This is a genomic window from Bradyrhizobium sp. WYCCWR15520 (genome assembly GCF_056174665.1).
Genome location: NZ_JBWBWM010000002.1, coordinates 1 through 56,208, shown reverse-complemented (window position 1 = coordinate 56,208; position 56,208 = coordinate 1). Strand labels below are relative to the sequence as shown.

Annotated in this window: 52 protein-coding genes and 3 pseudogenes (1 of these 55 only partly in view); 41 read left to right on the top strand and 14 right to left on the bottom strand. The window is 61.0% G+C overall.

What is annotated here, in order from left to right:
- Window positions 1-306, top strand: partial view of a DUF932 domain-containing protein gene (locus AC0QUY_RS02200; RefSeq protein WP_475385798.1) — the final stretch only. It extends 891 nt beyond the left edge of the window; 306 of the gene's 1,197 nt are visible here — the last part of the coding sequence; the start codon falls outside the window, past its left edge; it ends in the stop codon at window positions 304-306.
- A gap of 199 nt (window positions 307-505) precedes the next feature.
- Here AC0QUY_RS02200 and AC0QUY_RS02195 read toward each other — a convergent pair whose 3' ends face one another.
- The gene (locus tag AC0QUY_RS02195) at window positions 506-757 is read right to left on the bottom strand and encodes a helix-turn-helix domain-containing protein (RefSeq protein WP_475385566.1); all 252 of its coding nucleotides are present in this window, start codon (window positions 755-757) and stop codon (window positions 506-508) included.
- 185 nt (window positions 758-942) lie between these two features.
- Between AC0QUY_RS02195 and AC0QUY_RS02190 the strand changes: the two genes are divergently transcribed.
- From AC0QUY_RS02190 to AC0QUY_RS02065, 26 genes and pseudogenes are all read left to right on the top strand, one after another.
- On the top strand, window positions 943-1,239 hold the full coding sequence (locus AC0QUY_RS02190; protein ID WP_475385565.1) for a DNA -binding domain-containing protein: 297 nt from the start codon (window positions 943-945) through the stop codon (window positions 1,237-1,239).
- A gap of 131 nt (window positions 1,240-1,370) precedes the next feature.
- A complete protein-coding gene (locus tag AC0QUY_RS02185; RefSeq protein WP_475385564.1) occupies window positions 1,371-1,559 on the top strand; it encodes a transcriptional regulator domain-containing protein in 189 nt (62 codons plus the stop codon).
- A 139-nt stretch (window positions 1,560-1,698) separates the two neighbouring features.
- A complete protein-coding gene (locus AC0QUY_RS02180) occupies window positions 1,699-2,139 on the top strand; it encodes a DUF2285 domain-containing protein (RefSeq protein WP_475385563.1) in 441 nt (146 codons plus the stop codon).
- Window positions 2,140-2,268: 129 nt separating this feature from the next.
- Window positions 2,269-2,550, top strand: coding sequence for a helix-turn-helix transcriptional regulator (locus tag AC0QUY_RS02175; protein WP_057854240.1), 282 nt, complete (start codon window positions 2,269-2,271; stop codon window positions 2,548-2,550).
- A gap of 21 nt (window positions 2,551-2,571) precedes the next feature.
- Window positions 2,572-3,451, top strand: a pseudogene (locus AC0QUY_RS02170) (replication initiator protein A).
- A 244-nt stretch (window positions 3,452-3,695) separates the two neighbouring features.
- Window positions 3,696-4,160, top strand: coding sequence for a DUF2840 domain-containing protein (locus AC0QUY_RS02165; RefSeq protein WP_475385562.1), 465 nt, complete (start codon window positions 3,696-3,698; stop codon window positions 4,158-4,160).
- The gene (locus AC0QUY_RS02160) at window positions 4,157-4,669 is read left to right on the top strand and encodes a S26 family signal peptidase (protein WP_475385561.1); all 513 of its coding nucleotides are present in this window, start codon (window positions 4,157-4,159) and stop codon (window positions 4,667-4,669) included. Before AC0QUY_RS02165 ends, AC0QUY_RS02160 begins: the two co-directional genes overlap by 4 nt.
- A 218-nt stretch (window positions 4,670-4,887) precedes the next feature.
- A complete protein-coding gene (locus AC0QUY_RS02155; RefSeq protein ID WP_475385560.1) occupies window positions 4,888-5,166 on the top strand; it encodes a hypothetical protein in 279 nt (92 codons plus the stop codon).
- Window positions 5,163-6,917 (top strand): relaxase/mobilization nuclease domain-containing protein, encoded by a 1,755-nt coding sequence (locus AC0QUY_RS02150; RefSeq protein ID WP_475385559.1) that lies wholly within the window; start codon window positions 5,163-5,165, stop codon window positions 6,915-6,917. Before AC0QUY_RS02155 ends, AC0QUY_RS02150 begins: the two co-directional genes overlap by 4 nt.
- Before the next feature lie 230 nt (window positions 6,918-7,147).
- Entirely contained in the window at window positions 7,148-7,729 is a 582-nt protein-coding gene (locus AC0QUY_RS02145) for a ribbon-helix-helix protein, CopG family (RefSeq protein WP_475385558.1), read from the top strand.
- Between the two features lie 127 nt (window positions 7,730-7,856).
- Window positions 7,857-9,086 (top strand): MFS transporter, encoded by a 1,230-nt coding sequence (locus AC0QUY_RS02140; RefSeq protein WP_475385557.1) that lies wholly within the window; start codon window positions 7,857-7,859, stop codon window positions 9,084-9,086.
- Between the two features lie 462 nt (window positions 9,087-9,548).
- A pseudogene (locus AC0QUY_RS02135) lies at window positions 9,549-9,674 on the top strand (double zinc ribbon domain-containing protein); the annotation flags it as partial.
- Window positions 9,675-9,695: 21 nt separating this feature from the next.
- Window positions 9,696-12,908 (top strand): AAA family ATPase, encoded by a 3,213-nt coding sequence (locus AC0QUY_RS02130; RefSeq protein ID WP_475385797.1) that lies wholly within the window; start codon window positions 9,696-9,698, stop codon window positions 12,906-12,908.
- A gap of 367 nt (window positions 12,909-13,275) precedes the next feature.
- The gene (locus tag AC0QUY_RS02125) at window positions 13,276-15,279 is read left to right on the top strand and encodes a conjugal transfer protein TraG (RefSeq protein WP_475385556.1); all 2,004 of its coding nucleotides are present in this window, start codon (window positions 13,276-13,278) and stop codon (window positions 15,277-15,279) included.
- Between the two features lie 11 nt (window positions 15,280-15,290).
- Window positions 15,291-15,725, top strand: a complete 435-nt coding sequence (locus AC0QUY_RS02120; protein WP_475385555.1) for a CopG family transcriptional regulator — start codon at window positions 15,291-15,293, stop codon at window positions 15,723-15,725.
- Between the two features lie 180 nt (window positions 15,726-15,905).
- Window positions 15,906-16,826, top strand: a complete 921-nt coding sequence (gene trbB, locus AC0QUY_RS02115; RefSeq protein WP_475385554.1) for a P-type conjugative transfer ATPase TrbB — start codon at window positions 15,906-15,908, stop codon at window positions 16,824-16,826.
- Between the two features lie 47 nt (window positions 16,827-16,873).
- A complete protein-coding gene (locus AC0QUY_RS02110; protein ID WP_475385796.1) occupies window positions 16,874-17,146 on the top strand; it encodes a TrbC/VirB2 family type IV secretion system protein in 273 nt (90 codons plus the stop codon).
- Entirely contained in the window at window positions 17,146-17,409 is a 264-nt protein-coding gene (locus tag AC0QUY_RS02105) for a VirB3 family type IV secretion system protein (RefSeq protein WP_475385553.1), read from the top strand. Before AC0QUY_RS02110 ends, AC0QUY_RS02105 begins: the two co-directional genes overlap by 1 nt.
- Window positions 17,410-17,416: 7 nt before the next feature.
- A complete protein-coding gene (gene trbE, locus AC0QUY_RS02100) occupies window positions 17,417-19,858 on the top strand; it encodes a conjugal transfer protein TrbE (RefSeq protein WP_475385552.1) in 2,442 nt (813 codons plus the stop codon).
- Window positions 19,855-20,586, top strand: coding sequence for a P-type conjugative transfer protein TrbJ (gene trbJ / locus AC0QUY_RS02095; protein ID WP_475385551.1), 732 nt, complete (start codon window positions 19,855-19,857; stop codon window positions 20,584-20,586). The genes trbE and trbJ overlap by 4 nt, the downstream gene beginning before the upstream one ends.
- Window positions 20,583-20,969: a putative entry exclusion protein TrbK-alt gene (gene trbK-alt, locus AC0QUY_RS02090; protein ID WP_475385550.1), complete on the top strand. Its 387-nt coding sequence runs from the start codon at window positions 20,583-20,585 to the stop codon at window positions 20,967-20,969. The genes trbJ and trbK-alt overlap by 4 nt, the downstream gene beginning before the upstream one ends.
- Window positions 20,970-20,974: 5 nt before the next feature.
- Window positions 20,975-22,228 carry a P-type conjugative transfer protein TrbL gene (gene trbL / locus AC0QUY_RS02085; RefSeq protein ID WP_475385549.1) on the top strand — a complete coding sequence of 418 codons (1,254 nt, stop codon included), beginning with the start codon at window positions 20,975-20,977 and terminating at the stop codon, window positions 22,226-22,228.
- On the top strand, window positions 22,228-22,911 hold the full coding sequence (trbF, locus tag AC0QUY_RS02080; RefSeq protein WP_475385548.1) for a conjugal transfer protein TrbF: 684 nt from the start codon (window positions 22,228-22,230) through the stop codon (window positions 22,909-22,911). The genes trbL and trbF overlap by 1 nt, the downstream gene beginning before the upstream one ends.
- 53 nt (window positions 22,912-22,964) lie before the next feature.
- Complete coding sequence (gene trbG / locus AC0QUY_RS02075; RefSeq protein ID WP_475385795.1) at window positions 22,965-23,891, top strand: P-type conjugative transfer protein TrbG; 927 nt, start codon at window positions 22,965-22,967, stop codon at window positions 23,889-23,891.
- Window positions 23,891-25,090: a TraB/TrbI/VirB10 family type IV secretion system protein gene (locus AC0QUY_RS02070; RefSeq protein WP_475385547.1), complete on the top strand. Its 1,200-nt coding sequence runs from the start codon at window positions 23,891-23,893 to the stop codon at window positions 25,088-25,090. The genes trbG and AC0QUY_RS02070 overlap by 1 nt, the downstream gene beginning before the upstream one ends.
- 5 nt (window positions 25,091-25,095) lie before the next feature.
- On the top strand, window positions 25,096-25,347 hold the full coding sequence (locus AC0QUY_RS02065) for a DUF2274 domain-containing protein (protein WP_475385546.1): 252 nt from the start codon (window positions 25,096-25,098) through the stop codon (window positions 25,345-25,347).
- 126 nt (window positions 25,348-25,473) lie between these two features.
- On the opposite strand, the gene AC0QUY_RS02060 is transcribed toward AC0QUY_RS02065, so the two are convergent.
- The 4 genes from AC0QUY_RS02060 to AC0QUY_RS02045 all read right to left on the bottom strand — a co-directional run bounded on the left by AC0QUY_RS02060 (window position 25,474) and on the right by AC0QUY_RS02045 (window position 31,990).
- Window positions 25,474-26,259 (bottom strand): LysR family transcriptional regulator, encoded by a 786-nt coding sequence (locus AC0QUY_RS02060; RefSeq protein ID WP_475385545.1) that lies wholly within the window; start codon window positions 26,257-26,259, stop codon window positions 25,474-25,476.
- 1,480 nt (window positions 26,260-27,739) lie between these two features.
- The gene (locus AC0QUY_RS02055) at window positions 27,740-28,168 is read right to left on the bottom strand and encodes a GlcG/HbpS family heme-binding protein (protein WP_475385544.1); all 429 of its coding nucleotides are present in this window, start codon (window positions 28,166-28,168) and stop codon (window positions 27,740-27,742) included.
- A 29-nt stretch (window positions 28,169-28,197) separates the two neighbouring features.
- A complete protein-coding gene (locus tag AC0QUY_RS02050) occupies window positions 28,198-31,140 on the bottom strand; it encodes an FAD-binding and (Fe-S)-binding domain-containing protein (protein WP_475385543.1) in 2,943 nt (980 codons plus the stop codon).
- 100 nt (window positions 31,141-31,240) lie between these two features.
- Window positions 31,241-31,990, bottom strand: a complete 750-nt coding sequence (locus AC0QUY_RS02045) for a GntR family transcriptional regulator (RefSeq protein ID WP_475385542.1) — start codon at window positions 31,988-31,990, stop codon at window positions 31,241-31,243.
- A gap of 132 nt (window positions 31,991-32,122) precedes the next feature.
- On the opposite strand from AC0QUY_RS02045, the gene AC0QUY_RS02040 reads away from it, so the two are divergent.
- From AC0QUY_RS02040 to AC0QUY_RS02030, 3 genes are all read left to right on the top strand, one after another.
- The gene (locus AC0QUY_RS02040; RefSeq protein ID WP_475385541.1) at window positions 32,123-33,325 is read left to right on the top strand and encodes a pyridoxal-phosphate-dependent aminotransferase family protein; all 1,203 of its coding nucleotides are present in this window, start codon (window positions 32,123-32,125) and stop codon (window positions 33,323-33,325) included.
- 143 nt (window positions 33,326-33,468) lie between these two features.
- Window positions 33,469-34,668: a pyridoxal-phosphate-dependent aminotransferase family protein gene (locus AC0QUY_RS02035; protein ID WP_475385540.1), complete on the top strand. Its 1,200-nt coding sequence runs from the start codon at window positions 33,469-33,471 to the stop codon at window positions 34,666-34,668.
- Window positions 34,669-34,704: 36 nt separating this feature from the next.
- Window positions 34,705-35,502: an enoyl-CoA hydratase/isomerase family protein gene (locus AC0QUY_RS02030; protein WP_475385539.1), complete on the top strand. Its 798-nt coding sequence runs from the start codon at window positions 34,705-34,707 to the stop codon at window positions 35,500-35,502.
- Between the two features lie 25 nt (window positions 35,503-35,527).
- On the opposite strand, the gene AC0QUY_RS02025 is transcribed toward AC0QUY_RS02030, so the two are convergent.
- The gene (locus AC0QUY_RS02025) at window positions 35,528-35,869 is read right to left on the bottom strand and encodes a hypothetical protein (protein ID WP_475385538.1); all 342 of its coding nucleotides are present in this window, start codon (window positions 35,867-35,869) and stop codon (window positions 35,528-35,530) included.
- Window positions 35,870-35,910: 41 nt separating this feature from the next.
- On the opposite strand from AC0QUY_RS02025, the gene AC0QUY_RS02020 reads away from it, so the two are divergent.
- The 3 genes from AC0QUY_RS02020 to AC0QUY_RS02010 all read left to right on the top strand — a co-directional run bounded on the left by AC0QUY_RS02020 (window position 35,911) and on the right by AC0QUY_RS02010 (window position 39,213).
- Entirely contained in the window at window positions 35,911-36,225 is a 315-nt protein-coding gene (locus tag AC0QUY_RS02020) for a hypothetical protein (protein WP_475385537.1), read from the top strand.
- A 154-nt stretch (window positions 36,226-36,379) separates the two neighbouring features.
- On the top strand, window positions 36,380-36,592 hold the full coding sequence (locus AC0QUY_RS02015; RefSeq protein ID WP_475385536.1) for a hypothetical protein: 213 nt from the start codon (window positions 36,380-36,382) through the stop codon (window positions 36,590-36,592).
- Window positions 36,593-37,287: 695 nt separating this feature from the next.
- A complete protein-coding gene (locus tag AC0QUY_RS02010) occupies window positions 37,288-39,213 on the top strand; it encodes a calcium-binding protein (RefSeq protein WP_475385535.1) in 1,926 nt (641 codons plus the stop codon).
- A gap of 334 nt (window positions 39,214-39,547) precedes the next feature.
- Here AC0QUY_RS02010 and AC0QUY_RS02005 read toward each other — a convergent pair whose 3' ends face one another.
- From AC0QUY_RS02005 to AC0QUY_RS01995, 3 genes are all read right to left on the bottom strand, one after another.
- Window positions 39,548-39,757, bottom strand: a complete 210-nt coding sequence (locus AC0QUY_RS02005; protein ID WP_475385534.1) for a hypothetical protein — start codon at window positions 39,755-39,757, stop codon at window positions 39,548-39,550.
- A gap of 943 nt (window positions 39,758-40,700) precedes the next feature.
- Window positions 40,701-40,898 (bottom strand): hypothetical protein, encoded by a 198-nt coding sequence (locus AC0QUY_RS02000; protein ID WP_475385533.1) that lies wholly within the window; start codon window positions 40,896-40,898, stop codon window positions 40,701-40,703.
- A gap of 422 nt (window positions 40,899-41,320) precedes the next feature.
- Window positions 41,321-41,497, bottom strand: a complete 177-nt coding sequence (locus AC0QUY_RS01995) for a hypothetical protein (RefSeq protein ID WP_475385532.1) — start codon at window positions 41,495-41,497, stop codon at window positions 41,321-41,323.
- Window positions 41,498-42,193: 696 nt separating this feature from the next.
- Between AC0QUY_RS01995 and AC0QUY_RS01990 the strand changes: the two genes are divergently transcribed.
- Window positions 42,194-42,394 carry a hypothetical protein gene (locus AC0QUY_RS01990; RefSeq protein WP_475385531.1) on the top strand — a complete coding sequence of 67 codons (201 nt, stop codon included), beginning with the start codon at window positions 42,194-42,196 and terminating at the stop codon, window positions 42,392-42,394.
- Window positions 42,395-43,381: 987 nt separating this feature from the next.
- Window positions 43,382-44,338, top strand: coding sequence for a Bug family tripartite tricarboxylate transporter substrate binding protein (locus tag AC0QUY_RS01985; protein ID WP_475385794.1), 957 nt, complete (start codon window positions 43,382-43,384; stop codon window positions 44,336-44,338).
- A gap of 29 nt (window positions 44,339-44,367) precedes the next feature.
- Here the strand turns inward: AC0QUY_RS01985 and AC0QUY_RS01980 are convergent, their stop codons facing one another.
- Complete coding sequence (locus tag AC0QUY_RS01980) at window positions 44,368-45,018, bottom strand: class II aldolase/adducin family protein (protein ID WP_475385530.1); 651 nt, start codon at window positions 45,016-45,018, stop codon at window positions 44,368-44,370.
- Window positions 45,019-45,108: 90 nt separating this feature from the next.
- Here AC0QUY_RS01980 and AC0QUY_RS01975 point away from each other — a divergent pair, with 90 nt between their 5' ends.
- The 4 genes from AC0QUY_RS01975 to AC0QUY_RS01960 all read left to right on the top strand — a co-directional run bounded on the left by AC0QUY_RS01975 (window position 45,109) and on the right by AC0QUY_RS01960 (window position 49,403).
- The gene (locus AC0QUY_RS01975; RefSeq protein ID WP_475385529.1) at window positions 45,109-45,984 is read left to right on the top strand and encodes an S-methyl-5'-thioadenosine phosphorylase; all 876 of its coding nucleotides are present in this window, start codon (window positions 45,109-45,111) and stop codon (window positions 45,982-45,984) included.
- A 41-nt stretch (window positions 45,985-46,025) separates the two neighbouring features.
- Window positions 46,026-47,129 carry an S-methyl-5-thioribose-1-phosphate isomerase gene (mtnA, locus tag AC0QUY_RS01970; protein ID WP_475385528.1) on the top strand — a complete coding sequence of 368 codons (1,104 nt, stop codon included), beginning with the start codon at window positions 46,026-46,028 and terminating at the stop codon, window positions 47,127-47,129.
- A 60-nt stretch (window positions 47,130-47,189) separates the two neighbouring features.
- Complete coding sequence (locus tag AC0QUY_RS01965) at window positions 47,190-47,732, top strand: tripartite tricarboxylate transporter TctB family protein (RefSeq protein WP_475385527.1); 543 nt, start codon at window positions 47,190-47,192, stop codon at window positions 47,730-47,732.
- A 159-nt stretch (window positions 47,733-47,891) separates the two neighbouring features.
- On the top strand, window positions 47,892-49,403 hold the full coding sequence (locus AC0QUY_RS01960; protein ID WP_475385526.1) for a tripartite tricarboxylate transporter permease: 1,512 nt from the start codon (window positions 47,892-47,894) through the stop codon (window positions 49,401-49,403).
- Window positions 49,404-49,575: 172 nt separating this feature from the next.
- Here the strand turns inward: AC0QUY_RS01960 and AC0QUY_RS01955 are convergent, their stop codons facing one another.
- From AC0QUY_RS01955 to AC0QUY_RS01940, 4 genes are all read right to left on the bottom strand, one after another.
- Complete coding sequence (locus tag AC0QUY_RS01955; protein WP_475385793.1) at window positions 49,576-51,501, bottom strand: acyltransferase family protein; 1,926 nt, start codon at window positions 51,499-51,501, stop codon at window positions 49,576-49,578.
- Between the two features lie 217 nt (window positions 51,502-51,718).
- Window positions 51,719-52,891: a radical SAM protein gene (locus AC0QUY_RS01950; RefSeq protein ID WP_475385525.1), complete on the bottom strand. Its 1,173-nt coding sequence runs from the start codon at window positions 52,889-52,891 to the stop codon at window positions 51,719-51,721.
- A 50-nt stretch (window positions 52,892-52,941) separates the two neighbouring features.
- Window positions 52,942-53,199 (bottom strand): hypothetical protein, encoded by a 258-nt coding sequence (locus AC0QUY_RS01945; RefSeq protein WP_475385524.1) that lies wholly within the window; start codon window positions 53,197-53,199, stop codon window positions 52,942-52,944.
- Between the two features lie 142 nt (window positions 53,200-53,341).
- Window positions 53,342-53,692 (bottom strand): hypothetical protein, encoded by a 351-nt coding sequence (locus AC0QUY_RS01940; RefSeq protein ID WP_475385523.1) that lies wholly within the window; start codon window positions 53,690-53,692, stop codon window positions 53,342-53,344.
- Window positions 53,693-53,930: 238 nt separating this feature from the next.
- On the opposite strand from AC0QUY_RS01940, the pseudogene rfaE2 reads away from it, so the two are divergent.
- Together rfaE2 and AC0QUY_RS01930 are read left to right on the top strand one after the other, a co-directional pair.
- Window positions 53,931-54,749, top strand: a pseudogene (gene rfaE2 / locus AC0QUY_RS01935) (D-glycero-beta-D-manno-heptose 1-phosphate adenylyltransferase); the annotation flags it as partial.
- Between the two features lie 59 nt (window positions 54,750-54,808).
- A complete protein-coding gene (locus tag AC0QUY_RS01930) occupies window positions 54,809-56,029 on the top strand; it encodes an O-antigen ligase family protein (protein WP_475385522.1) in 1,221 nt (406 codons plus the stop codon).
- The last annotated feature ends 179 nt before the right edge of the window (window positions 56,030-56,208 follow it).

The window sequence follows — 56,208 nt, the reverse complement described above, 5'->3', positions numbered from 1 at the left end:
GCACCAGCCTTGACCAGCTTTGCCAACTCTTCGCCGGCGCCATTCGTTGCCGGTGTCAAGGCCGCGCGCGGTCGGATTGTTGCCCGGACCGATGAGGATCGGGAGAGCTTCTTGCGCAAAGGCGGGTTTTCCAAAGCGGAAACCGCGAAGATTATCGAAACCGTGCTTGGCGAAGAAAATCGGAAACCCGAAAGCGTCTTCGACTTCGTGCAAGGGATCACCGCGCTGGCCCGGACCAAGTCCCATCAGGATGCGCGGCTGGAGCTGGAAGGGAAGGCCAAGCGCTTGATGGAACGTGCTATCTAGGAACATGAGCCGCGCAATTTGAGAAAATTGCGCGGTCCACCTTCCGTTTTCGTACAGGCGCCAGGTGCGCCGCCGCCGTCCGGCAAGCGGATCGGCGGCGGCGACGCGTGTCCGCGCCAGCGCTCGCCGGGCCTTTGGCCCGGCTCGCGAAGGAACTGAGAGGCACATTCGTCAGCGACAGACTTTCGAATGGAATTGCTCACCTTTTCTTCGAGAGCTTGGACCGTTCGCTGCGTGATTCATCATCTGGTAGGACAAGGTCGATATGGCTCACGCCCAAGGTCGTTGCCAGCTCAAACAATGTAACGATGGTCGGATTGCGACGTCCGCGTTCAAGGCCGCTGATATACTGTTGGGTGAAGCCGGATGCTTCCGCAAACTTCTCCTGCGTGAAGCCCTTCTGCTTCCGCAGTCGCCCGAAGTTCCGGCCAACCAACTTGCGCATATCCATTCGCGCAAGTTGCGTCTTTACATACTATGAGGTTTATCTCCTATAGTGTGTATTCCCAGCTGCGTAGCATTCGAATGCCTTCCGGGTAGCAACTTTCGCAAAGCTCGGCTGCGAACTGCCTTGAATAGGACTAAGCTGGGGCTATCAGCTGGCAGGCGCAGCCCCGTAGCTCTCGAAGGAGTCTTATGCCGTCACCCCCGCTGGACCCTGATGTTGCGGACCTGGCACCGGATAGCCGTGTGTTGACGGCCTATGACGAGCAACATGTCGTCACCTATCTCCGGCTGCTGGATGCCGACGCTGAGAATGCCGATTGGCGGGAGGTCGCGCGCATCGTCCTCCACATCGATCCGGACCAACATCCGGAGCGCGCGCGGACAGCCTTCGAGAGCCATCTGGCTCGCGCCAAATGGATGACAAGTCGTGGCTACGGCCATTTGCTTCGCGGTGGTCCCGCCAACGCGTCGGACAAGGATCAGTAGAAGAGACGTAGAATATTTCTTGGTTGCGGAATATTTCGCGTAACCAAACGGTTCATTACGCATTGCAACCACAAATGGTTCACAATTATCATGCTGCAATGCCGCACCGTATTGCGTGAGGATCAAGTACAATGCCGGAATTCGATTGGCGTTCGCCCGAAGCCTATTCAACACTGAAGAACGCCGACCTGACCGGTCTCGCCTGGGAATGCCTTCGTCGGAATCCCGAATACCGAAAACACTATAGCGCCCTTCAAGATCCGCTCGCCGGCGCTTCGGCCGAATTCCGGAATAAATGGGGCCTGTCTTTTCGCGGCTGATCCGCAAAAGGCCTGTCACGAGCAGATCGTTTTTTGGGCGCCTGAAGTTCTGCCGACGGTTTTATCGGTAGGAGCTTCGTCGTCGCAAACGTCAGCTCATCCGATCGCTCTGGATCTGACCAGACTGTCGCCCGCCGAGTTGCGGCAGAACACCGACGGCTGGCATGCCGTGCTCCGCTTTGGTGACGCCACGCATCGCGTGTGGATAAAAGAATTGCCACCAGCCGGCGCGCCGCAAGCGATAGAGCTGCCATTGGACTTGTCGTTTGAGCTCCGCGCCCAAGCGGCCCAAGCGCTCTGGCGTACGCTGAGCGGCCGCTCTCCGTGTCCACCGCTGTCCGACCTTCCGTTGCAGCGGCGCCAGCGGTTTGCCCTGGTCCTGCGTGCGCTGGACGGACGCAATGAGGGCAAAACCTATCGCGCGATCGCCGAAGGCCTTTTTGGCAAGAAGAGCGTCCCAGAGCGCGCCTGGAAGACGCATGATCTGCGCAATCGCACCATCCGCCTCGTTCAGCGCGGCCTCGCCTTAATGCGCGGCGGCTATCGCGAGCTCCTGCGTCCAAGGCGCAAGGACAACTAGCGCTAGCCGGGGTATCGAAAATCCACCCCTCGATCTTCGGCATCCCCCTGCGAAGGGCTGCTCCTCCATGATCACCGCACACACGCCGGCACCGCCAGCGATAGCGCGATTCCATAATGGAGCTCTCAAATGCCCGATCCGATGGCCGGTCTGCCGCCACGTTTCCTGCGGACGCCCGAGGCCGCGCGATATCTGGGACTCTCCGGTCGTACCTTGGAGAAGCACCGCACCTACGGCACCGGTCCGACTTACCGGAAAATTGGCGGCCGGGTCGTCTATGCGCTCGATGATCTGAAAGCCTGGGCCGATCTCGGCGCCAAGACATCGACGTCCGATCCCGGGAAGGGGACGGTCCTGCCTGCCAAGAAGCATCCAGCACTGCGCCCGTACGCGGGCCAGGAACGTCGCTGATTGTGGCAGGAGCGTTGGAAGATGCGGCGCAAATCTCGATCCGAGCGCAATCAGCTTGAACTGTTCCGTGCTTTGCCCGGCGATCTCGCGCCGCGCGACGCGCAGGACTTGATGGCATATCCGTTCTTTTCGCTCGCCAAGTCAAAGCGAATTGTGCCGATTGATTTCCGGGCGGGCGCCATTGCCATTCACATTGAGGCGGTGCCGGACCACGGCATGGCGACGATCTGGGATGCTGATGTCCTGATCTGGGCCGCTTCCCAGATTGTCGAGGCGCGCGACGCCGGACTGAAGACCTCGCGCCTGATGGCGGCCACGCCTTATGAAATTCTGACCTTCATTGGCCGCGGAACTAGCGCGCGAGACTACGACCGCCTCAAGGCGGGCCTCGACAGGCTGCAATCAACCTTAGTGCTGACATCGATCCGACAGCCGGCTGAACGGCGGCGGCATCGTTTCTCCTGGATCAACGAATGGAAGGAGACGGCCGACACCAACGGGCGCCCAATGGGCCTCGAATTGATAGTACCAGACTGGTTCTATGCCGGCGTTCGCGATGACGCGCTCGTGCTGACTATCGACCGCGCCTATTTCGGTTTGACCGGCGGACTCGAGCGCTGGCTTACCGGCTTGTGCGCAAACACGGCGGTCGCCAGCAGGGCGGCTGGAGTTTTGATTTTCTGCATCTTCACGCCAAGTCCGGCAGCCTCTCGCCGCTCAAACACTTTGCCTTTGACCGCGCGAAATCGTCCGCCGGCAGACCTTGCCTGGCTACCAGCTCGTGATCACGCGCGACCGAAACGGCCTCGAACGTTTGAACTTCGCGCCCGATTGCACCGATCCATTCACGGAGCGGCTTCGCAAGCGCGGGCTCTTACCTCAGGCTGGAGACAAGCTGTGAATCAACTCGTGCTATCGGGGACCACAACCCTCGTGCCATCGGGGACCACATCCTCGTGCTCTCGGGGATCGGAATCGCCCTTAAGCGATTGTTATCAGGCGCAATCGAGCCGCCGTAACTCTCCTAACCAGAAATCCGTAGGATTTCTTCTAACGGACCCAGCCGTTTTCCAGACTGTGCATAACCTGCTGCGCCATCTGCTTGCACCGGCGATGACGACTGACCTCCGAGTAGGGGCAGCCGAATGAGCGATCTCACGCACGTCGAGCTGCTCTGGCTTGAAAAACGTATCGAGAATCGAATTCGCTTCGGTCGTGCCGCCGAGGAAAAATTTCTCGACCGCAACAGGCGTGTCCTGTCATTTGCGCCCGGCAGCATCTTTGCCTTCGTGCGCTGGATGTCGAACGATTTTGGGACGGTCGTTTCGCGCATCGACATCTTGCGGGCGGTCGCAACCGGCCAGCGCTGCTCAACTGTCCCTTATGTCAAACCCGGCGGCGAGAGCCTTTTGCGCCTGTCAGGCTGGCCAACGGTCGAACGCGTGCTGCAGTTGATTGATGCCGTCGAGGCGCTCGGAATTGATCCTGCCGACGCCGCTCCCGACTATTGGCATCACGTCCACAATCGCCTGTCCGTCAACGAAACCCCGCGTGCCTACACAAAGTCACGCCATCAGGCCTGGCTCCATCGGCGGAAGATCGCACCGTGACGACCCGAAACCGAACACTCGTCGTGACGATCGGCGCGGTGGCCGTTCTCGTTGGGACGATCGTCGTACAGCCGTCCCCAATCTACATCTGGAACAGTTCCGCGAGCGTCCCTGTCGGCCTCTATCGCGTGCGGCCTGCTGGCAGCCACCACGTCACCGAGCTGGTCGCGGTTAGGCCGCCGGCGCCGCTAGCGAGCTATCTGGACCTGAACGGCTATCTACCAACCGGCGTTCCGATGTTGAAGCGTGTGCTGGCGCTTCCCGGACAAACGGTGTGCAGGAACGGGCACACTATTTCGGTCGATGGCATCGAGATGGGCGAGGCGAGGGAGCGCGACGGACGTGGCCGACCGTTGCCGTTCTGGGAAGGGTGCGACGTCGTTGAAGACGGAAGGCTCTTCCTCATGAACTGGCAAGCCGCGGACTCTTTCGATGGGCGTTACTTCGGAATGACACCAGCGACGGCTGTCATCGGTCGCGTCCTTCCCGTGTGGACATGGGAAGATTGATCGTGCGTCCCGTGTGCGTCGTGTCTGCCATTCCTCTGTTCGATCGAAGGCGGCACCATTCCTCCGTCCCGACCAACGCTGTCGCAGCCGCCGCGCGCAGCGGCCGTCCAGGGCGGCCGAACGGCCGGCGCGAAGCAGCTTCACCCTGGACGGTCGCGAGCACGGTGGCATGCTCGCCGACTGTTGGGTTTGCCGCTTGTGGCGCTGTAGCGGATGTCTTGTTTGCAGTTCTGACGGTCGCGTCCGTCCGAAAGGGGCTCAATCGCATTCTGTCGAAGCTCTTCGCATTCTTGGTGGTGAGTGATTGGGAGCAGAGGCAGATCGACCGCGGATGGCAAGGGAAAAGCGCCGCCTTCGGCCGGGCGCATGTGGTTGGTGACGTTGAGGTTTTAAGAAGCACCAGGAATGATCAAGCCATCGCTCCATTACAAATCGTCAAGGAAATCAAAGCAGCCGCAGCCGTCGGCTTGCGCAAGTTTGCGGTGAAGCCATTGTGAGCCAGCGCGACAATGACCTTCGTGTTCGCCCCGGCCGTATTCGCGACAACGGACGTACCTCCTCGCGTTCGAAAAGCTTTGTCGGCCAGGTCATGCGGGCGGCCAAGAGGGCCGGCGTTGTCGGCGACAGTTTCGGCCGCGGTAAAGGTGGAGCTGGCCGGTCGCACTTTGGACGAGGCCGGCGTGCCGCGCTCTCACTGTCACTCCGCTCGGCTTCGCGGCGCGTGGTGATGAAGGCGCGCGTGGTCCGTCACCACGGCGCCCGCTTTCGGTCGGCACCGCTGACCAAGCACATCACCTATTTGAAGCGCGAGGGCGTGACGCGTGACGGCGCGGACGCCCGGATGTTCGATGCGACGTTGGATGCGGCGGATGAACGCGCCTTTGCCGAACGCTGCGAGAATGACCGGCACCATTTTCGATTTATTATTTCTCCGGAGGATGCCGCCGAACTCGGCGATCTCCGCACTTTCACCCGCGAGCTGATGACCGACGTCGCGCGAGATCTTGATACCAAATTGGACTGGATCGCGGTCGACCACTGGAATACCGACAATCCGCACATTCACCTCCTGATCCGCGGCCGCGCGGAAGATGGCCAGGATCTGGTTATCAGCCGGGATTACATCAGCCGCGGATTCCGGGATCGCGCGGCCGAGCGCGTCACGCTCGAGCTCGGGCCGCGCAGCGAGAGGGACATCCAGTCCGCCCTGGAAAGGGAGGTTGAGGCCGAACGCTGGACCAGCCTCGATCGGGCACTTCGTGTCGCCGCCGACGAGGGCGCCGGCGTTGCAGACCTCCGGCCAAATGCGTCTGGCGAAGACTTGAGCCTCCGCCACCTGATGGTCGGCCGGGCAGTCAGGCTGGAACGTCTCGGTCTTGCCGATCAAGTTGCACCCGGCTGCTGGACGCTTAAGCCTGGTATCGAGGACAAACTGCGTGATCTCTCGGTCCGCGGCGACATCATCAAAACCATGCATCGGGCCATGAGCGGTTTCGGTCGCGAGGCGGATGTATCCGGCTTTGCCTTGCACGGCGAGGTATCGACAGATCCCGTGCTCGGCCGGCTGGTCGAGCGCGGACTGCATGACGAACTGAAAGGCTCGGCCTATGCGATCGTTGAGGGGATCGATGGGCGAACGCATCACATCAGGTTCACCGATATCGAAATGACCGGCGATGCCACGCCCGGCGCGATCGTTGAGGCGCAGTCTTACGACAATGCGCAGGGCCGCAAGCGGCTCTCGCTCGCCACGCGGTCCGATCTTGACGTCGAAGCCCAGGTCACGGCGCCGGGAGCGACCTGGATTGACCGGCAGTTACTCGCGCGGGATTCGATCGTCGCGAGCGGTGGTTTTGGATCCGAAGTGCGCGAAGCCATGGACCGTCGGGTTGACTATCTCGCAGGCGAGGGCCTTGCGCGGCGGCAGGGAGCCAGGGTCATCTTTGCCCGCGATCTCCTCAACGCGCTAAGGCGGCGGGAGCTCGATGCTACGGTTGCAAGACTCTCGGCCGAGACGGGGTTACCGCATACTCCTTCGTCTGAGGGTGAACGCGTCGTGGGCGTCTATCGTCAGCGCGTAACGCTGGCGTCAGGCCGGTTTGCCATGATTGACGACGGACTTGGATTCCAGCTCGTGCCCTGGCGGCCAGCATTGGAGCAGCATCTCGATCGACAGGTATCCGGGGTCGCGGCACGCGGAGGCGGGGTGACCTGGAGCTTTGGAAGGAAAATTGGCCTGGGAATTTGATTGGTGGGCTGCCCGGCACTTCCGCGCCAGCGGACGAGGCGCTTGATGTGAAATCGGTTGAACGCAATCGCACTTCGCGCTCGGCTTTTGTACGACAATCTATCCGAACACACGATGGTTGCGATTGAGCGGTTGCTCAGGGTCGCGAGGAACCCTTTGATGGCCAACGTTCAGCGCGTCGGGTCTGCTTCAGGGCCGCACTGCTGGAAGCAACGTTAGAAGGTCCAACGATGAAGCCCAGAATTGGCGTCTACCTCTCCGAGCAGATGGCCGCGCGGCTAGCGGCAGCTGCCAAGCGTCCCGGCGCCACCAAATCAGCGCTCGTTGAGGCCGCCCTCGCTCAGTTCCTCGGTTCGGATGATGAAACCGACAACATCTCGGTAGACCGTCGCCTTTCCCTTATGAGCCGCCAACTTGAAGAGCTCGATCGCGGTCTTAGAATCGTTAATGAGACTGTGGCCCTGCAGGCGCGCTTCCATCTCGCCGTAACGCCAGTGCTTCCCGCAGCGGACCAAGGTGCTGCCTGCGTACTTGGGTCCGAGCGTTTCGACGAATTTGCCGCGCAGGTCGGGCGACGCGTTCGGTTGGGAACATCGCTCATGCAGGAGACGATGGATCGGCTCAGCACATCGAAACGCGAGGCTCATTCGCGTGGCCCGTGCGAGGGAACGTCGGAAAAGTGCTCCTCAACGCATGAGCCAGATTTCCGCGCATCAAACACGGTTGGCATCGAATTAGAGCACTCCACTGCCGTCCGGGAGGGCGGCAGCCTGTTCAACTTTCCAGGGAAGGCAGGACTGCCTCTGCACTAGGTCTACTGATCGGGACGCTGCTCACGGACGATCGATTGAACTACCACTTCTATCTCGACCGTCTAGTCATACGACTCGGTGTCGACGTGTCGACGACCTGACAAGAAGCGGGCATCTGATTCTGCGCGTGTTCCTGCCGTTCGTTGCCGTCTACTATCTGGCGTTTCTCTTCCGCAACATCAATGCGACCATCGCTGGACCATTGACCTCCGAATTTGGCCTCGCTGCTGGCGAGCTTGGCCTGCTGACGGCGGTCTACTACCTTTCGTTCGCGGCCGCCCAGATTCCGATTGGCATTCTGTTGGATCGATGCGGTCCGAGGCGGGTTCAGAGTGTGGTGTTGATTGCCGCAGCGCTGGGTGCTGCCTTATTCGCTGTCTCGGACCACTATTTGCTTCTCCTGGGTGGCCGTGCGCTGATTGGGCTAGGGGTCGCCGCAGCAATGACGGCCGGTATGAAAGCGCTCGTTGTCTGGTTTCCTCGGGAACGCGTTCCAATGCTCAGCGGCCTGATGGTCACTTTGGGAGCCATGGGTGCACTGACGGCAACCTTACCCGCGGATTTCCTGATTGGCTCAATAGGTTGGCGAGGACTGTTCGAGCTACTCGCGATGGTCTCAGCTGGATGCGCGCTTGTCATCTACCTCGTTATCCCCGAGACACCTGCGGTTACATCGGTGGCGGGTTCAACGGTCAGAAATGGTCTAAGGACGATTTACGCTGACCCACGCTTTTGGCGTCTGGCCCCGCTTTCTGCCACCTGTATTGGTACAGCCTGGGCGTTGCAGGGATTATGGGCAGCGCCATGGCTTGGCGATGTTGAGGGTCTCGATCGAGCCGGATTGCTCCGCTACTTGTTCATGATGGCAATTGCGTTGAGTCTGGGCGCCTTTCTGTTGGGCGTTGCGGCCGATCGGTTGGGCCGGCGCGGTGTCGGACCACGGGTGCTGTTCGGACTCGTCGTTACGGCATTCATTGTGGCTCAACTCGCGTTGATTTTGCGATTGCCTTTGCCCTCATACATCCCGTGGGCCGTCGTTGCAGCAGTCGGTGCTGCTACTGTTCTCAGTCATGCGATACTGGCAGAGTATTTCCCTAAGGAGCTTGCGGGGCGCGCGACCGCCGCGCTGAATGTCTTCCATATCGGCGGGGCGTTCGTCGTGCAATGTATGACGGGCTTGGTGATTCAGCTCTGGACTCCGATAGAAGGGCACTACCCTGATGTCGCTTACCAGATTGCGTTTGCTTTCAACGTGGGCCTCCAGATCGCGGCTGCTATCTGGTTTGCTCCAAACTATGCCGTGACTTGTCTTCTAAGGCTGGGCGCGCCGTCTCGATTGTGGCCTAGTCACCCGTAGCTGAGGTCGCACACGCAACTTGAATACTTTGGACCAGGTCCGCCGACGTTGCAGTGAGATCGCAAAGTCTCGATTCGAAATCGCGCCAGCCGTGCGCGTTCTCGGTGTGCTTCCTCTGTTCGGGGCTCGTGGAAGTTGAAGCTTGAGGCGGTAGTTAGGAGGAGACAATAACCGCATGATGTGAAACGGCGCACATTTGAAGCTAAGGGATGGGACTAACATTCATTGCTGAAAGTCGTGGTGCGAATGTCCCTGTCTTCTAGGGAGCTTGCCATGCACAAAACGTTCTTGATCGCACGACTCGCATTTGCCTTAGATGGCAGACGCAATAGTCAGCAACCTTCCCAATTGCATTATCCTCGAATCGCCCGAACCAAGGCGCAATGTCGCGCTCTAAGGGTTCGCTCTTGGTGGAGAAACCGACAAGAGCTCATGTAGATCAGCAATTGGATCGGGTGCGACATGGATTGCCCGAGCTGCGGCAAAGTCAACCCAGAAATTAACAAGGTATGCGGCGACTGTGGCGCGCTACTGTTCTTGCGCTGTCCTGCATGCGGAGCCGACAACCCATCGGGTAAAAGGTTCTGTGGCGATTGCGGCGCAGCGCTCATGCCGATGGGAGCCGCGCCAGCGGCTCGCGTGTCGGCGCCCGCCTTAGTGCCGGTCGCACAGCTCTCTACCTCCTCATCCGCGCCAAGTTCTTCCGCCGAGCGCCGCCAACTCACGGTGATGTTCTGCGATCTCGTCGGCTCGACGGCGCTTGCGACAAAGCTCGACCCGGAAGATCTCCGGGAGATCATCGCCGAATACCGCGATGGCGTGGCGGCCATCGTCCGCAAGTACGGTGGCACCATCAGCCGCTACATCGGCGATGGTATGTTGATCCTGTTCGGTCATCCATCAGCGCGCGAGGACGATCCCGAGAGCGCGGTGCGCGCCGCGCTTGAGATTGCCGGGGCCCGGCACGCGCCGGGCGCCCCACCGGATCTTGAGCTGCGAGTTCGCCTTGGGCTCGCGACCGGACTCGTTATCGTGGGGGACCTCATCGGCAGTGAGGCCGCCGAGCCGCAGGCCGTGCTTGGCGAAACGCCGAACCTGGCCGCCCGACTGCAAGCGCTCGCCGAGCCCGACGGGGTGGTAATCGCCGAGGACACGCGGCGGCTCATCGGCGGGCTCTTTGATTACGAGGATCTCGGCGCGGTGACGCTGAAGGGCTTTGCCACCCCGGTGCGAGCCTGGCGGGTGCTGCGCGAGGGAAAGGCGGAAAGCCGCTTCGAGGCATTCCACGCGGCCGCGCTCACGCCGTTGGTTGGGCGCGAGGAGGAGCTCGAAGTGCTGGTGCAGCAGTGGCAGCGTGCCAGGACGGGCACTGGCCAGGTAGTGTTGCTGGTGGGGGAGCCGGGGATTGGCAAATCGCGCCTCGTCGCGGCTCTCCAGGAGCGCATTGCGGGCGAGCCGCACACCCGCTTGCGGTATTTCTGCTCGCCGCATCATCAGGACAGCGCGCTGTATCCCTTCATTGCTCAGCTGCAGCGCACCGTCGATTTCGAGCGTGACGACACGCCGGAGCACCGGCTCGACAAGCTGCAAGCGGTGCTATCCCCGGCATTGCCGCCCGACGAGGACATCGCAATCCTCGCCGAGCTGCTATCGATCCCGACCGGCAAGCGATTTCCGCCGATTGCCCTCACGCCGCAGCGAAAGAAAGAGAAGACCTTCGATGCCCTATTTCGGCAGCTTGAGGGTCTGGCCCGGCGACACCCAATCATGATGGTCTTCGAGGACGCGCAATGGATCGATCCGAGCTCGCGCGAGTTGCTGGACCGGACCATCGATCGGGAGACGGCACTGCCGGTGCTGTCACTGATCACCTTCCGCCCCGAGTTTCAGTCCGGATGGACCGGAAAGTCGCATGTCAGCACATTGGTTCTGAACCGTCTTGATCATACGGCGGGCGCCGCGCTGATCCGGAGCATGACTGGCGACCGGGGACTGCCGCCCGAGCTCGTCACTGAGATCGCCGAGCGAACGGACGGGGTGCCGCTGTTCGTCGAGGAACTGACCAAGGCTGTGCTCGAAGCGGGTGCTGCTGGGGTCGAGCGCGCCATCTCCACTGCACCGCTCCCGGGGCTCGCGGTCCCGCCCACTTTGCACGCTTCGCTGATGGCGAGGCTCGACCGTATCGGCAAGGTCGCCAAGGAGGTCGCACAACTCGGCGCGGCCATCGGCCGGGAGTTCTCCTACGATCTGCTCGCCGCCGCCGCGCAGCGGAGCGAGAACGAGCTGCGATCAGCATTAGACCGCCTGATAGATACCGGGTTGGTGTTTCGGCGCGGCGAACCACCCGAGGCCAGTTTCCTCTTTAAACACGCGTTGGTGCAGGACGCGGCATATGGCACGCTGCTGCGCGGCCAGCGTCGTGAGCTGCACGCCCGTATCGCTAGCGCGCTGGAGGAGAAGCTCGCGACAACGGCCGAAGCGCAACCCGAGATCCTCGCGCATCATTTTGGAAATGCCGGTCTGATCGAGAAGGCAGTTTCCTATTGGCAGGAGGCCGGCGAGCGTTCCAAGGCGCGCTCAGCCACGGCAGAAGCGATTAGACAAATGCGAAAGGCGCTCGATCTGTTGTCCCAACTACCTGACACCGCCGAGAGCCAGCGCACCGAAGTCCAGCTTCAGCTCGCAATCGGCGGCGCGCTGATCGCCGCGAAGGGCCATGCGGCCGAAGCGACCGGAAAGTCCTACGCGCGGGCGCGTCGTCTCTGCGAGTTGCTGAACGACACGCCAAATCTGCTCAAGGCGTTGTGGGGCGAGTTCGTTCATCACCACGTGCGCGCCGAGACGAAACGATCACATCGCGCCGCCGAAGAACTGCTCGAGTTGGCCGGACGACAAAACGACGGGGCCGCCTTGGTCGCCGGTCATCGGGCGGTCGGCGATAGCTGGCTGCATCGCGGAGAGTTGCGTTTGGCGCGCGCACATCTCGAGCAGGGGCTCGCACTTTACGACCCCACGCAGCATCGATCTCTGACGCTTCTGTTCGCCGAGAATGCCCGCGTGGCGACGCTCTCGTTCCTGTCGCTGACGCTCGGGCTTCTAGGCTTCTTCGATCAGGCCCGGGCGCAGAGCAGGGAAGCCCTCGCAGAGGCGCGCGAGCTGTCGCACCCCATCAGCCTCGCATTCGCGTTAAGCGTCGCCTGCCGGCTGCATTTCGTGCTCGACGATCCACGGACCGTGCGCCTACTCGCGGATGAGCTGATTGCGCTTACTACCGAGCAGGGCTTTGCCTTCTTTCTCGCGATGGGAACGGCGTATCGCGGCTGGACTCTGATCGAGGCCGGCGAATCGGAGGAAGGGACGGATCTGCTGCGGCTCGGGATCAAGGGATTCCAAGCCTCGGGCGCGGCGTGGACGCTGCCCTTCTATTTCGCGCAGCTTGCCGCGGCGCACGTAAAGATGGGAACGCCCGAAGATGGGCTCGCCAGACTCTGTGAGGCTTTGTCTCTAACCGAGAAATCGGGCGTGCGATGGTTCGAGGCCGAATTGCGACGCCGCCGAGGCCAGCTGTTACGGACCACTCGCCAAAACGCTGAGGCCGAGGCGGAGGCCGACTTTCGCCATGCCATCGCGATCGCGCGGCAGCAGGAGGCGAAGCTCTGGGAACTCCGCTCCACCATCAGCCTCGCTCGGCTCTGGCGCGACCAGGACAAGCGCGATGAAGCACGCGTTCTCCTCGCCCACGTCTACGGCTGGTTCACCGAGGGCTTCGACACACCCGACTTGAAGAAAGCGGAGGCCTTGCTCGACGAATTAAGCGCGTAGAAGGCCGTGCAATCGTCATTGCTAGCCCGAGTTCTGACTGCTTTGAAGTACACCAGCGAAGTCTGCCTCTTGTGGAGGAGGAGAGCTGTTTATTTCGGAGGACGACTTCAGAATTTGGCCCGTTTGAGACACGATGGGTACTGAAAGACGTCCGCTCACCGGAGCTGACTGGAAGAGTCATCCGCGGAGGAGCCAAACTGACGCGATTGACGCATACCAGAGGTCGCGCCCGCCTGGACAGGTCATGGTCTGGCGCTTGTTTCAGGGCTCGCTGACGCGCCGATTTGCTCGCACGGATGTCCGAAAATACGCACGACCGACGGGATAGCTTGTCTGAGGGTGGCGCAGTTGTTTGATTTCCCATGCCATGTCGGCCACCAAAATACTCTGGGGTCAGATTGCCCTCGTCCTGACAGTCGTGCTGTTCACCACGTGGACCGCGACGCAGTGGACTGCGTGGAGGCTCGGCTATCAGCCCCAATTAGGCCAACCTTGGTTCGAGCTCGCATCGGGCGTTCCGATCTATCTTCCTCCGGCTTTCTTCTGGTGGTGGTACGCTTTTGACGCCTATGCGCCTGTAGTATTCGTCGAAGGGGCATGCGTTGCGGCATCGGGCGGGATCATCTCGATCGTGGTCGCATTCGCGATGTCGGTGTGGCGGGCCCGCGAAGCGGAAACGGCGGCCACGTATGGTTCCGCGCGATGGGCGAGCCAGCCTGAGGTTCAAGGTGCCGGCCTCGCCGGAGCCGACGGGGTGGTACTCGGCCGTTTCGAGGGACATTACCTGCGGCACGATGGGCCGGAGCACGTGCTGTGCTTCGCCCCCACCAGATCCGGAAAGGGCGTCGGACTTGTTGTCCCGACCCTTCTAACCTGGCCGGGAAGTTGCATCGTCCATGACATCAAGGGCGAAAACTGGTCCCTGACGTCAGGCTTTCGGGCCCAGCACGGCCGCGTGCTGTTGTTGGATCCGACCAATTCAGGGAGTGCGGCCTATAATCCTCTTTTGGAAGTGAGACGAGGGGAATGGGAAGTTCGCGACGTCCAAAATGTTGCCGATGTGCTGGTCGATCCGGAGGGGTCGTTGGAACGGCGGAATCACTGGGAGAAGACCAGTCACGCCTTGTTGGTTGGAGCCATCCTTCACGTTCTTTATTCCGAGCAGGATAAGACGCTTGCCGGGGTTGCAAGTTTTCTGTCCGATCCGAAACGTCCGATCGAGAGCACGCTTCGCGCAATGATGACGACCAAGCACCTTGGAGAAGCCGGGACACATCCGGTGATCGCTTCCGCGGCGAGGGAGTTGCTGAACAAGAGCGAGAACGAGCGATCAGGCGTGCTATCGACGGCGATGTCGTTCCTCGGTCTTTATCGCGATCCCGTCGTTGCCCAGGTAACGCGCCGCTGTGACTGGCGCATCCGGGATCTCATTGAGGACGAACGGCCAACGACGCTCTATCTCGTGGTGCCTCCGTCTGATATCAGTCGCACCAAGCCGCTGGTGCGGTTGATCCTCAACCAGATCGGCCGCCGTCTCACCGAGGATCTCCAGGCCAAAGGACGTCGGCATCGGCTGCTGTTCATGCTCGATGAATTTCCAGCGCTTGGAAGGCTTGACTTCTTCGAGTCTGCGCTAGCCTTCATGGCCGGCTATGGCCTGAAGAGCTTTCTCATTGCCCAATCTCTCAATCAGATCGAAAAGGCCTATGGGGCGAACAACGCCATCCTCGACAATTGTCATGTGCGAATATCGTTCGCGACCAATGACGAACGTACCGCCAGACGCGTGTCGGATGCGCTCGGGACGGCAACCGAGCTGCGGGCAATGAAGAACTACGCTGGCCACAGGCTGAGCCCCTGGCTCGGCCATCTCATGGTTTCGCGGCAGGAAACGGCGCGACCGTTGCTGACGCCGGGCGAGGTTATGCAACTCCCGCCCGATGATGAATTGGTGCTGGTCTCCAGCCTGCCACCAATCCGCGCCAAAAAGGCAAGGTATTTTGAGGATCCGCGTTTGACCGAACGTGTGCTGCCACCGCCAGAACTGCCGCTCGACCACGAGAGTCGCGCGCTGACGGATGATTGGAATCGCCTGCCATTTCCAGCGAATAGAAATGTGTTCCAGGGCGTATCTATGTCGGGCGCTCGGCCATCCGTCGAAGACCCCGCAAATTCTGGCATTCGTCGCGAGCCGGGCCTTCCCCGAGTTGAAGACATCGCAGCTGAAGTCTCGAAGCCGCCGACTGAATTCGATTTTCCGCCGGAAGAAGGGGATGACGGTGTTGCCGTCCGGGCCCGCGTGATGCGCACGAATGGACCCCGCCTCGCGCGACAGGCCGCAATGGACCCGGGCGACGGTCTAGAACTCTAGGGCGCGAGATTATGCGGACAAAACACACGTTTCGCCTGCCTCCAGATTTGGCAGCAAAGCTCGCCGATCATGCCAGCCGAAAGCGCGTGCCCCAGGCGCTCATCGTCGAAACGGCGCTGGCCTCATTCCTGTCGCCGGATAGTTCCGAGCGGATGGAAGCCGCGCTCGGCCGCCGTCTTGACCGGTTGACCCGACACGTCGAGCGGCTCGAGCGTCACATCACGATATCGAATGAGGCGCTGGCCTTGTTCGTACGATTCTGGCTGACGGCAACGCCGCCGCTGCCCGATACGGCGCAACCCGCTGCACAGACCAAGGGGCGGGAGCGGTATGAAGGTTTTGTCGAGGCACTCGGGCGCCGGCTGGCGAGAGGCCAGACCCTTGCGCAGGAAATATCACTCGACGTTGAGCGAGCCCAGCCATCGCCAACCGTTCCCCAAGAGTGAGTGCGCCGTTTCTTTCTTTTGCTACGCCATAGCACGCCGTCCGACTTGGCCTCGTTGCGCAGACACGCGACCTGCTTTTTCTAATGATCCCAGTCGTCGAGGCCGTTTGCGCTCGACGCTTTGGGGGCAACGGTGGCAGTACATTCCGTCCAGTCCGAAGTGGTATCGCGCGGAGCACGCATGCTACGCACTGCGCTCGGACCGTCGATTGCGGCTTGGCTCGAAGATCCTATTGTCGTCGAAGTGATGCTCAATCCCGACGGGCGGCTGTGGGTCGATCGGCTCTCGGACGGCTTAGCCGACACCGGCGAGCGCCTTGCTGCGGCCGACGGCGAGCGCATCGTGCGGCTCGTCGCCCATCACGTTGGCGCCGAGGTTCATTCGGCACGTCCACGAGTATCGGCCGAATTGCCGGAAACCGGAGAGCGGTTCGAGGGGCTTTTGCCGCCCGTGGTAACCGCGCCAGCCTTTGCGATCAGGAAGCCTGCAGTCGCCGTCTTTACCCTCGAGGATTACGTTTCCGCCGGCGTCATGGCGGAAGTTCAAGCAGAGAGGCTCCGTGAGGCCGTTCGGGAACGCCGCAACGTCCTCGTGGCGGGCGGTACCTCGACCGGTAAGACCACGCTGACGAATGCCCTCCTGGCCGAAGTCGCCAAGACGACCGACCGTGTCGTGCTGATCGAAGATACACGCGAACTCCAATGCAGGTCGCCGAACCTTGTGACGTTGCGTACCAAGGACGGCGTTGCCTCGCTTTCGGATCTCGTCCGCTCCTCGCTGCGGCTGCGACCCGACCGGATTCCGATCGGTGAGGTACGCGGCGCTGAGGCGCTCGATCTCCTCAAGGCCTGGGGGACCGGCCATCCCGGCGGCATCGGTACCATCCACGCCGGCACGGCGCTTGGCGCGCTCCGCCGGCTCGAGCAACTGATCCAGGAAGCGGTCGTCACCGTGCCGCGGGCGCTGATCGCGGAAACGATCGAAGTAATTGCTGTTCTCTCCGGCCGCGGCGTGGATCGGCGGCTGGCAGAACTTGTGCGTGTCAAGGGCCTGACGCCCGACGGCGACTACCTCATTCGACGGGAAGGAGATCGACCATGAAGTGCGTCATCTTTCAACGCGTGGTGCTGGGCGCGGTCGCCGCTCTCATGACTGTACTAGCTGCTTCGAACGCCTATGCCGCCGGCTCCAACATGCCTTGGGAGCAGCCACTCAACCAGATTCTGCGATCGGTCGAAGGACCGGTCGCCAAGATCCTGGCCGTGATCATCATCATTGTCACGGGTCTTACGCTTGCCTTTGGCGATACCTCCGGCGGCTTCCGGCGCCTGATCCAGATCGTCTTCGGATTGTCGATCGCATTCGCGGCGTCGAGCTTCTTCCTGGCATTCTTTTCGTTCGGCGGCGGGGTCCTGATCTGATGGACGGCCCCGTGGAAGGCTTTGCGGTGCCGGTGCATCGCGCGTTGACCGAACCGATCTTGCTCGGCGGCGCCCCGCGGGCGGTCGCCATCCTCAACGGCACCGTGGCCGCAGCGCTCGGCCTGGGCTTAAGGCTTTGGATTGCCGGTCTTCTGCTCTGGGCGATCGGCCATGCCGCCGCGGTGTGGGCAGCGAAGCGCGATCCGCTGTTTCTCGAAGTCGCAAGGCGGCATCTGCGCATCCCCACCCATCTGAACGTGTGAGCAGGTAATGATGAACCTCAGCGAATACCGCCGTTCCAACGTGAGCCTAGCAGACTTCCTGCCATGGGCCGCACTCGTCGACGAAGGCATCGTCCTCAATAAGGACGGGTCGTTCCAGAGAACCGCGCGCTTTCGAGGGCCTGATCTTGATTCCTCTGTTCCATCGGAGCTCATTGCAGTTGCCGGCCGCCTCAACAATGCGCTTCGCCGCCTCGGTTCGGGTTGGGCCGTATTTGTGGAGGCACAGCGATATCAGTCGAACGCCTATCCGCCGAGCAGTTGTCCGGATGTGGCTTCGGCCCTGGTCGATGCCGAACGGCGAGCCCAATTCGAGGAGGAGGGCGCTCACTACGAATCGGCTTACTTCCTGACCTTCCTGTATCTGTCGCCGGCAGAAGATACGGCTCGCGCCGAGCGCTTCCTCTATGAGGGACGGGAGCACGGGCAGGCTGCTGACGCCCACGAAGCGTTGCGCGGCTTTGTTGATCGGACCGACCGCGTGCTGCAGCTGGTCGAGGGGTTCATGCCGGAGTGCCGGTGGCTCGATGACGGCGAGACGCTGACTTATTTGCACGCCTGTGTCTCGACCAAGTGCCATCGCGTCCGCGTCCCCGAGATTCCGATGTACCTCGACGCGTTGCTGGCCGATCAGCCGTTGACCGGCGGGCTTGAGCCGATGCTAGGCGGCCAACATCTGCGCGTGCTTACGATTGTCGGGTTTCCAAGCGCGACCACACCGGGGATCCTGGACGACCTCAATCGGTTGGCGTTTCCCTATCGCTGGTCGACCCGCGCGATCATGCTCGACAAGGCTGATGCGACGAGGCTCCTGACCAGGATCCGGCGGCAATGGTTCGCCAAGCGGAAATCTGTTGCCGCAATCCTCAAGGAGGTAATGACCAACGAACCGTCGCCCCTGATCGACACCGACGCCAGCAACAAGGCTATCGATGCCGACGTCGCGTTGCAGGAGCTCGGCTCGGACCTCGTCAGCGAGGCCTTCGTCACCGCAACGATCACGGTCTGGGACGAGAATGCGCGCATCGCGGATGAACGGTTGCGCCTGGTCGAGAAGGTCATTCAGGGGCGCGACTTCACCTCCATGGTAGAGACCATTAACGCCGTCGATGCCTGGCTGGGTTCGTTGCCTGGTCACGTCTATGCGAACGTCCGCCAGCCGCCGGTTTCGACCCTGAACATCGCCCATATGATTCCGCTTTCCGCGGTTTGGGCAGGGCCGGCGAGGGACGCCCATCTCAGTGCGCCGCCGCTGTTCTTCGCGCGGACGGAAGGATCCACACCGTTTCGTTTCTCCCTCCACGTCGGCGACGTTGGGCACACGCTGATGGTCGGCCCGACCGGTGCCGGCAAATCCGTACTGCTCGCGCTGATGGCGCTGCAGTTTCGGCGCTATGCCGGCTCCCAGGTCTTTGCCTTCGATTTCGGCGGTTCGATCCGGGCCGCAGCCCTCGCCATGAAGGGAGATTGGCACGATCTTGGCGGTGCGCTGTCCGACAATGCCTCCGAACCGGTCGCCTTGCAGCCGCTTGCCATGATCGACGATGCGGCGGAGCGCGGCTGGGCGGCAGAATGGATCGCAGCCATTCTCGCCCGCGAAAAGATCGATATGACGCCGGAAGCCAAGGAGCATCTTTGGTCGGCGCTGTCTTCTTTGGCCTCTGCGCCCGCCGGCGAACGCACGCTGACCGGTCTGTCCGTGCTGCTGCAGTCCCAGAGCTTGAAAAGGGCCCTTCAACCCTATTGCCTCGGTGGCCCGTTTGGGCGCCTGCTCGATGCCGAGACCGAACGGCTTGGAACAAGTTCGGTCCAGGTGTTCGAAACCGAGGGGTTGATCGGAACCGGCGCGGCACCGGCAGTCCTATCCTATCTGTTTCATCGGATTGAGAGGCAACTCGACGGGAGGCCCACGCTACTCGTTATCGACGAAGGTTGGCTTGCACTCGATGATGAAGGGTTTGCCGGCCAGATCCGCGAATGGTTGAAGACGCTGCGCAAGAAGAATGCCGCTGTCGTATTCGCCACGCAATCGCTCTCGGATATCGACGGCTCCGCGATTGCGCCCGCGATCATCGAGAGTTGCCCGACGCGGCTGTTCCTTCCGAATGAGCGAGCGATCGAGCCGCGGATCGCGTCTATCTATCGGCACTTCGGTCTCAACGACCGCCAGATCGAGATCCTGGCGCGCGCTACTCCCAAACGCGACTACTACTGCCAGTCACGGCGTGGAAATCGTCTGTTCGAGCTGGGTCTTGAGGAATTCGCGCTCGCCTTTACTGCGGCCTCATCAAAGTCCGATCAGGCAATGATCGAGCGCGTGCTGGCGGAACATGGCCGTGACGGGTTTGTCACTGGATGGCTCGCTGCGCGCGGGCTGGGCTGGGCCGCCGATCTCATTCCGGGTCTTATCAAGCAGGAAGGTTTGTCATGATGCGTCGCCGTCACCTCTCAGCAGTGAGTGCGCTTGCCATTGTGATTGCCGCCTCACCAACATCCGCCCAGCTGATCGTGTTCGATCCCAACAACTATGCGCAGAACGTGCTCACGGCCGCACGTGAGCTGCAGCAGATCAACAACCAGATCACTTCGCTGCACAACCAGGCGCAGATGTTGATCAACCAGGCCAAGAATCTCGCTAGTCTGCCGTATTCCTCGTTGCAGCAGCTCGAGCAATCGATCCAGCGAACCCAACAGCTGCTCGCCCAGGCTCAGCGCATTGCCTACGATATCAAAGAGATCGATCGAGCATTCTCGACGACCTATGCGCCGGCCTCGACAAGCGCGTCAGATCAGGCGCTGATCGCGAATGCGCAAACACGTTGGCAGAATTCGGTGGCTGGCTTGCAGGATGCCTTGCGCGTTCAGGCGACCGTGGTCGGCAATCTCGACCCCCACCGCAAAGAGATGTCGGCCCTCGTCAGCTCAAGTCAGGGCGCAACGGGCGCGCTGCAGGCCAGCCAGGCCGGAAATCAGCTCCTTGGTCTGCAGGCACAGCAGCTCGCCGACCTTACGGCAGCAGTTGCCGCGCAGGGACGGGCGCAGAATCTCGAAACCGCCCAGCGTACCGCCGCCCAGGACCAGGGCAGGGAGCAACTTCGTCGCTTTCTCGCACCTGGTCGAGGCTATCAGCCTTCATTAGTTCGGATGTTTCATCAATGAACAGAGGTGGTGGACTCAAGCGCACGATCTTTGTGACCACGGCAGCTGTCGTGCCCTTCCTGGTTGTCGCGGCCTGCACAATCCAGCTTCGCGGGGATAGCGATCCTCCACCAGCAAGATCGTCGGCATCCCGCGCAACCAATCCGTTTGGCGTCAAACTCGAGCATTGCCGGAAGGTCAACTCCGAGCAGGTGGCAGAACTCCAGGAGTGCCGTCTGATTTGGGCGGAGAACCGCCGGCGCTTCCTGGGATCAAAAACGACGTCATCCGTTACGTCCGCCGATGATCAATCAGGCAGTCCGGCATCGGCGTTGCCGCAGCCCAAGATTCTCGATCGGCTCCCCCAGGGCTGGCCACCCGTTGCAACACCGGAGCGGGAGTGATTTCGATGGGGGGCACCGGTGTCATTGACCGATTTCTGGAAACGTTTACCCGCTATATCGACAGCGGTTTCGGGCTGCTTGGCAGCGAAGTCGCCTTCCTCGCGACGACGCTCGCCGCGATCGACGTCACGCTGGCCGCCCTGTTCTGGGTCTGGGGTACGGATCAAGACATCATTGCTCGCCTCGTGAAGAAGACGCTGTTTGTTGGCGTCTTCGCTTACCTGATCGGCAACTGGAATAATCTTGCCCGTGTCGTTTTCGAGAGCTTTGCGGGTCTCGGCCTCAAGGCCTCCGGCACGGGACTGTCCTCGGCTGAATTCCTACGCCCGGGCCGGATCGCCCAGGTCGGTATAGATGCGGGGCGGTCGATCCTGGACTCCATCTCGGGATTGATGGGCTATGTCAGCTTCTTCGAGAACTTCGTCCAGATCAGTGTGCTGCTATTTGCCTGGGTGATCGTGCTGCTCGCCTTCTTCATCTTGGCAATCCAACTCTTTGTCACTCTGATTGAATTCAAGCTAACGACGCTCGCGGGCTTTGTCCTGATCCCTTTTGGGCTGTTTGGCAAAACAGCCTTCGCCGCTGAACGCGTGCTCGGTAATGTCATCTCATCCGGCGTCAAGGTCATGGTGCTGGCGGTGATCGTCGGTATCGGCTCAACGCTGTTTTCGCAGTTTACGGCGGGATCAAGCGGGGCTCAGATCGGGATTGAAGATGCCTTGGCCCTGGTGCTCGCAGCATTGGCGCTGCTGGGGCTGGGGATCTTTGGGCCCGGCATCGCCAACGGCATTGTGTCCGGCGGCCCGCAGCTTGGCGCCGGAGCGGCCATTGGCACGGGGTTAGCTGCCGGCGGAGTCGTGGTCGCCGGAGCGGGACTTGCTGCAGCTAGCGCTGGAGCGCTCGCGGGGGCTGCCCGTGGAACTGTCGCGCTAGCGGGTAGTGCGAGCGGTGCGTTTCGGGCAGGTGGCTTGTCCGGCGTCAGGGATGCCGCCACGTCCGCGATGATGAGCCCGCTTCGTCGCGCTGCGACAAGTTCCGGTAGCAGCTCGGCATCAACCGGCGGCGCCACGGCCAGCGAAGCTGGCGTAGCCCAGGCCCCTGCGAATGCCTTATCTGCAGACACTCAGTCCAAATGGGCTTCGCGTATGAGGCGCATGCAGGCCATACGCCATGGAGCATCGACCGCCAGCAACGCCGTCCGCTCTGCTGATCGAAATGGGGGAGGTGCCTCCGTCGATCTCTCGGAAGGGAAGCAATGATGTTCAAGCGACCAGCCGTTCATTACGGCCGCACGCTCGCGCCTGTGACGCCCTATCAAAGGGCGGCCCAAGTTTGGGACGACCGCATCGGTTCGGCACGCGTGCAGGCGAGAAACTGGCGGCTGATGGCTTTCGGCTCGCTAACGCTATCGGCTGGACTCGCATCCGCTCTTGTCTGGCAGTCGACGCAAGGTACCGTCACGCCGTGGGTCGTTGAGGTCGATCGTCTCGGCCAGGCACAGAGCGTCAGTCCGGCCAATTCCTTCTATCAGCCGACCGATCCGCAGATCGCGTTCCATCTGGCACGCTTCATCGAAGACGTACGCGGGCTTCCGGCCGATGCAGTCGTGCTGCGTCAGGACTGGCTGCGCGCCTATGACTTTACCACGGACCGCGGCGCTGTGGCTCTCAATAACCATGCTCGGGTCAACGATCCCTTTGCCAATCTCGGTAAGGTGCAGATCGCCGTCGAAATATCGAGCGTCATCCGCGCTTCGCCGGAGAGTTTTCGTGTCGCCTGGATCGAGCGCCGCTATGACAATGGTCAGTTGGCCGCTACCGAGCGATGGACTGCCATCCTCACCATCGTGATCGATACCCCGCACGATGCCGATCGTCTGCGCAAGAATCCGCTTGGGGTCTATGTCAATGCCATCAACTGGTCGAAGGAGGTCGGGCAGTGAACGGGCCGATGACCAAAATTACCAACTCGCGTGTGGGCGACATCCTGTGTCCTATGTTGCTCGTTTGCATGGTTACGCTCAGCGGCTGCACCACTTTCAAACCTCCGCAGATCAGCTACGACGCCGATATCCCGCCGCCGCATCCCAATCCACCATCATTGGTGGAGGATCGTTCGCGGTCACTGCACGTTCCACCGTCCTGGACCCCGGCCAAGGGGGGCAAGAGAGGAGCGAAGGAGGCCGAAGAGCCGGTTGCTCGGATTGAGACGGCGAATGATGCCGCGCGCGTTGAACCCCGGAAGCAAGGCTACTTCAACGCCGTGCAGGTGTTTCCGTTTAGCCCCGGTGCCCTCTATCAGATTTACGCTGCCCCCGGACAGATCACCGATATCGCGCTCGAGCCCGGCGAGCAGCTCACGGGTTCAGGTCCGGTGTCGGCCGGCGACACCGTGCGCTGGGTTATCGGCGATACCGAAAGCGGAAGTGGCGACACCAGACGCGTCCATATCATGGTCAAGCCGACACGGCCTTCAATCGAGACCAATCTCGTGGTCAACACTGACCGGCGCACCTATCTGATCGAGCTGCGATCGCGTGAGAAGCCCTATATGCCTTCGGTGGCCTGGTTCTATCCGGAGGATCGGACGGCGCGTGCTCAGGCCGTCCCGCCAACGCCAGTTCTTCCCGACCCCTCTCAGCGGCGCTATCGCTACACCCTCGAGGGCGACAATCCTCCCTGGCGGCCGATCGGTGCCTATGACGACGGCCGCAAGGTCTATGTGGAATTCTCACAAGGAATCGTTCAAGGTGAGATGCCGCCGCTGTTCGTCATCGGCCCGGATGGCAATCCCGAAATCGTCAATTATCGAACCTATCGTAACGTCCTGATTGTCGATCGGCTGTTTGCCGCGGCGGAGCTTCGACTTGGTGGTGATGCCCAGCAAAGGGTTCGGATCGTTAGAAGCGACGGGAGGTCTTGATGGCCGGCACCGAAGCCAATGATGCCGTCAGCTCTCATTCGACCGCGCCGAAGACATCCGAGGAAATTGCTCGCTCTTTGCGGCTCCGTCCAGAACGTCCGCCTGTTACGCGCCTGTCGCGCAAGGTTTTGGCTGGCGGAACAGCATTGGCGCTTCTTCTGGTCTCCGCAGCGCTCCTCTGGGCCTTGCAGAACAATCGCACGCGGACCCCTGCATCAGAAGAACTCTATAGTATAGATCATCACAACGTAGCTGATGGTTTGGCCGGGCTGCCGCGCGACTATGCAGGTGTACCGCGAGACGTGCCGCGCCTCGGACCACCGTTGCCGGGCGATCTCGGCGGCCCGATCGTTGCAGCTCAAGCTCAGTCGGGACCGGTTGTGGCCGACGCCGAACAGCAGCGAATGAACCAGGAAAGCGAGGCCGCTCGCATCAGCAAGGTCTTTGCGTCAACCAATGTTCGACCCTCCGCCGCGACCGCTCCCGCCGAGACTGTTCCGAACGCGGTGTCCTCGTCCGATGAGGCCTATGCCCAGAACGGGCAGGATCGCAAGCTCGCCTTCGTCAATGCCTCTGTAGATCGGCGGACGACGAGCTCCGATCGCGTGATGATGCCGGCTTCACCGTACGTTGTGCAGGCTGGATCCGTGATTCCGGGAGCTCTGATTACGGGCATCCGCTCCGATCTACCGGGCCAGATCACAGCGCAGGTGACTGAGAACGTATTCGACACACCAACTGGACGCTATCTTCTAATTCCGCAGGGGGCACGTCTCATCGGAATCTATGACAGTCAAGTAACTGCCGGCCAATCACGTGTGCTGCTCGTCTGGACGCGGTTGATCATGCCGAATGGACGTTCGATTGTCCTCGAGCGACAGCCAGGCGCGGACACCGCAGGTTACGCAGGCCTCGAGGACCAGGTAGACAATCACTGGGGCGAACTCTTCAAAGCCGCCGCGCTATCGACGTTCTTGGGAGTCGGCACCGAACTGGGCGAGGGCTCCGACACAAATGGCAACAACGGTGCAATCGTTCGGGCATTGCGCCGCGGTGCTACCGACTCGCTGAATCAGACTGGCCGGCAGGTGGTTCGACGCAGTCTCAATATCCAACCAACGCTTACTATTCGACCGGGCTTCCCAGTTCGTGTGATTGTCAATCGCGATCTGGTTCTTCAGCCGTATGGAGGACGATAGAAGATATGGCTAAACTCAAGATCGAAACAATTCCAGACGATAAAGTCGCAAAGGTGATGACCGAACTGACTGCGCCGGTACATCGGGATCTGATAGCCTATGCGGAAGCCTTAACGCGGCAGACCGGACAGCGCGTAGACCCGATAAAGCTAATTCCGCTGATGCTCGCACGCTTCATGGCAACTGACCGTGGCTTCAGGAAGCTGCGACGGCCAAGTCACTCGGCTAATGATCCCGCGGGTGACAAAGGCGGGTGATGATCAACCAGCAAGCTGAGAAAGTGGGCAAGAGCTGCGTTCTTGTTTCGCGTGAGCCAGTGGGCGCTGAAACATACCTCGATGGAGCTCGCGCTATCGCGGAACTCGCGATAGACGACGTTCTCCTCAAGAGTCCCAATTTCGGATTCCCAGGCGAAAGTAACGCCTAAGCCGAGACTCGAGATTTTTCACGAGGAGCTGGTTCACATCGTGCCGTTGTACAGCCGGCCGGTTGCTAAAGTGCGGGAGCGCGGACCAAAGGAAATGTTCCAACTCTCCTTTCTCCTCAGATCCGCCAAACAAGACCGTTTCATCGAGAAGATCAGTCCAGAAGATAATATCGCGCGCAGCAAGTGCGTTGTCCTTGTGGAGCAACACAAAAATGCGCTCCGTCCATAATGCTCGGGTCTGCATGTCTGCTGAACGAAGCCGTCCTGGAGCTATGACAATGTCTGCGGCCCGATTGTCCGGACATCTCAACAAACCCCGCGGTGAACGCTGTATGACTTCCAGCTCAATTTTGGGAAAGCGCCCGCTAAACTCCGTCAACGTCTCGCTAAACTGCGCTCGTTTTCCCGGCAGCGGTCCGCAAAGTCCAATTGCAATACGACCGACTTGGCCGGAGCTAGCGCCGCCTGCCGCGTCGACCAGATCGTCAATCTGCGTCAAAATTCCAGTCGCGAGGTGTAAGAATCGTCGGCCGACCTCGGTAGGTCTTATTCCTCCGCTCGATCTCTCGAACAAAGTCGTACCAAGCAGGTGTTCCAATTGAGCGATAGAGCGGCTTAGCGCCGAATGCCGGACGGACAATAGTTCAGCCGCCCGCCGAAAGCTGCCGCAATCGTAGGTCAGTAACGCCAAGCGAAGATGCTTGAGCTCAATCGCCTTTCCGGAACGTCTTAGGTCGTTCATGCTGCCGGAGTCGCTCCTTGGAAATCACCGCTCTCGTGACGACAGAACTAGCTAGGCGTCCTCGAATCTACTTCGGTGGCGCTCGTGAGCGCACCTGTTTGATTTCGCAGGGTGACTTTCCCTGGAGAAGATGCTCCTATCGTAGTTGCATCGGACAATCGACTTGCCAATCCTTCGTTCAGCGAACGCGCAATTCGATTCGAGCTTTCGAGGGGGTCTCCTGATCCAGCTTTCGAAAGTTCAACCTTTGCCGAAAGTGTGTCGTCCGCAGGGTGGTGATGAACTACTGAGGCTTGGACACCGGCTTGCAGGGAGAAGTGCTGATTGTGCGACCTTGGAAGTCGTGGCTCGCTCTCAAACATGGTGAGCCGGCCGCTCAGTCCTTTGTTAGGCCTAACTTTTGGACGCGCCAAGAGTGACGTCGAGCGCCGCGGCTGGTATTCTGTTTTCCTCAAAGCAGCCTCCGCCGCTTTGGCTTCCCTCGTTGTTCGGATGGCCTGGAAACCCAAGTATCCGCCTGACCCGCCTCGGCGAACGCGACGAACGCTTGATGCATTTATTGGGCTGGCCGTCGTCCTATCCATTGTTATGGCCGCCGTCGCGCTTGATCGCCTGCTGAGGGACTTCAGCGAAGACCCACGGAGTCTGATCAGCGGGTTGTTCGGGTCAACTCCTCATAGCAGCAGCGTGCCGACTATACGTAGTCCAGGCATCGGTCTTACAGTGATCGATGGAGACACAATGCGGTCGGGCAGCGCAACCTACCGTTTGGTCGGCTTCAATACGCCGGAGCGCGGCGATCGCGCGCGCTGCGATAGAGAACGGCAACTAGCTGAACAGGCCCTAGCGCGACTGAAAAGCCTTCTCGCGAGCGGCGAGCCGACGCTCGAGCGCGTTGCCTGCGCGTGCAAGGCTGGCACCGAGGGCTCCCAATCCTGCAACTTCGGGCGGTTCTGCGCCTACCTGCGGATTGGAGGAAGGGACGTCGGAGAGACGCTCATAAGTGAGGGTCTTGCGCAACCGTTTATCTGCGGGATGACAACCTGTCCTCCCCGGCGGCCATGGTGCTAGGCCCGAGAGATCCCGAATGCCCTGCTGGCCGCGTGGGCCTTGATGCACCCGCGATGAATTGCGCAGGGTAGCCTCGTTCTCTGCTGCCATGGTCGCGGATGTCGACCGCGATTTCCTTGTTTTTCGGCATGATTGGGCTTGCCGCGGATCATTACGTCGACTGCACCCTGTCTCATTGTCACGGAGGCTGATGTCAATTTCGATAGGCGCGAGTTAGGAGCCCAATACATGCGCTCGGTTACGTTAAATGAAGAGACACACGCGGCCGCGTGCCTTTACGCCGGCGACCGATGGCCGCGGCTTGCGCCCCCGAGCGCCTGTTGAGATGCTGTCCTATAATGGTGACTGATAGTCTGTACCAATCGCGCGAGGCTATTAGCCTACGTTCGATCAGCGGCGTAGACGATCGTTATCCCGCATTGGCCTTCAATCCGGCAGCTTCGATGCCGGCGACGGCGCAGATCTCGTCATTGTCTGACGTGTCTCCGCTGACGCCGACGGCGCCGAGCAGGCCGCCGTCACGCTGGATCAGCACGCCGCCGGGCACCGGCACGAGGCGTCCCTGCGCCAGCGCATTCACGGCGCTGACGAAGTAGGCCTGCTCCTGGGCTCGCTGGAATAGCGCCCGCGATCCCATGCCCATCGCGAGCGCGCCATAGGCCTTGCCGTGGGCGATCTCGGCCCGCATCAGGCTGGTGCCGTCCTGTGCGGCCGTGACCTTCACGCAGCCGCGCGCATCCAGGATGGTGATGACAAGTGGCTTCAGCTTCTTCTCGACGCCCTTGGCAAGCGCGGCATCGAGAATCTTGCGGGCAACGTCGAGGGTAAGTTCAGCCATAAATCCGTTCCTTTGCGATTGAGTGGGGCTTAATGGTTCACGTTCGCGCTGTCGAGGCTTATCGCGAGCACGCGGGCGACATGCAGCGCTGCTCGGTTCGCGCCATCCTTGATCTGATGCCGGCAGGAGGTGCCGTCGGCTACGATCAGCGAGCCAGCATCGGCGCGGCGTATCGCCGGCAGCAGCGACAGCTCCGCCATCTCCATCGATGCCTGATAGGTGTCGGCGCCGTAGCCGAATGCGCCGGCCATTCCGCAGCAACTGGACTCGATGGTTTCGACGCTGAGCTCGGGAACGAGGCGAAGTACCTTTTCGACCGGCTTGAAGGCGCCGAATGATTTTTGATGGCAGTGGCCGTGAACCAGCGCCCTTGTTGGCATGGCGCCGAGCGGCAATTTCAAGCGGCCCGCTTCCGCCTCGCGAACCAGGAATTCCTCGAACAGCAATGCATGCGCGCTGACGGACTTCGCGTCATTGTCCGATCGCAGCGAGAGCAGTTCGTCGCGAAGTGTGAGCAGGCAGCTCGGCTCTAGCCCGATGATCGGCACACCGCGCGCGACGAATGGCGCGTAGGTCGTGACCAGCCGGTTCAGTTCGCCGCGCGCCTGTTCGACAAGGCCCGCGGAGAGGAATGTCCGTCCGCAACACAGCGGCCGGGCGCGGTCGATGGGCCTTGGAATGTGCACGCGATATCCGCCATCAACCAGCACACGCAAGGCGGCATCGAGATTCTCGCGCTCATAGATGCGGTTGAAGGTATCAGCGAACAGCACGACCTCGCGGCCGTCTGCGGGGCCGAAGACCTCAGTATCAGGCTTGAACACGTTGCGGCGGAACGCGGGCAGGGCGCGCCTGGCGCTGATCCCGGCAAATTTCTCGAACAGCCTACGCAACAACGGGCTGCTGTTGCGCCAGTTGGCAAGCGGCGCAAAGCGGGACGCGAGCTCTGCATAGCGCGGCAGATAGCCGACCAGCCGGTCGCGCAGCGAAAGGCCATGTTTCTCCGCGCGTGCAGCCAGCACCTCGATCTTCATCTTGGCCATGTCGACGCCGGTCGGGCATTCATGGCGGCAGGCCTTGCAGGAGACGCAGAGTTTCAGCGTCTCCATCATCTCGTCGGAAGCCAGCGCATCCGGCCCGAGCTGGCCCGATATCGCCAGCCGCAGCGTATTGGCGCGGCCGCGCGTGACGTCCTTCTCATGGCGGGTGGCGCGATAGGACGGGCACATCACGCCGCCCTCGAGCTTGCGGCAGGCGCCATTGTTGTTGCACATCTCGACTGCGCCCTGAAAGCCGCCGCCGGCGCCGGGATAGGCTGACCAGTCCAGCGCGGTTTTCAGTTCAGTGACGCGATAGTCCGGCCGATAGCGAAACAGGCTGCGGTCGTCCATCTTGGGCGGGTCGACGATCTTGCCGGGATTGAGCAGGTTCTCCGGATCGAAGCGCTGCTTGACCTCGCGGAAGTCGGCAACGATGCGCGCGCCGAACATCGCTTCGTGGAATTCGGAGCGAACCAGGCCGTCGCCATGCTCGCCGGAGTGCGAGCCCTTGTATTCGCGCACCATCTCGAAAGCCTCTTCGGCGATCGCGCGCATCGCCTTGACATCCTTCTCAAGCTTCAAATTGAGCACCGGCCGCACATGCAGGCAGCCCTCGGAAGCATGCGCATACATGGTGCCGCGAGTGCCGTGCTTGGCGAAGACGGCGTTGAGCCGCTCGGTATAGTCGGCGAGATGCGGCAGCGGCACCGCGCAATCCTCGACGAAGGAGACCGGCTTGCCCTCCTGCTTCATCGACATCATGACGTTGAGGCCGGAGGTGCGGAAATCCGCGATTGCCGTCTGCGTCGCGGGTTCGATCACGTCGACCACGCCGCCCCATTTGCGCTGCGGATGATTCCAGCCGAAGCCGAGATCTGCCATCAATTCGGAAAGCTGCTTCAGCTTTTGCAGATTGTCGGATTGATCCTCTTCCGCAAACTCGACGATCAAGAGCGCATCCGGATCGCCGCGCACGGTCGCCTCGATCACGGGCTTGAACATCGCGATATCGCGGCCGAGTGCGATCATGGTGCGGTCAACCAATTCCACCGCGATCGGGCGCAGTTTTACCAGATGCTGGGCTGCGTCCATCGCCTCATAGAAGCTGCCGAAATGGCAAACGCCGAGCACTTTGTTGCGGATAATGGGCCACAGCTTCAGCTCGACCTGCGTCGTGAACGCCAGTGTCCCTTCGGAGCCGACCAGAAGATGCGCCATGTTGTTCGGCGCATTGCGCGGCACCAGCGCATCGAGATTGTAGCCGCCGACGCGGCGCTGCACCTTCGGGAAACGCTCGGCGACCTCGGCGGCCTCGCGCTCGCCGAGATCAAGCATGTCGCGGAACAGGGCAAGCCCGCTCTGCGGCGAGTTCACCCGCGCCAGATCGCGCGGTACTTCGCCGAAATGCAGGAGCGTGCCGTCAGCCAGTGCCGCATCCATCGACAGCGTGTTGTCGCGCATGGTGCCGTAACGCAGCGAACGGCCGCCGCAGGAATTGTTGCCGGCCATGCCGCCGATCGTGGCGCGCGAGGCGGTGGAGACGTCAACCGGAAACCACAGCCCATGCTTCCTGAGCTGGCGGTTGAGATCGTCGAGCACGATGCCGGGTTCGACCACGCAGGTGCGGTTTTCGACGTCCAGCGAGAGCAGGCGGTTCAGATGCTTGGAGAAATCGACGACGATGCCTTCGTTGATGGTCTGGCCGCATTGCGAGGTGCCGCCGCCGCGCGGGGTTACGACCAGGCCGTCGTCGCGGGCGATGGCAAGCGCGCGCAGCGCCTCATCCATGGTGCGGGGGACCACGACCCCGAGCGGCATGAGCTGGTAGAACGACGCGTCGGTCGCGTAGCGGCCGCGGTCGAATGCGTCGAAAAGGACGTCGCCGGTCATGTTTGACCGCAGGCGTTGCTCAAGGGTGGAGGCGTTCTTCATCCCAAATCCAAAGTGATCCAAGAGAGCTGTTGCACCCCCTCTGCGCTATTATGCACTTTTTTCTCGGGCGGATTACAATATGAATGCATAATCGGCAAGGTTAGCCGCCTGCAGCCGTGGCCGTGGCGGCGTCCCGTGCCTCGGCCAGATGTTCGATGGCGGCGGTTCGCTTGTTGCGCAAATGGTGGAACAGGATGTCGGCGAGCTCGCTTCCGGCGCGGCGGCGTAGCGCATCCAGGATCGCTTCGTGCTCGCGCATGGCCTCGGACCAGCGCTGCCGCTTGCGTGCGAAGTTGGCGGAGTAGCGAACGCGGCGGATCCGGCCGGCAAAGTTGGCGTAAGCTGTGCGCAGGGTCTCATTGCGCGCGGCGGCGACGATGCTCTCGTGGATGCGCTGGTTGACCGTAAAATAACCATGCATGTCACTATGGAGATAGTGGCCGTACATCTCATAGTGCAGCCGCTCGATCGCGGCGATTTCCTCATCCGTGATGGCCTCGCAGGCCAGTCGTCCGGCGAGGCTTTCCAGGCCGGCCATCACGTCGAAAAGTTCCTCCAGATCGCGCTTGCCGAGCTGGCGCACCCGTGCGCCGCGGTTAGGCAGGAGCTCGATCAAGCCCTCCGCGGCCAGGACCTTGAGCGCCTCGCGCAGCGGCGTCCTGGAGATTCCAAGCATCTCGCAGAGCTGCCGTTCCGGAACGCGTGCGCCCTCTGGAATGTTGCCTTCGACCACATAGTCGCGAAGCCGCAGCAGGATTTCGCCGTGAAGCGAGGCCTCCTGGCGGTCGGCGCCATTGCCGGTGTCGGGCTGGACGATCGGTACCCCGGCTTCGGGAATCGTGGATTTCATTTGCATAACGGTAGTTTGCGAAATCTGCGGCGTCGACGATCTGGATCGAATACCAAATTCAGATTGAAATGGCAAAAAATGAATGCAAAGTTGGTGACCAGTTGATCGAGACGGACTGTTTGGGAGGTTATCATGCGACAAGGACGGCATTTTCTGCAGATTCCAGGGCCCAGCCCGGTCCCGGACCGGGTTCTTCGCGCAATGGACATGCCCGTGATCGATCACCGCAGCGCCCAGTTCGCCGAACTCGGGCGAGCGGTGCTGGAGGGCTCCCAGACGATTTTCCAAACCTCTGGACCGGTGGTGATCTTCCCGTCGTCGGGGACAGGCGCCTGGGAAGCTGCGATCGTCAACACCCTGTCTCCCGGCGACAAGGTCCTGATGGTGGAGACCGGCCACTTTGCGACCCTGTGGCGCCAGATGGCGGGCCGTTTCGGCATCGAGGTCGATTTCGTTCCCGGTGATTGGCGTCGGGGTGCCGACCCTGCACAGATCGAGGCCAGGCTCGCAGATGACGCCGCGCACGCAATCAAGGCGCTGATGGTCGTCCATAACGAGACCTCCACCGGCGCGACCAGCCGTGTCGCCGATATCCGCGCTGCGATCGACCGGACCGGACATCCCGCCCTGTTGATGGTCGACACCATCTCCTCGCTCGGGTCGATCGACTACCGACATGACGAATGGAAGGTTGATGTCAGCGTCAGCTGCTCGCAAAAGGGCTTCATGCTGCCGCCTGGCCTCGGCTTCAACGCGATCTCGGACAAGGCCCGCGCCGCCGCCAAGACCAACCGGATGCCGCGCTCCTATTTTGATTGGGAGGAGATGCTGAAGCCGAACGCGAAAGGTTTCTTCCCGTATACGCCGGCGACAAACCTGCTCTATGGGCTGCGCGAGGCGATCGCGATGCTGCTCGAAGAGGGGCTCGACAACGTGTTCGCCCGCCATCAGCGGCTCGCCGCAGCGACGCGTACCGCGGTCAATCACTGGGGGCTGGAGGTGCTGTGCCAGGAACCCCGGGAGTATTCGCCCGTGCTGACCGCCGTGCTGATGCCGCCGGGGCACGATGCCGATCAATTCCGGCAGGTCGTGCTCGACAACTTCAACATGTCGCTCGGCTCCGGACTGTCGAAGGTGGCGGGCAAGGTGTTCCGCATTGGCCATCTCGGCGAATGCAACGAACTGACCTTGCTCGCTGCGCTGACGGGCGTGGAGATGGGATTGTCGGTCGCCGGCATTCCGTACCGTTCCGGCGGCGTCGATGCCGCGATGAAATATCTGGAGCAGCGCCCGCAGGGCAATTCGCCGGCGCATCTCAAGGTCGTCGGCAGCTAGCCGGCAACTCGCGACTGCCTTGGGCGCGCCGCTCCAGCCCTGCTTCTTGTGCATTGACGTGCGGCGTCCGGCGGGCGACAAGCCCGCCAAATGGTGATATTCGAGCGGCTCGAAACGCCTAGGCTAGACCGGGAAGGACGCCCATGACTGTGCATACTGGACGGCATTTTCTGCAGATTCCGGGACCGACCAATGTGCCGGACCGGGTGCTGCGGGCCATGGATATGCCGACCATGGACCATCGGGGTCCCGAGTTTGCCGAGGTTGGTTATGCCGCTCTGGCGGCCATGCAGCGGGTCTTCCGCACCAAACAGCCGGTGATCATCTATCCGTCGTCGGGCACCGGCGCCTGGGAGGCGGCAATCGTCAATACGCTGCAGCCGGGCGACAAGGTGCTGATGGCTGAGACCGGGCAGTTTGCTGTGCTGTGGCGCGGTATCGCCGAGAAGTTCAAGCTGGAAGTGGATTTCATTCCCGGTGACTGGCGCCACGGCGCCGACCTCGAGCAGATCGAGACGCGGCTGTCGGCCGACAAGGCGCACAAGATCAAGGCCGTGTGCGTGGTTCACAACGAGACCTCGACCGGCTGCGTCACCCATCCGCAGGACGTCCGCAAGATTCTCGACCGCGTCAATCATCCCGCGCTCTTGATGGTCGACACCATCTCCGGTCTCGGATCGCTGGAATATGAGCACGATGCCTGGGGCATCGACGTCTCGGTCGCCGGATCCCAGAAGGGCCTGATGCTGCCGCCGGGTCTCGGCTTCAACGCCATCTCGGAAAAGGCGCTCGCTGTGGCGAAGGCCAATCCGGCGATGCGTTCCTATTGGGACTGGCAGGAAGTCATCGCGATCAACAAGGCAGGCACCTGGCCCTATACGCCCGCAACCAATTTGCTGTTCGGCTTGCGCGAAGCGGTCAAGATGCTCGAGGAGGAAGGGTTGGAGAACGTCTTCGCCCGCCACAAGCGCCACAGCGCGGCGACGCGCGCGGCGATCAAGGTCTGGGGTCTGGAAACGCAATGTCAGGAGCAGGGCGCGCACTCGCCCGCGCTGACCGGCGTCGTCATGCCGGACGGCCATGACGCCGACAATTTCCGGAAGGTCGTGCTCGAAAACTTCGACATGTCGCTCGGCACCGGCCTGAACAAGATCAAGGGCAAGGTGTTCCGGATCGGCCATATCGGGCACTTCAACGACCTGATGCTGATGGGCACGCTGTCGGGCGTCGAGATGGGCCTCGATCTCGCCAAGGTGCCGCATCGCAGCGGCGGCGTGCTGGCGGCGATGGACGTGCTCAAGGGACGCGAAGTCGTGGCGATGCCGAAGGCCGCCGTCGCCTGAGACTGTTCGAGCGTAACAACAACAGAGAGAGCTGCGATGAACGCTCCGGTAGCTTCAACCGAGGACCTGATTTATTCCGTTGAGGACGGGATCGCCCGCCTGACGTTCAACCGTCCGCAGGCACGCAACGCACTGACCTTTGCCATGTACGAGCAGATGGCCGCGATCTGCGAGACCATCAACAACGATCGTTCGATCAAGGCGATGATCCTGACCGGAGCGGGCGACAAAGCATTCGCGTCGGGCACCGATATCTCGCAGTTCCGCGCCTTCAAGACCGCGCAGGATGCGCTCGACTATGAAGCGCGGATCGACCGCGTGCTCGGCGCGCTGGAAGCATGCCGGGTGCCGACCATCGCGGCGATTGCCGGCGCCTGCACCGGCGGCGGCGCCGGCATCGCGGCGTGCTGCGACATCCGCATCGGCACCGAGACGACGCGGATGGGTTTTCCGATCGCGCGCACGCTCGGCAATTGCCTGTCGATGTCCAATATCTCCAGGCTGGTGTCGCTGGTCGGACCAGCGCGGACCAAGGACCTGATCTTCAAGGCGAGACTGGTCGAGGCGCCGGAAGCGCTGGCACTGGGACTGCTCAACGAAGTCGTGCCTGATGTTGCGACCCTGCAGTGCCGCGCCGATGAGACCGCAAAACTCGTCGCCAGCCACGCGCCGATCACGCTCGAAGTCACCAAGGAGGCGGTGCGCCGCATCCGGCGGACTCTGACGCGCGACGAAGGCGAGGACCTGATCCTGCGCGCCTATATGAGTGAGGATTTCCGCGAGGGCATGGACGCGTTCCTCAACAAGCGCTCACCGAACTGGAAGGGCAAGTAGGGCAACAAGCGGCCAGAGCCGCCTACTATGGCCTGGCAGCTCTTTTTGCCAGTTCCATACCGAGGTCGAGCGCCGCGATACCTATGCTGTCTGAAGGGGTTGTGAGGCAACGTTCATCCATCCATGCGATGATCACGTCGAAGTCGCCGCCACCAACAATGTCCCGTTCGCCGCTGATGTTCAGGCCGCTGATGAAGCCAACCAGCCAGGATCCTATGATCAAGGCGGGCGGGCGAAAATCCTCGACGACATGGACGAGAGCGAAAGCTTCGATGGCGAGACGGCGCGGGATACGGCTGACAGCTTCGCACTTCGCGCGAAGCTGGAGGCTGTGCTCCAGGCCCTTATCAAGGCCGGCCGATGACAAATCCTCTTTTGCAGGCCCTGGAGAATGCGCGGGAAGCTGCCATGTTGGCGAATCTGCCCCGGCAACTTGGAAAGCCGCCTGTTCAACAGACGCCTGCACGCTTGGCCGCGCTGTCTGCATTCTCGAATTGGTGTGAAGCGAAGGGCGTCCGGTTCTTCCCGGCTCAGCCTGCTACCGTTGTCCAGTTCACACGGGAGAACGCCGGCCTCGGCATCGATGCGATCGGCGAGGTCGTGGACCACATTGCCGACATGCACGAAGCGGCCGGCCTCGCAAACCCCGTTGCTACCTGGATTGTTGCGGAAGCGATGGACCGCGTGAGCAGCGAGACCGAAGCGCCGCGCACCTGGCCCTAGGAACACAAATGGCGTTTCACTCAACTGCCCTGTGTCCTGCGGCGCTATCTCGTCCGTCACGAAGCCCAGCGCGAAAAGACGGTGAGGCGGGCCCAGAACGAAGCGGCAGTAGCAAAACAGCAACTTTCTGCAATCCCGAAACCAGAGGAAGCCAATGGCCAACAGTCGCACGCCGCCGCTTGAAGATCGGATAAAAGCAGTCCGCGCGGAGATCGACGCCTTTATCGATGCGCGCGTTGCCGCGATGAAGAAGGATTGTCCGAGCATACCGGCGCCTGTGCTTCGTCAGATGACGACGGCAAAAGCCGTTGGCTGCCAATGCGCTCAATATCTCTCACTTAAGCGGCAGGAAGAGGAGGCGGCATGATTGGGCTCTTGGATGGTCTCAACGATCCCGAACTGATGGCGCGCGTTGCCGAGCGTCAGCGAAACTGCCCGTGTCATCGAACTAATGGGCGTGACGAGAGAGCGTGCCATTGAAGCGCTCGACGACTTCGAGACCAACCTTTGCCATGTAAGGTTGACGTTGCACTGATGGGCTGGCTTGACGCACTGGAACGGCGAGCGCGCGAAGCAGTGGGTGTTGTGCCCGCTGCCCCCGTGCCCGCACGCCAACCAGCGAAGCCGCACGCAACTCCCGTCATCAAAACAGTTTGGGTGCAAACCGTAGCGCCCGCAAGCCTAGGGGACCCAGGCGCGGCAAAACCCGGGTTCTATTTCATCGCCGATGGCGTGCTGAACCTTTGCGACGGAGCACGGGAGGCCGTCCGGCAAGAGCGTAGGGATCAGGAGATGACCCGCGCCGCATTGCCGGACGTTGAAACTGGAGGCGTGGCGCAAAGAGCAGGGCGGCGCGGCGAATTTCAATCGCCGGCTCACCCCAACTTATAGGAATCGCCTAAATGGCCTTTGGAGGAACTTTGGAGGAATAGGCGCGCGTCGCCAGATCAGCGGGGGTGAAAATCGCTCTCAGCTTGAAATGAGCAATTTAGGGGTACCTCTGGAACCCTCCACTTTTTCCCGAATTGCAGCCTCCGGGCAAGCATTTCGGGAGGAATGGTCATGGCTGCTGGTGCTTTTGATCCCATCACTGGCGTTCTCACCGTCGTCGACGACTCCACGGACAACATTACAACCGTCTCGCGAAATGCACCTGGCGGGATCCTTGTTAACGCTGGAGCCGTACCGATTCTTGGAGGTACCCCCACGGTCGCGAACACGACGGTCATTCAGATGTTTGGTCTCGAGGGCAATGATGCTCTTGCTTTGGATGAATCGAACGGAGCGCTCCCGCGAGCCAACATTTTTGGTGGCACTGGTAATGATACAATCACAGGCGGCTCGGGAGCAGATTCGCTATTTGGTGAAGCGGATAACGACTTTCTTTTTGGTAGAGGCGGCGCCGACCTTCTGTTCGGAGGAAGCGGAAATGACACGCTAACCGGTGGTGATGGGGAGGACCAAGTTTTTGGAGAAGACGGCAACGACCGCCTAATCTGGAATCCGGGTGACGACTCCGACCTCTTTGAGGGCGGAAATGGAATTGACACAGCTGAGGTGAATGGCGGCAACGGCACCGAGACCTTCACTGTAACGGCTAATGGTAGTCGCGTTCGATTCGACCGCGTTGATCCGGCCCCGTTTGCATTGGATATCGGCACCACCGAAAATCTAGTTCTGAACATGAACGACGGTGATGATATTTTCTCAGCTGCCGGCAATCTTTCTCCGCTAATTCAGATCTCGGTGGATGGGGGAGCCGGCAACGATACCATTGGAGGCAGTAACGGGGCCGACGTCCTCTTGGGAGGAGATGGCAACGACCGGATAGACGGAAATCAGGGAAATGATGTTGCCTTCCTTGGCGCCGGAAATGACTTGTTCTTTTGGGATCCGGGGGATGGCAGCGACGTAGTGGAAGGTCAGGCGGATTATGATGCACTGGTCTTCAATGGCGCAAATATCAACGAGACCATGGTCATATCATCGAACGGTGACCGGGCGCAGTTTACCCGAGACATCGGCAACATCAACATGGACTTGAACGATGTAGAGGCGGTGATAGTTCGCGCCCTTGGCGGAGCTGACACGATTCTCGTAGGTAATCTGGCCGGCACCGATGTTTCGGAAGTGTCGATCGACCTTGCGGCGGCTGGAGGCGGCGGAGATGGGCAAACCGATAATGTCGTTGTCGACGGCACCAATGGGAATGATGCCATCCAGATTGTCGGTTCGGGGGCCGATTACACGGTCTCTGGAGCTAGCGCTTTTGTATCTGTGTTGTCGTCCGAAGCTCAGGATCAGCTCACCGTAAACGGGCTTGGCGGAGATGACTCCATTTCGGCAGCGTCGCTGTCTGCAACCGTCAATCTCACCCTCGTTGATGGTGGAGCAGGTAATGACACCATCATCGGCAATTCGTCTGCAAACACATTAATTGGCGGAGATGGCAACGATTACCTGATCGGACAAGGTGGTAACGACACCCTCATTGATGGATCTGGCTTGAATACCCTTCAAGGCGGCTCGGGAGATGATCTCTACGCAGTTCAATTGCAGAATGACAGCGTGTTTGAGTTTGCGGCTGAAGGTACAGACGAAGTGCAAACCTTTTTGACTTCGTTCACTCTGCCTCAGAATGTCGAGAACCTGGTGTTTGTCGGCGACGTATCCCATACTGGCATCGGCACTTCCGATAACAACCGTTTCACTGGCGCCGGGGCAAACGACACATTCACCGGTGCAGGAGGCGCCGACACGATCGACTACCGCGTTGACGGCAATGGGTTAGACACGATTACCGACTTCGATGCGGTGGACGCTTCCGCAGGTCATGATTTGATCGATCTTTCTGGGAGAGGACTAAACTTCGCATCATTGTCTCTGACCGTCGGTTCCGACGGCACGACCATCGGCATTCCTGGGGGTGATGCTATTTTCCTCAGAGGAGTTACGACCGGTATCAATGCCGGCGACTTTCTTTTCTAGACTTCCCGCCGGATCTTGCCGGATCAAAAGGAAACGGCCCCAGCTCTCTGGGGCCGCCTTCTTTTGGGGTGGGGCTTGGGAGCTGGTGCCCCCCATTCCCGACTCTTTCACGCTAGCCTCTTCCTCGGCCGAACACTGTATGTTGGCCATCAGGTGGGCGGAAAGAACCGCTAGAAGTGTGAGCGTTCTGGTCACTCCCGTTTTCGTCGCTGCCAAGCTCTCACGGTGCAGGAAGTACCCGCCGCCGGGGCGAGAGACGACGCCAGACGTCCGACCGCTGCGACTCGCGGTTCTACATCCGCCGGCGCAATCACGCGCTTGGTCACGAGAACCATTAGGCTGTTGGAGCGTAGAACTCACCAACCAAATATCGGATGTGCCCCGGCTCGGAATCGGACGCCTGAGCGACCTCGAAGTATCCTGCAGGCGCGGCAATCCACAGGCCGATCTGCTCGTCAGTGAGCGTAACGGTACCGTCGCGGAATTTGTAGTCGCCTGCCTTCGTTGGATCACCGACGTCGTTCCAGCCTATTCGAATTTCCATGGGATTTCTCCACTCGCGAGTGAGGACTCAGCTCAGGCTGTGATCGACGACCTCGCACCAGTTCGGGCCCCGGGTCGACCCGGTCCACGCTACCGCATTTCGCGCACTTGAGGTGAGCCAGGATGGGCCAGTCTGGCCGCCGTTCCAGCGGCACCTCGGCGCAGTTCCAGCAGCGCGGCCGGGGATCCTCGATCGGGTGGTTGTTCTGAAGCCTTCCGCGCCTTCATGTCTGAGGGCCGGCCGTTCAACCAATGGCGCAGTCTGGAGTTGGGTTTGCAGCGCCAAGGCAAGCAGGATTGGAGCGCTATAAAATATCAATTCCGTGGGGATCGGAACGCGCTGAAGCTACAGCGCGTCGTGGGTGTGGAAACCTAATTAGCTCGACTTTTTCCGGGCCTCAGCTGCTGGGAAGAAGCTGAGGCAGCTTTCTTCCGGCCGGGTTTTGGGGGCTAGAGACCGCGGTTCAGTTCCAGTTCCTCTCATCCGGTGTCGGATATTCGAAGATTAGCCCGTGGCTGACTTATGTTGTCTATCGGGCAGACAACACTACCTGAGAAAGTAAACGTTGCGCTATGCAGCGCTCGCTTCCTTGCATCATTTTGGAGACCATCGCGACCGCGACGGTGATCATTCTCTTGCTGTACGTTCTATTTGGACCGCCGACGTAGGGAAAGGCCCGGCCAGAGGGCAACGATACCAATTCCAATTACGAAGATCACAAATAGAATCGCCGCGGCGTGTTCAGGACAGGATGCCGGGCCTTTTGTTTCGGGATGACTTCGTCGGCTCAGGAAACGGTTTCGTCCTGGCGGTCGTCGGACCCTGTTCGTTGTTACGCTATTGATATTCGTGCTGGCCCTCGTCGCCGCAGTGGCTTCGGAGCTGAATTAGCGCAGGGGATAGGTTAGCGCGGTCGTTTTTCTTTCGGCATTGGCACTGATGACTAGGCGTTGTTCTTTGGCCTGGAGTCGAGGAGGCTTGGCAAAGGCGGCATCTGCTGGCGGGGAGTATCTGCCGGCTCGTCGGGAGATGGATCAACCTCGGCCGCCTTCTTTCGGCTCACTAGAACACCAATAAAGCCGGCGACCACCAGCAAGGCCCCCGCGATCATCAGCCAGTGTGGTATTCCCAACGAAGCCATTAAGCGCCTCAGCCGATGCTTGGGGCTGGAACAGCCAGAGCCACAGCTAGACTCTTATCGGGAACACTAGTTCCTCGTTTCAGCTGACGGCTCTGCCTCGTAAGCACCGCGCCCAGCACACAAAGCCCACGCCCCACAGGCTGACGATGATCTCGCCGCTCAACATCGCGGTTTTCATGCGCAGTACCCCCGCAAGAAGTAGGCCGCCTCAGTTGGCAGCCTCTTTCATTCCAGAACCTCGTACTCAAAGGCTACGCCTTCGTGGTCGTTTTCCTCAAACCATTTTTCCGCGGCGTCTCGATTGGCAAAGACCTTGAGGTGATCGGGGTCGCCAACCTGCTTGCTGGTGTTGACGTAGACAAGACGGTCATTGGTCTCTCTTCAGCTTGCGCTTGCCCCAATGATGACTTTTGCGCTCGACATCAAAGACCTGTTCGTTCGATGTGACGGTTCAACGCCTGCATGACGCCGATCCGGGCCAACATCGTCGGACCGCCAATCTCTGCGACGAGGATCAGCGCCTCCATGGCAGCTTGCCACTCGGGCGCGGAGTGCTCCGCCTCCGGCAGCTTCGTGATGTAGCTGGCGGCATCCCTCAAGGTGAGGAGCCATCGGCCATTCGGAAGCGGTATTGGGGTCCTCAAACGAGGTCGACCAAGGCAAAATAAAATCGGCTCGGGCAATTATCTTGGGTGTTCCATCCCATCACAGCCTATTCCTAATTTAGCGGCTTGAAATGAAGACCGATCGTGTTCGAGATCCTGTTCAGGCGGCTTCGCCTTTACGACGAGCTTACCGGCTCGGTTTCCCCGGCATCGCAGCCCGAGTGATCGATCCGCCGGTCGGCGTCGAGCGATCCAGCGAATATTGCTACCTCGTCGAGAGCCTGGTCTTGAGAAGTCGCTGGTGGGTCAACAGGCGAGGGGAGCCGGACAACATTTTCTCACCTCATTTGATCAGACCCGCTGCTCGGGAAGCGCCAAACGCCTCGTGGAAGACGATAGGGCAGCACTAGTCTGACACCGGCGCGTCCAGACGATCACAGTTGCGATCGATCAGTACGCAGAGAAGGCGTAGGCAACCGCGACTACTTTCTCAACAGCCCTACGGCGTCGGCTAATTTAGCTTTGCCACGACGTTATTTCGCTCGGACAGGCGGGTTTTCGCCACGAATCTTCCTTACGTTGGGATTTGACCATGCCTAACGGGCCAAGGGGATGGTCAGGCTCGGCGCGTGCCGTCCGAGGACTCGCCGCGCGCCGAGCCATTTGGCTCAGTTGAGGTTTGCCGCTCAGATGAAGCCCAGCCTCACAGCACTGTTTTTCATTGCCAACCTGCTGGCGGGATGCGCAACCAGCGGCAGCAATCCGGTCGCGGACATGCCGTCGTGGATGGGCGGGCTGCCGGCCGACGCGCCGCCTCGACCGGGCACACCGGCCTATGATGCTTGGCAAGCTGAGAGAGCTAAGGAAGCGGTGCGACCGAAGAAGCAATAGCGCGTTGCCGTGCATCGGCCTTAGCTTTGCGCGTTTGGCACTTCCCCACAACAATGACCGCAAGCAGGGCGGCGATCACAATGATCAGGCCGATCGTGTCTGTGTCCATTTCTCCCATAGCACCCCTCGCCTTCGCTGGGGCACTAAAGCGCGTTCTGCGACCCGTTTTATTCCCCCACAGGCTGGGACGATGTTGGACAAGCGGGGACGAAAGGAGACCGGAAGGGGGAACTTTTTATGCGTTTTCCAGGATTCAATGTGTCATCCCGCTGGACACTTCCCAGCAGCGTGACAGCCAGGCTGCGATGAAGAAGGCGGCCTATCGGAGAGGGCGACCATTGCACCCTGTTCATCTGGGACCCGCGCTTGATGGCGCACTGACGACGACAGCCCGCCGGCTAAAACCGGTGGGTTTTTCTTTTACGAAGGCGGCTCGGGTTCTCCGAAATTATAGATCATTCCGACGACCGCCAGCGCGGCAACGACCGCGACGAACGGCAGTATCAAAAGCGATGCCATCAACACGATCGGGTCCTCCCCAAGGTGGACACATTGTGTACAGGGGAGGATATCAAGGAGGCCGATCGAGCCTAAAACACCGTATAAGTATTTGATATCATTGGTGAGTGCGGAGGGACACGAACCCTCGACCCCATGATTAAAAGTCACGGGCATACCTGAATCACGGGCATACCTGAATATTGATTAACGTTGCCGACCCATACGAGGTGAGAGACAGGTTGCGCTTGCCCTCCCGATCGCAAGGCGCGAACTGACAGTTGAGCAGTTTCGAGTTGATTCAGCAATCGATGGAATTCGAGTGTCGGCGCCGCCTCCTGTTTGTCGGGCGTCTGCATCTCGTTCTAAAGTCACTAGCCATGCAAGTGTCGGCGGGTTGAACTCGCCGTCAATAAACCACAGAATGGTTGGGGCGGATAAGGAATAGGGAAGAAACTCGTGGGACATATCCTGAAAGTCGCGGCCGCCATGACGGCCATGATCGCAACCGCCCCGGCGTTTGCCGCCTGGGAGCCGACCAAGCCGGTCGAAATCGTGGTCGCAGCCGGCGCTGGCGGCGCTTCCGACCAGATGGCGCGGATGATGCAGGCGGCGATCCAGAAGAACAATCTGATGAAGCAGCCGATGGTGGTGTCGCTCAAGGGCGGGGCGTCCGGCGCCGAGGCGCTGATGTACATGAAGTCCAGCGACGGCGACGCCAACAAGGTGCTGATCGCCTATTCGCTGATCTACATGCTGCCGCTGTCGGCGAAGATACCCTTCAACTGGCGTGACCTGACGCCGGTGTCGGTGGTCGCCCTCGATCAGTTCGTGCTGTGGGACAATGCCGAGGGGCCCAAGACGGTGAAGGACTTCATCGCCGCCGCCAAGGCCGCGAGCTCTCCCTTCAAGATGGGCGGCACCGGGTCCAAGCGCGAAGACCATGTGCTGACGGTTTTCATGGAGCAGAAGACCGGGGCGAAATTCTCCTATCTGCCGTACAAGTCCGGCGGCGAGGCGGCGACGCAGCTCGTCGGCAAGCACACCGAATCCAACGTCAATAATCCATCCGAGAATCTCGAAGTCTGGCGCGCCGGTCAGGTCCGCGCGCTCTGCGTGTTCGACAAGGAGCGGATTTCCTACAAGACCAAGGTCACCGAGACGCAATCCTGGAACGACATCCCGACCTGCAAGGAAGAGGGACTCGACGTGCAGTATCTGATGCTGCGCGCGATGTTCCTGCCCGGCAAGGTGACGCCGGACCAGCAGGCATTCTATGTCGACCTGTTCCAGAAGGTGACGCAGACGCCGGAATACAAGGACTATATGGAGAAGCAGGCGCTGAAACCGATCTTCCTCACCGGCAAGGACATGCTGAAATTCCTCGAGGAGGACGACAAGCTCAACACCTCGCTGATGAACGAAGCGGGCTTCGTCGCGAAATAATCCATCTATAATGGTTACTCCTCCAATGGTTACTCCTCCGCGTGACCGTATCCGGCCATGCGGAGGCGAACCTTCTCGATTTCCTCCTTTGACAGCAATGGCGGCGTGCCGATCTGCAGGCAGCCGTGATACTGCCGCGCCAGCGTCTCGACCTCGACCGCCAGCCACATCGCCTTCGACAGCGACGGCCCAACCGCGATCATGCCGTGGTGCTCGAGCAGGCAGGCCAAGCGGCCTTCCAGCGCCTTTACAGCATGTTCTGAAAGCTCCTGGGTGCCGAAGGTCGCATAAGGCGCGCAGCGGATGGTGTCGCCGCCGGCGACGGCGACCATGTAGTGCACCGGGGGGATCTCCATGCCCATGATCGCCAGCATGGTCGAATAGGGCGGATGGGCGTGGACGATCGCCTGCACCTCCGGACGGGCCTTGAGGATGTCGCGGTGAAAGCGCCATTCGCTCGATGGCCGCTGCGAGGGATCGTGGTTGCCGTCGAGATGCATGTAAACGATCTGGTCTGGCTTCATCGCCTCGTAGGGCGTGCTGGTGGGCGTGATCAGCATGCCATCGCCATGGCGCAGGCTGATATTGCCTGACGTCCCCTGGTTGATGCCGAGCGCATTCATGCGCAGGCAGGCATCGATGATGGATTGGCGTTTGTCCCGGTCCTTGGTGGTCGGCATGTCAAGCCCTCTTGAAGGGGGTGGACAATGCTTGATTATTGCGTCGCAGTATAGTCGAACATGTCTCTGGAATAGCTGAGTGGAGAAGTCATGACGCGCGCGGTGCTTGGCATCATCGGCGGATCCGGCATCTACGACCTGCCGGGGCTGGAAGACGTCCGCGAGGAGATGATTCAAAGCCCCTGGGGCGAGCCGTCCGCACCGCTGACGCGCGGCGTGATCGCCGGGCTGCCGATCCTGTTCCTGCCGCGACACGGACGCGGGCATGTGCTGTCGCCCTCCGACATCAACTACCGCGCCAATATCGATGTGCTGAAGCGGGCAGGCGTCACCGACCTGGTTTCGCTCTCGGCCTGCGGATCGTTCAAGGAGGAACTGGCGCCGGGCACCTTTGTGCTGGTCGATCAGTTCGTCGACCGCACCTATAAGCGCGAGACTTCGTTCTTCGGCAAGGGCTGTGTCGCCCACGTGTCGATGGCCCATCCGGTGTCGCCGCGGCTGCACGTGCATCTGGCGGCCGCCGCCAAGGCTGAAGGCATCGCGGCCGTGCAGGGCGGCACCTATGTGTGCATGGAAGGGCCGCAGTTCTCCAGCCTCGCCGAGAGCCTGACCTACAAGGCGCAGGGTTTTGCCGTGATCGGCATGACCAACATGCCCGAGGCCAAGCTCGCGCGCGAGGCCGAGATCTGTTACGCCAGCGTGGCGATGGTCACCGATTACGATTGCTGGCATCCGCATCATGACGCCGTCACCGTGCAGGACATCATTCGCGTGCTGAACTCGAATGCCGGCAAGGCCAAGGCGCTGGTTGCGCGGCTCGCCAGGGATTTTCCGCGCGAGCATGAGCCTTGCCCTGTCGGTTCGGACAAGGCGCTCGACACCGCCTTGATCACCGCGCCGGAAGCACGCGATGCCAAATTGCTCGCCAAGCTCGATGCGGTGGCGGGCAGGGTGCTTCGGTCGTGAGGATGTCTTCCAGCGGGCGCGCGACGCGAAGGGCGTAGGACATGAAGGTCGACGGCCGGCATTTTCGCAGTATCTGGCTCGAGGACGACGGCTGGACCGTCGGCGCGATCGACCAGCGGCGATTGCCGCATGAATTCGTGGTGGCGCGCATCACGAACGCAGAGGACGCGACCGAGGCCATCCGTTCCATGCTGGTTCGCGGCGCCCCCCTGATCGGCGCGACCGCGGCTTTTGGCGTGGCGCTCGCCATGCGCACTGATGCTTCCGATGCTTCGCTCGACCGCGCCTATGCCTTGCTGCTGGCGGCCCGGCCGACCGCGATCAACCTGAAATGGGCGCTCGACGAGATGGCGCGTCTGCTGCGGCCATTGCCGGCGTCGGAACGGGGCGCGGCGGCCTACCGGCGCGCGGTCGAAATCGCCGACGAGGATGTCGCGATCAACCAGGGGATCGGCCGGCATGGTCTGGCGCTGATCGAGCAGATCGCCGCGGGCAAGCGGCCCGGTGAGGTGGTCAACGTCCTGACGCATTGCAATGCGGGCTGGCTCGCCACGGTCGACTGGGGCACGGCGACGGCGCCGATCTATCTGGCGCATGATCGCGGCGTGAAGGTTCATGTCTGGGTCGACGAGACGCGCCCGCGCAATCAGGGGGCTTCGCTGACCGCATGGGAACTCGGCCACCACGGCGTCCCGCACACGGTGATCCCCGACAACACCGGCGGTCATCTGATGCAGCACCGCATGGTCGATCTGGCGATCGTCGGCACCGACCGGGTGGCGGCCAATGGCGATGTCTGCAACAAGATCGGCACCTATTTGAAGGCGCTTGCCGCCCACGACAATGGCGTGCCGTTCTATGTTGCACTGCCGTCGCCAACCATCGACTTTAGTATCGACGACGGTCTCAGGCAGATCCCGATCGAGCAGCGCAGCGCTGACGAAGTGACGACCATGTCCGGCCGCACCACGGACGGGCGCGTTGAGACCGTGCGCGTGGTTCCCGACGGCTCGCCGGTGGCCAATTACGCCTTCGACGTCACGCCGGCACGGCTGGTTACGGGGCTGATCACCGAGCGCGGACTGCTGCGGCCCGATCGTGCTGCACTTGCGAGCGCATTCCCGGAGCGCAGCGCGGGACATTGACGCCGGCGATATCGGCACGTATCCCCGTTTGCGTCTGCCGCATCGGGGGTCACCGTCTCCATGTCCAATACCGACATCGAAATCGTCGTCGAGGATCCGACCGCGCCGGAGGCCAACTCGCCTCAAGTGGTGAGCGTTCGCGTCGTTGACGTGGTCGTCTCGCTGCTGCTGCTCGCACTCGCAATCACGCTCGGTCTTGACAACTGGCGCGCTGGAGCTGGTTGGGAATCCACCGGTCCGCAGCCCGGCTATTTCCCGTTCTACCTCTCGGTCATCCTCGGTGGCGCCAGTCTCTACGGGTTGGTCGCCGCGTTCCTGTCGCGCACGGAGGCCACTGAGACCTTCGTGACGCGGGCACAGCTTCGCCGCGTGATGGCGGTGTTCGTGCCGACGATTCTGTTCTGCCTCGCCACGCAATTCCTCGGGCTCTATGTCGCGAGCTTCCTGTTGATCTCCGGCTTCATGCGCCTGGTCGGCAAGATCGCACTGTGGAAGTCGCTGCTTACCGCCTTCGTTTTTACCGCCGCGATGTTCGTGACCTTCGACGTCGCCTTCGATGTCATCATGCCAAAGGGCCCGCTCGAAGCGGCGCTCGGCCGCTAACAGGGCTGACATGACTCCTTCCGTCATTGCGAGGAGCCAGCGGGTCCGGCCTTCGGCCGGCCCGATGATAAACTCCGCGACGAAGCAATCCATTCTAGCTTTGCCGCACCATGGATTGCTTCGCTTCGCTCGCAATGACGAACTGCTTGGGATTACCTGATGGAAGCCATCGGCCTCTTGATGCACGGCTTTGCCGTGCTGCTGACCTGGAAGACGCTGCTGCTGATGATGACCGGCCTCGTGCTCGGCATTTTCGTCGGCGTGCTGCCCGGCCTCGGCGGCCCCAACGGCGTCGCCATCCTGCTGCCGCTGACGTTCTCGATGGATCCGACGTCGGCGATCGTGATGCTGTCCTGCATCTATTGGGGCGCGCTGTTCGGCGGCGCCATCACCTCGATCCTGTTCAATATCCCGGGCGAGGCGTGGTCGGTCGCGACCACCTTCGACGGTTATCCGATGGCACAGCAGGGCAGGGCGGCTGAAGCGCTCACGGCGGCCTTCACCTCGTCCTTCATCGGCTCGCTGGTCGCGGTGATGCTGATCACCTTCCTGGCGCCGATGATCTCTTCGTTCGCGCTGAGGTTCGGGCCGCCGGAATTTTTCTCGGTCTACCTGCTCACCTTCTGCTCCTTCGTCGGGCTCGGCCGCGAGGCCAAGCACAAGACGGTCATTTCGATGTCGCTTGGCCTGTTGCTCGCCGGCATCGGCATGGACACCGTCTCTGGCCAGTTGCGCATGACGTTCGGCTCGGCCGAACTGCTCCGCGGCGTCAACTTCCTCGTCGCAGTCATCGGCCTGTTCGGCATCAGCGAAATCCTGCTGACGATGGAGGAGCGTCTCGCGCTGCGCGGCCACGCCGCCGGCATCTCCCTGCGCGTCGTGTTGTCGGTCTGGAAGGACCTGCCGAAATATTGGGTGACGCTGTTCCGTTCCTCGTTCATCGGCTGCTGGCTCGGCATCACGCCGGGCGGGGCGATCGCCGCATCGTTCATGGGCTACAACCTTGCCAAGCGTTTCTCCAAGGACCCGGACAGCTTTGGCAAGGGTCGCATCGAGGGCGTGTTTGCGCCGGAGACGGCCGCGCACGCCTCCGGCACCGCGGCGCTGCTGCCGATGCTGGCGCTCGGCATTCCCGGTTCCGGCACCGCGGCGATCCTGCTCGGCGGCTTGATGGTGTGGGGCCTCAATCCCGGGCCATTGCTGTTCGTCGAGCACAAGGATTTCGTCTGGGGCCTGATCGCGTCGATGTATCTCGGCAATGTCGTCGGCCTCGTGCTGGTGCTGACGACGGTGCCGATCTTCGCTTCCATCCTGCGGGTGCCGTTCGCGGCGGTGGCGCCGATGATCGTGGTGTCCTGCGCGATCGGCGCCTTCGCCATCCAGAATGCGATGTTCGACATCTGGCTGATGCTGGGTTTTGGCGTCGTCGGCTACGTCTTCAAGAAGATCGGCATTCCCTTGGCGCCGTTCACGCTGGCGCTGGTGCTCGGCAACCGCGCCGAGGATGCGTTCCGCCTGTCGATGATCGGCTCCGGCGGCGACATGAAGGTGTTCTGGTCGAACGGCCTCGTCGGTTCGATCACGACGCTGGCGATCATCTTGCTGTTTTGGCCGATCATCGACAAGGCTTTCAACAGCGTCTCGCGCATGCTGCGGCCGGCGAGGGCATAATATCTCGCCGGCACCCCAGCCTCCCTGGCTGTTGATATTGTTGGCTGGGGAGTCGGAATATCGTTCGAGCCTGTTCAGCAAAGAGATCTTCGATCATTCGCTTTTGACGAGCTAGAAAGTCCGCTGCGGTCTCAGAAGCGACCGCCAGATGAGCAAGCGCGGTCGAGGATAATCATTTCAACAAATGATCGAGAAAGCGGATATGCTTCTGCACGAAGACCGGACGAAGGTGGTCTCGGTCTGAGAATTTTGGCTCGCCAGCTTCGAAGAACGGCGAGCAACCATCGCCGTCACCACAGACGTCAGGAACTGGATCAAGCAGCGCCGCCCCTGTGCGCTCACTGACGGTGCGCAGCTTGGCGTCGACGGTAGCGTGGGCGGCTCGCAGGTCGGCAACGGGTATTGACTTTTCAACCTCGGTCGCGATGCGAAAGCCGGTTAGGCTGCGCGCTACCATTTCGCTGGGATTAAAGCGGTTATGCGTTGGCGCCCCTCGAACCAAGTGAACCTTGGCTCCGTGTTGTTGCAACAAGCGCACATACTCTTCAAGATTGGCGTAAAACGCATCCACGCCCTCCTGTTGGGTCAGGGGCAAGCGCCTACCCTGTCGTTCAACCAGCATGCCTTCGGCGCTGTACCCCGCCCATGCCGCCCCCAGCACAACTGATTGAACTCGTTCACGCCGCACTAGGTCGATTAAAATGCCGGACAGGCCGTCACAACGCGCGAATTTGTCCTGCTGGATCACGCCCGGTACCGGAGGGCAGCGGGGGCCAGTGACGAAATACGTGTTGGCCGCAAGTTCGCCGTCGTCGGACAGTTGCTGCAGCCTAGGGCCGTAGTGAAACAGCAAACTGTCGCCGCTTAATGCCACCTTGCGCTCGCCACGGCCCAGCTGCGCCACCAAAACCCAGCCGTGGCTTATCACCTCCATGTCCTTGGTGGGCTTGAAGTCGGCATCGAGTTTAGCTTCGCCGATCTTTCTGATGTCGATACCGGGCAAGGGCGGAAAGCGTTCTGGGAAACCACTCTTGACCCAGATGGCGAGCCCGCCGGCTCCAAGCACTGCTATTGATCCGGCGGCGATTAGCGTACGGCGGTAGCGGTGCGCCCCAAATCGGACGGGATACTCGATGAAGCGGTAGCTTGCCCAAGCCAACAGGAAACTAGCAGCTACAAGCCCAAGGGACATCAGATGCGTCGGCGGCTTGCCCAGGCGAACAATGTAAGCGTAGGAAATCAACGGCCAGTGCCAGAGATAGAGCGGATAGCTTATCACTCCGATGAAGACGACAACATTGTGGGAGAAGACGACTCGGTTCACCGTCGCGTCGCGCCCGGCTAAAATTACCGCAGCCGCTCCCGCTACTGGCAGCAAAGCCAGCCAGCCTGGAAAGCGCAGGTTTGGCGTAAACAAAGCCACCGATGCCGCTAGGGCGACTAAGCCAGCAATAGAAATCCCGGATCGTGCCTTGGACGTAAGGAAGATCGGACGCGACAAAGCGAGGGCCGCTCCCGCTAGAAGCTCCCAAAATCGTGAAATCGGCAGGTAGAAGTCATCGGTGATGTTGTTGATGGACAGGGCGATGTTGATCGCGAAGGAGGTCAGGAACAGCACGGCCAGCAGCCGACCGACTTTTGCCTTCAACCGAAAGCCAATCCAAAGCAATGCCGGCCAGAGGATGTAGAATTGCTCTTCGATGCCCAAAGACCATAGATGCAAAAGCGGTTTCAGATGGGCGGCGGCGTCGAAATAGCCGCTTTCGCTCCATAGCGCTATGTTTGAAAGGAAGGCCGCGCCGAAGAAGATATGTTTGCCCAATTGAGCCAGCTCGGATGGCATCAGGCAGACGAAACCGAAACCCAATACCGCAGCCAGACAGACAGCAAGCGCCGGGAAAATGCGCCTGATTCGCCGACCGTAGAACGCCGCGAATGAGAAGCGGTGCTCCGTTATTTCGGTGAAAAGTATCTTCGAGATGAGGTAGCCGGAAATGACGAAGAATATGTCGACGCCAACGTAGCCGCCCCTGAAGACATTGGGGAAGGCATGAAAGAGCACGACAGAAACTACGGCAAAAGCTCGCAGCCCGTCGATGTCCGCGCGGTAGTGTTCGTTGGCGTGCAGTTTATCCCCCTCTGCAAGCGTCGCCGGTGAGCTTCAAGCGAATGGAGTTCCCTAAGAGGGACTGGACATGTATTGTGCATCCTTTACGCGAAAGCGGAGCGTGGAGGCAAGCGACGGGTGCCGCGCGGCACAGTGTGTTCCGCTCGACACTGGATGGCGGCTGGTTCTATAGGCCGATGAGGAGAAGCTATCCAGAAAACCTTGTTTCGATGCGTTCCCCATCTGGCTTTCTGACGTAAAGATGGGTTTCTAGTGCGGATTGCATGTTCTCAAACATTGAATAGAGATCCTCGCAATAGACCGACGGATTGTCGTAACCATTGTTCCTGGAAAAACGATGCGGAAGATAGCCGCCACCGCAGGCGTTCATGAACTTGCACTGTCGGCACTTCCCGCACAGATGGATTGAAGCATCGCGCGCGGCTTTCCAGCGAGGCTCATTCCTGACGTCGTCGATGGCATGATCGAAGATGTTGAACCTGGTCTGGGTGAATCCGTCGCCTGCGATCCGCAACACATCGTGGGCCTCCACGGTGCCATCGGTCATGACGGTGCAAAGCTCAACGGGCTTGTGGCCGACACCCTCGGTGGGCGAGTTGTTGCCGAGCAGGGCGGTGATCATGTCGGAAATGATCCGGATATTGGTTGTCGGCGCACTGCGATTTGCCGCCAGCCACAGGTCGAACAGACCATTGTAGAACGGAGCGATGGATGCCGGATTCTCATCCACCGTCGCATCCGGGATCATGATGTCATAGCTTGAAATTCCGCACGCAGCGAAGAATTCGACATATTGTACCGGCGGGTAGGCGGGATTGCAGACGGCCAGGGCCATTACGCCAATGTCGCGCGATATCAGCATGCGGGCGGCACGTTCCACTGCGGCGTGGGTGCCCGTGCCTTGAAACGTGCGGCGGTGAATGTCGTGAATATGTTCTGGTCCATCAAGACTGATCGCAACCGAGATGTTACGCGCCTCGAAGCAGTCCAGCCATTCATCATCGATCAGCACGCCATTAGTTGTGACCGCGATGGGTATTTCGCAGCCCGTTCGTGATGAAATGCCTTCACAGGCCTCGGCAAAACGATGGAAATTTTCAACGCGCCACAGCAAGGGCTCGCCGCCGTGCAGAATGATGGGAAAGTCGACAAGGGAGTATCTGGCGACATGCTGTTCGATACGCTGCAGCAATTGAAGCAGCACTCGGGGGCTCATCAGCTTCGGCTTTTGGTAGACAGCCGCGTCGCGAAACCAATAGCAATAGGAGCAATCAATGTTGCATCTGGTTGCCACCTTGACCAGCAACTCGGTGATCGGCTGGTCCTGAAAGGCGGCGGAATCTGAATCGTCAGCCGACATGCGGGCACCGAGATGGGCTTGATGAAACAGTTATCAGTCTTTCGACTAATCTAATATCCTCGGAGAAATCCCCCTTTGCGGAATGCGCCCACACCCGGGGCATATCCGCCCCGGCGAAAGGCGCCTGCACGCGGCCCTTTGGCAAACGCCCCTCGTCTGAAGGCAATTTCGGTTGCCACGGGGTCAGGGTTCTGGCCGCGCAGGTCACTCAGCAGCGCGTCGATGCCTTGATGATCGCTCTGTATTGTGGCGCCTGGCCCGTGCAGTTGCAGGAGGCTCGCCAAAACCTTCAGCGTCGTTATCGCCATGATCATGCTCCTCTTTTCGCGAAGCAGTCGAGGGATCGAACGAAAGGCCGGTGTTCACCGGTTGAGCAGAGAGGGAAGTATGCCTCCTGTATTATAGCCGAAATGTGGTCTGGCCGCAAAGCGAACTGCCTTCATCTGCGCTTCAGCCCGGCAGGAGCCGCTTCGGCAGGCTGAACGCCAGCCGGTAAAGCGGCAGGCCGTCGATCGCGTCGTGGTCCTCGACAGGAAGCGTCTTGCGCAGGTGAGCGAGGGCGTCGCGGACCGCGGCTTCGTCCAGTCCCTCGATCAGCAGCAAGGCGGCAAAGGAGCCGTCGTTGGCCCGCATGCCCTTTTCGCGGGTCTTGATCGAGGTCTGGGCGATGTCGGTGATCGGTGAGCAGGCCCGCGCGGCGATGATGCGATCGAGGCTGGCGAGATCGGCGACAAGTGTGGCAGCGTCACGCGAATGTTGCGGCCGGCGAAGGCGTCGCCGGGCGGATAGACGTTCCGCCATCGCTGTTCGGCTACGGCGGACAGTCGTCGATTCGCTCCTCGCCCGGGGAGGCTGTGGAACCCTTCCCGATTATCCCGTCATGATCGCTGGCATGCACGCTAGAGATAAGATATCAGCGGACTCGGGACGCACTACGAAACGCCCGCTTTGCGCAGCCGACCATTGGAATGACGCCTCTTTCGCAACTGACCCGTCGCAATTTCCCGATCGCAACGCATGATGCGTTGGCGACCGCAATGCCGATACCGACCAGAACATCGCCGAGGCCGCGCAGGACGCGATATATCTCGCTGGTTGCGAAGCGATGCTGGTGACGCAAAGCGAACACGGTATGACGTTGGTGGTTCGCGGCGGTGAGCCGATCCATGTGCCCGCGCCGTCGGTCAAGGTGCGCGACGTCTCGGGCGCGGGCGACACGGTCGCTGCGATGCTGGGGCTGACGCTTGCGACCAATGCCGATTGGGAGACGGAGCTGCGGATGGCGAATGCGGCGGCTGCGATCGCGGTCAGCAAGCAGGGCAGCGCCACCGTGACGCCGGCGGGGTCGCGGCGGAAAATCCTGCCGCATGCGTCGCTGGCTGCCGAAGACAAGATCGTGCCGGCAGGTGGCGATCTCGACGCGCATCTTTCGGACTGGCGCCGGCAGGGTTTGCGTGTGGGCTTCACCAATGGCTGCTTCGACATTCTGCATCCCGGCCACGTCAAGGTGCTAACGGCGGCGCGCGGCGGCTGCGATCGCCTGATCGTCGGTCTCAACAGCCATGCCTCGGTGAAGCGGCTGAAGGGCGGGGGACGGACCGTTCAGGACGAGCGGGCCCGAGCCGAAGTGCTGGCGGCATTGGAGGCGGTCGATCTCGTCGCGATCTTCGAGGAAGACACGCCGATTGACCTGATTACCCGGATTAAGCCGAGCGTGTTGGTCAAGGGCGGCGACTACCCCCGTGAGCAGGTTGTCGGCCACGAGATCGTCGAGGCTGGCGAGGTCGTGCTGGTCGATGTTCTGCCGGGCCACAGCACAACGTCGCTGGTCGGTCGTGCGAGGGGAGGCGGGGTGTGAGCGTAAGTGCGGTGCCTGTACCGAAGCCACGGCGGGATTGGCGCGACCAAGCAACGTGGATGACGGTCGCGGATGGTTTCGCGATTCTGGCGGTACTGACGCTGCCGTGGTCGACCAGCCTGCCGGGAATTTTCGTGTCCTGTTGGCTCGGCGCCTTGGCGTGGGCGACGGACTGGCGGGCGTTCGCGCGCTTGCTGAAGCAACCGATCTGCTATTTGCCGCTTGCCTTCGCCGGTCTCGCCGCCGTCGGCACGCTCTGGTCGGACGCGGCGTGGGGAGCGCGTCTCTACGCCGTAGGTCCCACTCTCAAGCTTCTGGTGTTGCCCGGCTTGTTCTATCATTTCGAGCGCTCGGCGCGCGGAATGTGGGTCTTTATTGCATTCCTGGTTTCGTGCACATTGCTGATGCTAGTGTCCTGGATCGTCCTGATCGAGCCAAGCCTATCGCTGAAGCCTGCCGAGCAGGCAGAGCGCGGTATCTTCGTCAAGAATTATATCGACCAGAGCCAGGAATTCGCGCTTTGCGCGGTGGCGCTGGCCTACCCGATCGTCCATCTCCTGCAAACGAACAGGCGGTGGCTGGCGCTGATGCTGGCTGCGATCTCGTTCGGCTTCCTCGTCAACATGTCTTTTGTGATCGTTTCGCGCACGGCGATGGTCACGATCCCGGTCACGATCGCAGTATTCGCACTGCTTCACCTAAAATGGCGAACCAGCCTGATGATCTTCTGCGGATTGGTCGTCCTGACGGGACTGGCTTTTGCCGTGTCGCCACTCCTGCAGCGGAAGGCGGGGGCTATCGTCAGCGACTACCAGCTATACAAGCAGGACAACCTGGCTACATCCGTCGGGTTGAGGCTGGAATATTGGCGGAAGTCTGTGCAGTTTTTTGCTGCCTCGCCGGTCGTCGGTAATGGGACGGGCGCCACGCTCGGGCTATTCGAGAGGGCCGCCAGCGGCGGGGCGGATCACGCCACGGCCCAGGTCATCGGTAACCCTCATAACCAGACGCTTGCCGTTGCGGTTCAGTGGGGCGCCGCGGGGATCATCGTGCTGTATGCGATGTGGTTTGCACATCTGCGGCTGTTCCGCGGGGAGGGTCTCGTGGCCTGGGTCGGCCTGTTGGTCGTGGTGCAAAACATGTTCACCTCGATATTCAATTCGCACATCTTCGATTTTCACGAGGGTTGGATGTATGTGCTCGGCGTCGGGGTAGCTGGCGGCATGGTGCTGCGCGCCAGATCCGGGGCCGAAGAAACTTCCGGACCCGCCCGGGCATGATCGCTGGCATGCGCGCCGGAGATAAGATATCAGCGGGCGAAGGGACGCGCCCCGCGAATCCCGATCGTTCCCGCATCCGGCCATTGGAATGACGCCTCTTTCGCAACTGACCCGCCGCAATTTCCTGATCGCAGCGCATGATGGGCTGGCGACGGCGCTTGCGCTGCTGGCGAGCTTCT

What these genes read in the sequence shown, in the direction of transcription:
- AC0QUY_RS02195 (WP_475385566.1), bottom strand. Translation starts at nt 757, where the DNA reads ATGGATATGCGCAAGTTGGTTGGCCGGAACTTCGGGCGACTGCGGAAG.
- AC0QUY_RS02190 (WP_475385565.1), top strand. Translation starts at nt 943, where the DNA reads ATGCCGTCACCCCCGCTGGACCCTGATGTTGCGGACCTGGCACCGGAT.
- AC0QUY_RS02185 (WP_475385564.1), top strand. Translation starts at nt 1,371, where the DNA reads ATGCCGGAATTCGATTGGCGTTCGCCCGAAGCCTATTCAACACTGAAG.
- AC0QUY_RS02175 (WP_057854240.1), top strand. Translation starts at nt 2,269, where the DNA reads ATGCCCGATCCGATGGCCGGTCTGCCGCCACGTTTCCTGCGGACGCCC.
- AC0QUY_RS02165 (WP_475385562.1), top strand. Translation starts at nt 3,696, where the DNA reads ATGAGCGATCTCACGCACGTCGAGCTGCTCTGGCTTGAAAAACGTATC.
- AC0QUY_RS02145 (WP_475385558.1), top strand. Translation starts at nt 7,148, where the DNA reads ATGAAGCCCAGAATTGGCGTCTACCTCTCCGAGCAGATGGCCGCGCGG.
- AC0QUY_RS02130 (WP_475385797.1), top strand. Translation starts at nt 9,696, where the DNA reads ATGCCGATGGGAGCCGCGCCAGCGGCTCGCGTGTCGGCGCCCGCCTTA.
- AC0QUY_RS02125 (WP_475385556.1), top strand. Translation starts at nt 13,276, where the DNA reads ATGTCGGCCACCAAAATACTCTGGGGTCAGATTGCCCTCGTCCTGACA.
- AC0QUY_RS02120 (WP_475385555.1), top strand. Translation starts at nt 15,291, where the DNA reads ATGCGGACAAAACACACGTTTCGCCTGCCTCCAGATTTGGCAGCAAAG.
- trbB (WP_475385554.1), top strand. Translation starts at nt 15,906, where the DNA reads ATGCTACGCACTGCGCTCGGACCGTCGATTGCGGCTTGGCTCGAAGAT.
- AC0QUY_RS02110 (WP_475385796.1), top strand. Translation starts at nt 16,874, where the DNA reads ATGACTGTACTAGCTGCTTCGAACGCCTATGCCGCCGGCTCCAACATG.
- AC0QUY_RS02105 (WP_475385553.1), top strand. Translation starts at nt 17,146, where the DNA reads ATGGACGGCCCCGTGGAAGGCTTTGCGGTGCCGGTGCATCGCGCGTTG.
- trbE (WP_475385552.1), top strand. Translation starts at nt 17,417, where the DNA reads ATGATGAACCTCAGCGAATACCGCCGTTCCAACGTGAGCCTAGCAGAC.
- trbJ (WP_475385551.1), top strand. Translation starts at nt 19,855, where the DNA reads ATGATGCGTCGCCGTCACCTCTCAGCAGTGAGTGCGCTTGCCATTGTG.
- trbK-alt (WP_475385550.1), top strand. Translation starts at nt 20,583, where the DNA reads ATGAACAGAGGTGGTGGACTCAAGCGCACGATCTTTGTGACCACGGCA.
- trbL (WP_475385549.1), top strand. Translation starts at nt 20,975, where the DNA reads ATGGGGGGCACCGGTGTCATTGACCGATTTCTGGAAACGTTTACCCGC.
- trbF (WP_475385548.1), top strand. Translation starts at nt 22,228, where the DNA reads ATGTTCAAGCGACCAGCCGTTCATTACGGCCGCACGCTCGCGCCTGTG.
- trbG (WP_475385795.1), top strand. Translation starts at nt 22,965, where the DNA reads ATGTTGCTCGTTTGCATGGTTACGCTCAGCGGCTGCACCACTTTCAAA.
- AC0QUY_RS02070 (WP_475385547.1), top strand. Translation starts at nt 23,891, where the DNA reads ATGGCCGGCACCGAAGCCAATGATGCCGTCAGCTCTCATTCGACCGCG.
- AC0QUY_RS02065 (WP_475385546.1), top strand. Translation starts at nt 25,096, where the DNA reads ATGGCTAAACTCAAGATCGAAACAATTCCAGACGATAAAGTCGCAAAG.
- AC0QUY_RS02060 (WP_475385545.1), bottom strand. Translation starts at nt 26,259, where the DNA reads ATGAACGACCTAAGACGTTCCGGAAAGGCGATTGAGCTCAAGCATCTT.
- AC0QUY_RS02055 (WP_475385544.1), bottom strand. Translation starts at nt 28,168, where the DNA reads ATGGCTGAACTTACCCTCGACGTTGCCCGCAAGATTCTCGATGCCGCG.
- AC0QUY_RS02050 (WP_475385543.1), bottom strand. Translation starts at nt 31,140, where the DNA reads ATGAAGAACGCCTCCACCCTTGAGCAACGCCTGCGGTCAAACATGACC.
- AC0QUY_RS02045 (WP_475385542.1), bottom strand. Translation starts at nt 31,990, where the DNA reads ATGAAATCCACGATTCCCGAAGCCGGGGTACCGATCGTCCAGCCCGAC.
- AC0QUY_RS02040 (WP_475385541.1), top strand. Translation starts at nt 32,123, where the DNA reads ATGCGACAAGGACGGCATTTTCTGCAGATTCCAGGGCCCAGCCCGGTC.
- AC0QUY_RS02035 (WP_475385540.1), top strand. Translation starts at nt 33,469, where the DNA reads ATGACTGTGCATACTGGACGGCATTTTCTGCAGATTCCGGGACCGACC.
- AC0QUY_RS02030 (WP_475385539.1), top strand. Translation starts at nt 34,705, where the DNA reads ATGAACGCTCCGGTAGCTTCAACCGAGGACCTGATTTATTCCGTTGAG.
- AC0QUY_RS02020 (WP_475385537.1), top strand. Translation starts at nt 35,911, where the DNA reads ATGTTGGCGAATCTGCCCCGGCAACTTGGAAAGCCGCCTGTTCAACAG.
- AC0QUY_RS02015 (WP_475385536.1), top strand. Translation starts at nt 36,380, where the DNA reads ATGGCCAACAGTCGCACGCCGCCGCTTGAAGATCGGATAAAAGCAGTC.
- AC0QUY_RS02010 (WP_475385535.1), top strand. Translation starts at nt 37,288, where the DNA reads ATGGCTGCTGGTGCTTTTGATCCCATCACTGGCGTTCTCACCGTCGTC.
- AC0QUY_RS02005 (WP_475385534.1), bottom strand. Translation starts at nt 39,757, where the DNA reads ATGGAAATTCGAATAGGCTGGAACGACGTCGGTGATCCAACGAAGGCA.
- AC0QUY_RS02000 (WP_475385533.1), bottom strand. Translation starts at nt 40,898, where the DNA reads ATGGCTTCGTTGGGAATACCACACTGGCTGATGATCGCGGGGGCCTTG.
- AC0QUY_RS01990 (WP_475385531.1), top strand. Translation starts at nt 42,194, where the DNA reads ATGAAGCCCAGCCTCACAGCACTGTTTTTCATTGCCAACCTGCTGGCG.
- AC0QUY_RS01985 (WP_475385794.1), top strand. Translation starts at nt 43,382, where the DNA reads ATGACGGCCATGATCGCAACCGCCCCGGCGTTTGCCGCCTGGGAGCCG.
- AC0QUY_RS01980 (WP_475385530.1), bottom strand. Translation starts at nt 45,018, where the DNA reads ATGCCGACCACCAAGGACCGGGACAAACGCCAATCCATCATCGATGCC.
- AC0QUY_RS01975 (WP_475385529.1), top strand. Translation starts at nt 45,109, where the DNA reads ATGACGCGCGCGGTGCTTGGCATCATCGGCGGATCCGGCATCTACGAC.
- mtnA (WP_475385528.1), top strand. Translation starts at nt 46,026, where the DNA reads ATGAAGGTCGACGGCCGGCATTTTCGCAGTATCTGGCTCGAGGACGAC.
- AC0QUY_RS01965 (WP_475385527.1), top strand. Translation starts at nt 47,190, where the DNA reads ATGTCCAATACCGACATCGAAATCGTCGTCGAGGATCCGACCGCGCCG.
- AC0QUY_RS01960 (WP_475385526.1), top strand. Translation starts at nt 47,892, where the DNA reads ATGGAAGCCATCGGCCTCTTGATGCACGGCTTTGCCGTGCTGCTGACC.
- AC0QUY_RS01950 (WP_475385525.1), bottom strand. Translation starts at nt 52,891, where the DNA reads ATGTCGGCTGACGATTCAGATTCCGCCGCCTTTCAGGACCAGCCGATC.
- AC0QUY_RS01945 (WP_475385524.1), bottom strand. Translation starts at nt 53,199, where the DNA reads ATGGCGATAACGACGCTGAAGGTTTTGGCGAGCCTCCTGCAACTGCAC.
- AC0QUY_RS01940 (WP_475385523.1), bottom strand. Translation starts at nt 53,692, where the DNA reads ATGGCGGAACGTCTATCCGCCCGGCGACGCCTTCGCCGGCCGCAACAT.
- AC0QUY_RS01930 (WP_475385522.1), top strand. Translation starts at nt 54,809, where the DNA reads ATGACGGTCGCGGATGGTTTCGCGATTCTGGCGGTACTGACGCTGCCG.